The organism is Pseudomonas sp. GW822-FHT02E03, from assembly GCF_058802325.1.
The window spans coordinates 1-57671 of record NZ_JBXAOA010000019.1; the positions used below are offsets into that span (position 1 = coordinate 1).

53 protein-coding genes and 1 pseudogene (1 of these 54 running past the window's edge) are annotated in these 57671 nt (G+C 51.7%); 21 read left to right on the forward strand and 33 right to left on the reverse strand.

Features of this window, described 5'->3' with window-relative positions; all coding sequences use genetic code 11:
- Positions 1–91 precede the first annotated feature (91 nt).
- Positions 92–808, reverse strand: a complete 717-nt coding sequence (locus tag AC1RQB_RS15795) for a FadR/GntR family transcriptional regulator (protein ID WP_007903969.1) — start codon at positions 806–808, stop codon at positions 92–94.
- 248 nt (positions 809–1056) lie between these two features.
- Between AC1RQB_RS15795 and AC1RQB_RS15800 the strand changes: the two genes are divergently transcribed.
- Complete coding sequence (locus tag AC1RQB_RS15800; RefSeq protein ID WP_008067800.1) at positions 1057–1929, forward strand: esterase/lipase family protein; 873 nt, start codon at positions 1057–1059, stop codon at positions 1927–1929.
- Between the two features lie 57 nt (positions 1930–1986).
- Here AC1RQB_RS15800 and AC1RQB_RS15805 read toward each other — a convergent pair whose 3' ends face one another.
- The 8 genes from AC1RQB_RS15805 to AC1RQB_RS15840 all read right to left on the reverse strand — a co-directional run bounded on the left by AC1RQB_RS15805 (position 1987) and on the right by AC1RQB_RS15840 (position 8119).
- Entirely contained in the window at positions 1987–2547 is a 561-nt protein-coding gene (locus AC1RQB_RS15805) for a DUF1285 domain-containing protein (protein ID WP_063341173.1), read from the reverse strand.
- Between the two features lie 16 nt (positions 2548–2563).
- Positions 2564–3169 (reverse strand): DUF4823 domain-containing protein, encoded by a 606-nt coding sequence (locus AC1RQB_RS15810; RefSeq protein ID WP_007903975.1) that lies wholly within the window; start codon positions 3167–3169, stop codon positions 2564–2566.
- 216 nt (positions 3170–3385) lie between these two features.
- Complete coding sequence (locus AC1RQB_RS15815; RefSeq protein WP_008067796.1) at positions 3386–4354, reverse strand: GTP 3',8-cyclase MoaA; 969 nt, start codon at positions 4352–4354, stop codon at positions 3386–3388.
- Positions 4355–4493: 139 nt separating this feature from the next.
- Positions 4494–5132, reverse strand: a complete 639-nt coding sequence (locus AC1RQB_RS15820; protein ID WP_008067794.1) for a TetR/AcrR family transcriptional regulator — start codon at positions 5130–5132, stop codon at positions 4494–4496.
- Between the two features lie 394 nt (positions 5133–5526).
- Positions 5527–6318: a TatD family hydrolase gene (locus tag AC1RQB_RS15825; protein ID WP_063341174.1), complete on the reverse strand. Its 792-nt coding sequence runs from the start codon at positions 6316–6318 to the stop codon at positions 5527–5529.
- Positions 6319–6332: 14 nt separating this feature from the next.
- The gene (locus AC1RQB_RS15830; protein WP_008067789.1) at positions 6333–6689 is read right to left on the reverse strand and encodes a PilZ domain-containing protein; all 357 of its coding nucleotides are present in this window, start codon (positions 6687–6689) and stop codon (positions 6333–6335) included.
- A 43-nt stretch (positions 6690–6732) separates the two neighbouring features.
- Positions 6733–7719, reverse strand: coding sequence for a DNA polymerase III subunit delta' (locus AC1RQB_RS15835; RefSeq protein WP_063341175.1), 987 nt, complete (start codon positions 7717–7719; stop codon positions 6733–6735).
- A complete protein-coding gene (locus tag AC1RQB_RS15840; RefSeq protein WP_259333001.1) occupies positions 7712–8119 on the reverse strand; it encodes a dTMP kinase in 408 nt (135 codons plus the stop codon). Before AC1RQB_RS15840 ends, AC1RQB_RS15835 begins: the two co-directional genes overlap by 8 nt.
- A gap of 44 nt (positions 8120–8163) precedes the next feature.
- Between AC1RQB_RS15840 and AC1RQB_RS15845 the strand changes: the two genes are divergently transcribed.
- From AC1RQB_RS15845 to AC1RQB_RS15870, 6 genes are all read left to right on the forward strand, one after another.
- On the forward strand, positions 8164–8970 hold the full coding sequence (locus AC1RQB_RS15845; RefSeq protein WP_198537188.1) for a deoxynucleotide monophosphate kinase family protein: 807 nt from the start codon (positions 8164–8166) through the stop codon (positions 8968–8970).
- 226 nt (positions 8971–9196) lie between these two features.
- Positions 9197–11326, forward strand: coding sequence for a hypothetical protein (locus AC1RQB_RS15850; RefSeq protein WP_493094823.1), 2130 nt, complete (start codon positions 9197–9199; stop codon positions 11324–11326).
- Positions 11319–13367, forward strand: a complete 2049-nt coding sequence (locus AC1RQB_RS15855) for a tyrosine-type recombinase/integrase (protein ID WP_081235224.1) — start codon at positions 11319–11321, stop codon at positions 13365–13367. The genes AC1RQB_RS15850 and AC1RQB_RS15855 overlap by 8 nt, the downstream gene beginning before the upstream one ends.
- The gene (locus AC1RQB_RS15860; RefSeq protein WP_063341177.1) at positions 13364–14356 is read left to right on the forward strand and encodes a hypothetical protein; all 993 of its coding nucleotides are present in this window, start codon (positions 13364–13366) and stop codon (positions 14354–14356) included. The genes AC1RQB_RS15855 and AC1RQB_RS15860 overlap by 4 nt, the downstream gene beginning before the upstream one ends.
- Entirely contained in the window at positions 14356–15651 is a 1296-nt protein-coding gene (locus tag AC1RQB_RS15865) for a tyrosine-type recombinase/integrase (protein WP_063341178.1), read from the forward strand. The genes AC1RQB_RS15860 and AC1RQB_RS15865 overlap by 1 nt, the downstream gene beginning before the upstream one ends.
- Before the next feature lie 240 nt (positions 15652–15891).
- Positions 15892–16161, forward strand: a complete 270-nt coding sequence (locus tag AC1RQB_RS15870; RefSeq protein WP_063343873.1) for a hypothetical protein — start codon at positions 15892–15894, stop codon at positions 16159–16161.
- 666 nt (positions 16162–16827) lie between these two features.
- Here the strand turns inward: AC1RQB_RS15870 and AC1RQB_RS15875 are convergent.
- From AC1RQB_RS15875 to AC1RQB_RS15890, 4 genes are all read right to left on the reverse strand, one after another.
- Positions 16828–17325: a hypothetical protein gene (locus AC1RQB_RS15875; RefSeq protein ID WP_131815971.1), complete on the reverse strand. Its 498-nt coding sequence runs from the start codon at positions 17323–17325 to the stop codon at positions 16828–16830.
- A gap of 4 nt (positions 17326–17329) precedes the next feature.
- The gene (locus AC1RQB_RS15880) at positions 17330–17926 is read right to left on the reverse strand and encodes an MbcA/ParS/Xre antitoxin family protein (protein WP_063341179.1); all 597 of its coding nucleotides are present in this window, start codon (positions 17924–17926) and stop codon (positions 17330–17332) included.
- Positions 17919–18332 (reverse strand): hypothetical protein, encoded by a 414-nt coding sequence (locus AC1RQB_RS15885; protein ID WP_063341180.1) that lies wholly within the window; start codon positions 18330–18332, stop codon positions 17919–17921. Before AC1RQB_RS15885 ends, AC1RQB_RS15880 begins: the two co-directional genes overlap by 8 nt.
- A gap of 694 nt (positions 18333–19026) precedes the next feature.
- Complete coding sequence (locus tag AC1RQB_RS15890; protein WP_063341181.1) at positions 19027–19344, reverse strand: hypothetical protein; 318 nt, start codon at positions 19342–19344, stop codon at positions 19027–19029.
- A gap of 256 nt (positions 19345–19600) precedes the next feature.
- Between AC1RQB_RS15890 and AC1RQB_RS15895 the strand changes: the two genes are divergently transcribed.
- Positions 19601–20398 (forward strand): TIGR02391 family protein, encoded by a 798-nt coding sequence (locus tag AC1RQB_RS15895; RefSeq protein WP_063341182.1) that lies wholly within the window; start codon positions 19601–19603, stop codon positions 20396–20398.
- 185 nt (positions 20399–20583) lie between these two features.
- On the opposite strand, the gene AC1RQB_RS15900 is transcribed toward AC1RQB_RS15895, so the two are convergent.
- Positions 20584–21597 (reverse strand): hypothetical protein, encoded by a 1014-nt coding sequence (locus AC1RQB_RS15900; protein ID WP_063341183.1) that lies wholly within the window; start codon positions 21595–21597, stop codon positions 20584–20586.
- Between the two features lie 176 nt (positions 21598–21773).
- On the opposite strand from AC1RQB_RS15900, the gene AC1RQB_RS15905 reads away from it, so the two are divergent.
- Entirely contained in the window at positions 21774–22691 is a 918-nt protein-coding gene (locus tag AC1RQB_RS15905; protein ID WP_063341184.1) for a hypothetical protein, read from the forward strand.
- A gap of 194 nt (positions 22692–22885) precedes the next feature.
- On the opposite strand, the gene AC1RQB_RS15910 is transcribed toward AC1RQB_RS15905, so the two are convergent.
- Entirely contained in the window at positions 22886–23746 is an 861-nt protein-coding gene (locus AC1RQB_RS15910) for a hypothetical protein (protein ID WP_063341185.1), read from the reverse strand.
- A gap of 922 nt (positions 23747–24668) precedes the next feature.
- Between AC1RQB_RS15910 and AC1RQB_RS15915 the strand changes: the two genes are divergently transcribed.
- The 4 genes from AC1RQB_RS15915 (at position 24669) to AC1RQB_RS15930 (ending at position 28735) form a co-directional block, all read left to right on the forward strand.
- Positions 24669–26591 (forward strand): DEAD/DEAH box helicase, encoded by a 1923-nt coding sequence (locus tag AC1RQB_RS15915; RefSeq protein ID WP_063341187.1) that lies wholly within the window; start codon positions 24669–24671, stop codon positions 26589–26591.
- Positions 26592–26797: 206 nt separating this feature from the next.
- On the forward strand, positions 26798–27817 hold the full coding sequence (locus AC1RQB_RS15920; protein WP_241824454.1) for a hypothetical protein: 1020 nt from the start codon (positions 26798–26800) through the stop codon (positions 27815–27817).
- Between the two features lie 8 nt (positions 27818–27825).
- The gene (locus AC1RQB_RS15925; protein WP_063341188.1) at positions 27826–28176 is read left to right on the forward strand and encodes an STAS-like domain-containing protein; all 351 of its coding nucleotides are present in this window, start codon (positions 27826–27828) and stop codon (positions 28174–28176) included.
- Entirely contained in the window at positions 28169–28735 is a 567-nt protein-coding gene (locus AC1RQB_RS15930; RefSeq protein ID WP_157893821.1) for a type II toxin-antitoxin system VapC family toxin, read from the forward strand. The genes AC1RQB_RS15925 and AC1RQB_RS15930 overlap by 8 nt, the downstream gene beginning before the upstream one ends.
- A gap of 105 nt (positions 28736–28840) precedes the next feature.
- Here the strand turns inward: AC1RQB_RS15930 and AC1RQB_RS15935 are convergent, their stop codons facing one another.
- Positions 28841–29704, reverse strand: a complete 864-nt coding sequence (locus AC1RQB_RS15935; protein ID WP_063341189.1) for an ImmA/IrrE family metallo-endopeptidase — start codon at positions 29702–29704, stop codon at positions 28841–28843.
- The gene (locus tag AC1RQB_RS15940; protein WP_063341190.1) at positions 29704–30027 is read right to left on the reverse strand and encodes a helix-turn-helix domain-containing protein; all 324 of its coding nucleotides are present in this window, start codon (positions 30025–30027) and stop codon (positions 29704–29706) included. The genes AC1RQB_RS15935 and AC1RQB_RS15940 overlap by 1 nt, the downstream gene beginning before the upstream one ends.
- Positions 30028–30222: 195 nt before the next feature.
- On the opposite strand from AC1RQB_RS15940, the gene AC1RQB_RS15945 reads away from it, so the two are divergent.
- The 5 genes from AC1RQB_RS15945 to AC1RQB_RS15965 all read left to right on the forward strand — a co-directional run bounded on the left by AC1RQB_RS15945 (position 30223) and on the right by AC1RQB_RS15965 (position 34520).
- Entirely contained in the window at positions 30223–31188 is a 966-nt protein-coding gene (locus AC1RQB_RS15945) for a CBASS oligonucleotide cyclase (protein WP_063341191.1), read from the forward strand.
- Between the two features lie 9 nt (positions 31189–31197).
- The gene (locus AC1RQB_RS15950) at positions 31198–31713 is read left to right on the forward strand and encodes an HORMA-1 domain-containing protein (RefSeq protein WP_063341192.1); all 516 of its coding nucleotides are present in this window, start codon (positions 31198–31200) and stop codon (positions 31711–31713) included.
- Positions 31713–32651: an AAA family ATPase gene (locus AC1RQB_RS15955; RefSeq protein ID WP_063341193.1), complete on the forward strand. Its 939-nt coding sequence runs from the start codon at positions 31713–31715 to the stop codon at positions 32649–32651. Before AC1RQB_RS15950 ends, AC1RQB_RS15955 begins: the two co-directional genes overlap by 1 nt.
- A 48-nt stretch (positions 32652–32699) precedes the next feature.
- The gene (locus AC1RQB_RS15960) at positions 32700–33440 is read left to right on the forward strand and encodes a DUF6602 domain-containing protein (protein ID WP_081235227.1); all 741 of its coding nucleotides are present in this window, start codon (positions 32700–32702) and stop codon (positions 33438–33440) included.
- 120 nt (positions 33441–33560) lie between these two features.
- Positions 33561–34520 carry a hypothetical protein gene (locus AC1RQB_RS15965; protein WP_131815973.1) on the forward strand — a complete coding sequence of 320 codons (960 nt, stop codon included), beginning with the start codon at positions 33561–33563 and terminating at the stop codon, positions 34518–34520.
- 234 nt (positions 34521–34754) lie between these two features.
- Here AC1RQB_RS15965 and AC1RQB_RS15970 read toward each other — a convergent pair whose 3' ends face one another.
- From AC1RQB_RS15970 to AC1RQB_RS15980, 3 genes are all read right to left on the reverse strand, one after another.
- Positions 34755–35786 (reverse strand): FHA domain-containing protein, encoded by a 1032-nt coding sequence (locus AC1RQB_RS15970; protein ID WP_063341195.1) that lies wholly within the window; start codon positions 35784–35786, stop codon positions 34755–34757.
- 303 nt (positions 35787–36089) lie between these two features.
- Positions 36090–36536: a hypothetical protein gene (locus AC1RQB_RS15975; protein ID WP_063341196.1), complete on the reverse strand. Its 447-nt coding sequence runs from the start codon at positions 36534–36536 to the stop codon at positions 36090–36092.
- A gap of 40 nt (positions 36537–36576) precedes the next feature.
- Entirely contained in the window at positions 36577–37467 is an 891-nt protein-coding gene (locus AC1RQB_RS15980) for a hypothetical protein (RefSeq protein ID WP_063341197.1), read from the reverse strand.
- 149 nt (positions 37468–37616) lie between these two features.
- On the opposite strand from AC1RQB_RS15980, the gene AC1RQB_RS15985 reads away from it, so the two are divergent.
- The 3 genes from AC1RQB_RS15985 (at position 37617) to AC1RQB_RS15995 (ending at position 39846) form a co-directional block, all read left to right on the forward strand.
- Entirely contained in the window at positions 37617–37922 is a 306-nt protein-coding gene (locus AC1RQB_RS15985; protein WP_063341198.1) for a helix-turn-helix domain-containing protein, read from the forward strand.
- Positions 37923–38598: 676 nt separating this feature from the next.
- On the forward strand, positions 38599–38841 hold the full coding sequence (locus tag AC1RQB_RS15990; RefSeq protein WP_063341200.1) for a hypothetical protein: 243 nt from the start codon (positions 38599–38601) through the stop codon (positions 38839–38841).
- 36 nt (positions 38842–38877) lie between these two features.
- The gene (locus tag AC1RQB_RS15995; RefSeq protein WP_063341201.1) at positions 38878–39846 is read left to right on the forward strand and encodes an HNH endonuclease signature motif containing protein; all 969 of its coding nucleotides are present in this window, start codon (positions 38878–38880) and stop codon (positions 39844–39846) included.
- Positions 39847–39870: 24 nt separating this feature from the next.
- Here the strand turns inward: AC1RQB_RS15995 and AC1RQB_RS16000 are convergent, their stop codons facing one another.
- The 13 genes and pseudogenes from AC1RQB_RS16000 to fabF form a co-directional block, all read right to left on the reverse strand.
- Complete coding sequence (locus tag AC1RQB_RS16000; protein WP_198537189.1) at positions 39871–40512, reverse strand: DUF6988 family protein; 642 nt, start codon at positions 40510–40512, stop codon at positions 39871–39873.
- Between the two features lie 106 nt (positions 40513–40618).
- Positions 40619–41590 carry a hypothetical protein gene (locus AC1RQB_RS16005; protein WP_063341203.1) on the reverse strand — a complete coding sequence of 324 codons (972 nt, stop codon included), beginning with the start codon at positions 41588–41590 and terminating at the stop codon, positions 40619–40621.
- Between the two features lie 355 nt (positions 41591–41945).
- Positions 41946–42650 carry a hypothetical protein gene (locus AC1RQB_RS16010; RefSeq protein WP_063341204.1) on the reverse strand — a complete coding sequence of 235 codons (705 nt, stop codon included), beginning with the start codon at positions 42648–42650 and terminating at the stop codon, positions 41946–41948.
- Between the two features lie 508 nt (positions 42651–43158).
- Positions 43159–45315 (reverse strand): AAA family ATPase, encoded by a 2157-nt coding sequence (locus AC1RQB_RS16015; protein WP_063341205.1) that lies wholly within the window; start codon positions 45313–45315, stop codon positions 43159–43161.
- A 332-nt stretch (positions 45316–45647) separates the two neighbouring features.
- Complete coding sequence (locus tag AC1RQB_RS16020) at positions 45648–45854, reverse strand: hypothetical protein (RefSeq protein ID WP_063341206.1); 207 nt, start codon at positions 45852–45854, stop codon at positions 45648–45650.
- A gap of 503 nt (positions 45855–46357) precedes the next feature.
- On the reverse strand, positions 46358–50500 hold the full coding sequence (locus AC1RQB_RS16025; RefSeq protein ID WP_063341207.1) for an NACHT domain-containing protein: 4143 nt from the start codon (positions 50498–50500) through the stop codon (positions 46358–46360).
- Between the two features lie 535 nt (positions 50501–51035).
- Entirely contained in the window at positions 51036–51815 is a 780-nt protein-coding gene (locus AC1RQB_RS16030) for a YecA family protein (RefSeq protein WP_081235230.1), read from the reverse strand.
- A gap of 87 nt (positions 51816–51902) precedes the next feature.
- On the reverse strand, positions 51903–52232 hold the full coding sequence (locus tag AC1RQB_RS16035) for a hypothetical protein (protein ID WP_131815975.1): 330 nt from the start codon (positions 52230–52232) through the stop codon (positions 51903–51905).
- Positions 52233–53161: 929 nt separating this feature from the next.
- The gene (locus AC1RQB_RS16040; RefSeq protein ID WP_063341209.1) at positions 53162–54505 is read right to left on the reverse strand and encodes a hypothetical protein; all 1344 of its coding nucleotides are present in this window, start codon (positions 54503–54505) and stop codon (positions 53162–53164) included.
- Positions 54506–55140: 635 nt separating this feature from the next.
- A pseudogene (gene tmk / locus AC1RQB_RS16045) lies at positions 55141–55434 on the reverse strand (dTMP kinase); the annotation flags it as partial.
- Between the two features lie 19 nt (positions 55435–55453).
- Entirely contained in the window at positions 55454–56668 is a 1215-nt protein-coding gene (mltG, locus tag AC1RQB_RS16050; RefSeq protein ID WP_063341210.1) for an endolytic transglycosylase MltG, read from the reverse strand.
- Between the two features lie 3 nt (positions 56669–56671).
- Positions 56672–57487, reverse strand: a complete 816-nt coding sequence (gene pabC / locus AC1RQB_RS16055) for an aminodeoxychorismate lyase (RefSeq protein WP_007903998.1) — start codon at positions 57485–57487, stop codon at positions 56672–56674.
- Positions 57487–57671, reverse strand: partial view of a beta-ketoacyl-ACP synthase II gene (gene fabF, locus AC1RQB_RS16060; protein ID WP_063341211.1) — the 3' end only. 1060 nt of this gene lie beyond the right edge of the window; 185 of the gene's 1245 nt are visible here — the last part of the coding sequence; its start codon lies off the right edge, out of view; it ends in the stop codon at positions 57487–57489. The genes pabC and fabF overlap by 1 nt, the downstream gene beginning before the upstream one ends.

The window sequence follows — 57671 nt, forward strand, 5'->3', positions numbered from 1 at the left end:
CCCCCCCCCCCCCCCCCCCCCCCCCCCCCCCCCCCCCCCCCCCCCCCCCCCCCCCCCCCCCCCCCCCCCCCCCCACAAGGGTTCTTTATTGTTAGCTGGCCTTCTTGTCGGCCATGACTTGCGGGTAGAAGCGTTTGATCGCCAGGTCCGCGTTATCGATCAGCGTCATGCAGGCCCACACACCCCGCGCGGCATCCCGGGCGGCGATGGCGTCGGCCATGTCTTTGTGGATTGGCAAGGTTCGGCGCAGTTCGTCCGGGTCGGCGGCAGACACTTCGAAAGACACGGCCAGCAACGCGCCGAGGGCCGGGACCATTTGTTCGATGAATTGATTGTGGCTGGCGGCGAGGATGCACTCGTGGAAGAACTGGTCGGCGCGGTTGTAATCGACGCCGCTGTCCACTGCCCGTTCCAGCGCGTTATAGGCCTGGAGTACGGCTTGCACTTGTTCCACCGTCGCCCGCTCGCAGGCCCAGCGCACCGCCATGGGTTCAATGGTGCGGCGCAGATCGAGCAGGTCGTCGACGAAGTTTTCCGGCAAGCCGCTGCGCGACAGCCAGCCGACGACTTGAGGATCGAAGAGATTCCAGCGACGCACCGGCAATACGCGCGTGCCGACCTTCGGCCCGACTTCGAGCATGCCCTTGGCGACCAGGGTTTTGATGGCTTCGCGGATGACCGTACGGCTGACACCGAGCTGCTCGCCCAAATCGGCTTCGACTTTGATGGTTTCGCCGGGTTTGACCTGGCCGGCAGCAATCCAGCACCCCAGCCAATCGACCGTCGACGCATGAAAACTGCTGGACATGGGCACCTCGTCGACCGGTAATAAAAAACAAACGACACAACGCCGTTCGCGATGGGTGTCCACGCTAATCATCATATGATTGGGTGTCAATTGGATTTTCAGATGCCTCGCCATACGGACACGGCTGTTCGTCCGAATCCTGCTCGAAGCGCTTTGATCCCATCCACTTTGTAAACTACGGTTAGCCGCAACAGATCAGGCAGTCAGCGGTCTGTTCCCCTTCAAATCCGCTATCGATAGGTATGAACATGGACATGGATGCGTCTACGAAATACCCCATTGTGTTGGTTCACGGTCTTTTCGGCTTCGATAAAATCGCCGGTTACCCCTACTTCTTCGAAATCGAGGAAGCCCTTGAACGCGCCGGCGCTCAGGTGTTTGCGGTCAATATTCCAGCCGTCAACGGCAATGAGGAACGCGGTGAAAAACTGCTCGAGCACGTCAACCGCATTTTGCTGGAAACGGGAGCTGCCAAGGTCAATCTGATCGGCCATAGCCAAGGCCCTCTGGCCGCACGCTACGTAGCAGCGCTGCACCCGGAAAAGGTCGCGTCGGTCACGTCCGTCAGTTGCCCCAATCACGGGTCCGAGATTGCCGACCAATTGCATAAGGCGCTGACGCCCGGAGAGTTGCCCGAAGCATTCGTACTGGCGCTGTTGGGCGCAGTCGGCACCTTCATTTCGTTGATCAGCGGCCACCCGGAAAATCCCGTGGACCCTCAAGCGGCATTCGAATCGCTGACCAGCGCGGGATTGGCTGCCTTCAATCGCAAGTACCCGCAAGGGGTGCCAAAGGTTTGGGGCGGCGAAGGCAACGAAATCGAAAACGGCGTGTATTACTACTCCTGGAGCGGGATCGTACAGAACTTCCAAAGCCTGCAACTCCTCGACCCGACCCATTTGAACTGTAAAGTGCTGTCGAAGTTGTTTTACAAGGAGGAGCACGCCAACGATGGATTGGTCGGCCGCTACAGCTCTCACTTGGGCAAAGTGATCCGATCGGATTACCCCATGGACCATTTCGACGCAGTCAATCAGATGGCAGGGATCAACAGTTGGAACGTGAGCCCGGTCATGCTCTACCTTGAACATGCCGCCAGGCTCAAGAGTAAAGGTTTGTAAGCCCAAAAAAACGGCCCGTTGCAATAACGGGCCGTTTCGTTGCCAACGCTCAATCGACTATGGCTCAAGCCCGATCGGGAAGAATTCGCCACCGCTCCACACGCCCAGCCAACGCTGCCCGTCGATTTCACGACTCACCGCCAGCTCCACCAGTTGGTAGAACACATTGCGGTGGATCAGCGCTTCAAGGTTGGTGCGCACATGCACGTACGGCGCGGGTTCCTGAGTTACCGGATCGATCACCACGCGCATAGGGTGCTCGACGCCGGCATCGGCCGTTTCATCGACGTTGGTGGTAAAGCGCAAGACCTGGGCCTCCCCCTCGCCTTCGACCTCCACGGCAATCGCCACGAACGGCGCGTCGTCGACCTTGATGCCAACCTTTTCGACCGGGGTAATCAGAAAGTAATCATCGCCGTCGCGGCGAATGATGGTGGAGAACAGCTTGACCATCGGCTTGCGCCCGATCGGCGTGCCCAGGTAATACCAAGTGCCGTCGCGGGCGATGCGCATGTCGATGTCGCCGCAGAAGTCGGGGTTCCACAAGTGGACCGGCGGCAAGCCTTTGGTTTTGGGGATTTGCCCCAACAGATCGTTGGCTTTTTGCGGGCCACTCATGGCGTTCTCCTTTGAATTACTGGTCGCTGAGCCCCAGCAGGCTACGAGCGTATTGCTCCAGCGGCGGGCCCAGCAAGTCTTCTGGCTTGTTGTCGTGGAACGTCAGTAAACCGCCACGACTCTTGATACGTGCAGTATCAATCAAATACTGGGTGCTGGTCTCGATCAACATGATTTGAATCACGCCGTTGTCGATTCCGAGGCGATCCACGTGTTCCTGGTCGAGCCATTCGTCCGAGTTGCCGATGCGGTCGTCAGCCTTGGCGAAACGCGTGTACAGCAGGTAATGGGCGCCGGCGGCACGGGCTTCGCCCATGGCAGCGTCAAGGCCTTCCGGCGCGCGGGCGCGGCGGACCATCGGGAAATATTCGATAAAGCCGTTGAAGGCCTCTTCGGCCACCACGTTAGGTCGCGGGTAGGCATTGCCCGGCGGCACGAAAGCACCTTGGGCGATGTAGATAAACGAGTCCGGCTGAATGCGGAAGTTATTCACGCGACGGCTGTCGCTGTGGTCCAGCAGGCCGGCGTCGCTCATGTGGTAGCGAGTCCCTTCGGCCATATCGCTGACATTCATGCAGCCACCAAGCGCCAAAACGGCCAGCAGCAAAACCAGGCTACGCATCCTACCCTCCAGAGCCGGTGACGGAAAACCGGCGAATGGCCATGGGATGCAGCTTCCGCGCCAGCTCAATGTACAGGGGATGTGTCGGGTGTTTTTGGGGTGACTGGAAGATGGCTATCGCGGGCAAGCCACGCTCCCACAGGTCATCTGTCGGTCACAGTTTCTGCATCCGACAGATGACCTGTGGGAGCGTGGCTTGCCCGCGATGAGGCCCGATCAGCCGCCAATAATCTTCATGATGGTCGCACCACCGGAGAACGCCACTTCCTGCTTGTCGCCCAAGGCTTTGACCAGCAGTCGCTGCAACGCCGGCAGCGCCTGGTGACGAGGTTTATCCAACAAATCGCCGACATAGTGACGATTGCTCGACGACAGGCAGCCATGCAGCCAACCTGTAGACGACAAGCGTAGACGCGAACAGGTGCGGCAAAACGGAACGCTTTCGTTGGCGATCACGCCAAAGTGGCCCAGCCCCGGAATCTGGTAACGCACCGCCGTGGCATCGACTGGCGCGTCGGCCTGAAGGTACTCGTAGCGTTCGCCGATCAGGCTCAGCAACTGCTGAAGGCTGACGAACTGTTGCAGGAAGGCATTGGAGTCGCTGGCCAAGTGGCCCATGCGCATCAACTCGATAAAGCGTAACTCGTAGCCGCGCTCCAGGCAGTAGTCGAGCAGCGGCATTACCTGATCAAGGTTCTGACCACGCAGCGGCACCATATTGACCTTGATCTTCATACCGGCCGCTGCGGCCTGGTCCATGCCGTTGAGGACGGTCGCCAGATCACCACCGCGCGCAATGCTGCGAAAGGCGCTGGCATCCAGAGTATCGAGGGAAACGTTGATGCGCCGAATACCGGCATCCACCAACAGCGGCAGCTTTTTCGCCAGCAACTGACCATTGGTGGTCAGGCTGATGTCCGCCAGGCCCATCTGCCCGACGGCAGTCATGAAGGCTTCGAGCTTGGGACTGACCAATGGCTCGCCACCGGTAATGCGCAAACGCTCGATGCCCGCGGCCTCTATCAGATAGGCCACGCCGCGTGCCATGGCCTCGGCCGACAACTCATCCTGCGCAGCCACCAGCCGCTTGCCGTTGGGCACGCAGTAAGTACAAGCGTAATTGCAGGCTGAGGTCAGACTGATCCGCAAATTGCGAAAACGCCTGCCTTGACGGTCAACGATCATGGATCACTCCGGCGAAAGAAGATTCGAACACGCAAAACTTGACTCACAAATCAAGTTTTAGCAAGCCCTATGCCTGAGTATATTCCTGCGGTACTGCGCCATGTAGCTAAATCATGGCGCAACAAGGCAACTGACGGGTTCAGTTGCTCGGCGTGTCGGTATCGCGTTTGCGCTTGTTGCCCATGCGCACGCCGATGTCCATCAGGAACTGGAAGAAACCTTCCTGATCTTCCAGCACATTGCTCCAGAACGGCGAGTGATACAGCGCCACCGCGCCATGCACCAGAGCCCAGGCCGCGCAGTAATGGAAGTAAGGCGGCACGTCTTCGAGCTTGCCTTCGCTGATCCGGCCCTTGATCAGCAGGGTCAGGCGCTCGAAGTTCGAGGCGCGGATCTTGTGCAGTTCCTCGACCATCTCCGGCACCTGGTTGCCCTTGACCACCTTTTCTTCCAGGCGATCGAACAACCGATAGCGTTGCGGGTCGCGCATGCGGAATTCGAAGTAGGCCCGGGACAGGGCTTCCTTGTCCTTATCGACATCGGCGGAATGCAACAGCTCGTTCAAATCGCGCTCGTAATCGAGCATCAGGCGCAGATAGATCTCCGCCTTGGATTTGAAGTGCTTGTAGATCGTGCCTTTGCCGATACCGACGGCATCAGCAATCATCTCGACGGTGACACTGTCTTCACCTTGGTCGAGGAACAGCTTGAGCGCGGTATCGAGAATTTCTTGCTCGCGGCGACGAAACTCACGGACCTTACGAGGTTCTTTATGCATAAGAAAAGGTCTGTAGGGGTCAAAATTCGAAGCCGCGTATTATGCCTAACTTACGCCAAAATGCACGGATCATCCGACCATATCTGTGTTTCTTGATGAATTCGCGCCACCTTGAGGGTTGATGAGAACTCAACCGAAGCGCGCGTATTCCAAATTTGTTTAAAAACCCGACCAGCTAAACTGGACTCGGCGCAATACTGATCAATACTTCAACTGTCGGCGAGGCATCTCCCCCAAGTGTCGCGCCGATGAAGGTACCAACGGATTGCGTGCCTTTGTTTTACTCCTAATGGTCTTAACCCGGATTCCCCCCCCAGAACCCGGGTTTTTTTTGCCTGTGATTCAGCGGCCAAAGCCCCACAGGTGCTGCCGAAGGCTGCGATCTTTTCTAACGTTACACCGGTGCCCTGACGTGCGCCAACGGGAACAAACGCTTGAAATTCTCGGTGGTTTGCTCGGCAAATCGTTCGTAGGACTCACCTCGCAACATTGCCAGAAATTCCGCTACCTCGCGTACGTATTGCGGCAGGTTCGGTTTGCCGCGATAAGGGATCGGCGCCAGGTACGGCGAGTCGGTCTCCACCAGCAACCGGTCAGCCGGTACCTTGCTGGCCACATCCCGCAGGGCATCGGCATTGCGAAAAGTGACAATACCGGACAAGGAAATGTAATACCCCATGTCCAGCGCAGCCTTGGCCATTTCCCAGTCTTCGGTGAAACAATGCAGCACACCCGCCTGAGGCAGTGCCGCTTCGCGCAGCAGTTCAAGGGTATCGGCCCGGGCGCCACGGGTATGAATGATCACCGGTTTGCCGGTCTGCCCCGCTGCTTGCAGGTGCAGACGGAACGATTCCTGCTGCAACGCTGCCGCTTGCGGCTCGTAGTGATAATCCAGGCCGGTTTCACCGATTGCTACCACCCGCGGATGATTGAGTTCGTGCAACAGCCAATCCAGCGCCGGTGCGGCACCCGGCTGCACATCGAGTGGATGCACGCCGACCGAACAGTCAACATCGTCGTAACGTTCGGCCAGCGCTTTGACGTCAGCGGCGTTATCGGCGCTGACGCCAATGCACAGGAAGTGCCCTACGCCACGCGCACGGGCCGCATCAAGCGCGGCATCCAGGGAACCGTCGTGGGCGGTGAGGTCGAGGCGATCTAGGTGACAATGGGAATCTACGAGCATAAAAGGGCTGCAACTTACATCGTATGAGTGGGACGGTCGGACTTCAGGGCTCCGGCCAGATGGGTTTCGATTCGACTGCGCGCGGTGTCGTCGCCTTCGTTGAACTGCACGCCAACCCCGGCGGCGCGATTGCCCTGGGCACCTTTGGGGGTGATCCAGGTAACCTTGCCAGCGACCGGAATCTTTTCCGGTTCGTCCATCAGGTGCAGCAACATGAAGACCTCATCGCCCAACTTGTAGCTTTTGTTGGTCGGGATAAACAGGCCACCGTTCTTGATGAACGGCATGTAGGCCGCGTAGAGCACGGCCCTGTCCTTGATGGTCAAGGACAAAATGCCATTGCGCGGCCCCGGACTGATGGGTTCGTTCATGTTGACCTCCACTGTCTGATGATCAGAGTCTAGTGTCAGACGGTCACTTCTGGGTAGGCAAGGATACCCATTGCACCAACAGCGCCTCTAGCAACAACGCAGGATTGAGGTTGGCTTTGCTCATCACTTTCTGCCGCTGGGCGAGAATCCAGTCCTGGATATTCAGGACTTTGTCCTGAGCGGATTTCTGCGCCAGGTATTGAATCACTTTGCGCATGTCCGCCAACCCCAGCCCGGCTTCATCCTGAGTCAATTGATAACGCAGGATCAGGCTCGACCAGTCGCAGAACCAGTCGAACAGCAGCAACATGGGAATGGTTTTCCACTCCTCGGCCAACTGGGTCGGCGATTGCTGGTGCTTGAGCAACTTCTTCACGCCCTCGACCACCAGAGCCCGCTGCTCGCGCACGCCTTGTGCCTGCAATTTGACCGCGGCCAATGGCGAACCGGCGGCGAGGGTAAGCAGCTCAATGCGCTCTTCTTGCGCACAATCCGGCAAAGCGCTGGCCAACCAGGCCAGACTCATGGCTTCGCTTGGCAACGGACAGGCTTGCTGCACGCAACGGCTCTTGATGGTTGGCAGCAGACGGCTGGTCTGGTGGCTGACCAACAGCAAAACAGTATCGCCGGACGGCTCTTCAAGGCTTTTCAGCAAGGCGTTGGCGGCGTTGATGTTCATCGACTCGACTGGCTCGATCAGCACCACTTTGCGCCCGCCCATCTGCGCGGTCTGAACCACGAAGCTGACCAGATCACGAACCTGATCGACCTTGATCGCCTTGTCTGCTTCTTCCGGCTCCAAAATGTAATTGTCGGGGTGACTGCCAGCCTTCAGCAGCAGACAGGGTTTGCACTCACCGCAGGCGTCTTGGGCGGTCGGGCGCTGACACAACAAATGGGCCATCAGACGCTCGGCCAGCGCACGCTTGCCAATCCCGGCCGGGCCATGCAGCAAATAGGCATGGGCGTGCTGGGCACGGCCGGCCAATTGCTGCCAAAGACTGTCCTGCCACGGATAGGCTTCAGCCACGGGTCAGCTCCAGCAGACGTGGCAACAAGGCATCCAGAGACTGCTGAACCTGTGCCAACGGCTGAGCGGCATCCACCAGGACATAACGCGCAGGATCCGCTTTGGCACGCTCGAGGAAGGCAGTGCGCACCGCATCGAAAAACGCTCGGCCTTCGAGCTCGAAGCGGTCCAGCCGACCGCGGGCGCTGGCGCGGGCCAGACCCACTTCTACCGGCAGATCGAAAATCAGCGTCAAGTCCGGGCGCAAATCGCCCTGGACGAATGTTTCGAGGGTCGCAATGCGCTCCAGCGACAAACCGCGCCCACCGCCCTGATAGGCATAAGTCGAATCTTGTTTCCGGTCGGAGATAAATGTAAACATAGACCTATTAGTTTCGTTTTGACTGGAATGTAAACACATGAAAAACCTATAATTTCCTTGTCATCAATCGTCCCGAGGCCTCAATGAGGATCATCATCGGCTTGGCAGCTTTAGCCCGTTCCGGGAAAGACACCGTTGCATCCATGCTACTCAAGCATGAGAACGTCTCAGCCTTCGCATTGGCTGATCCGCTCAAATTAGGATGCCAAGCTCTCTTCGGTTTGTCTGATGAGGAAGCTTGGGCCGATGCCTATAAAGAGAAAGAAATCCCTCTCTGGCAGATGTCGCCTCGCCAGATGTTCCAGCAGGTCGGGACTGATTGGCTGCGGAATCATAACGCGGATCACTGGCTGATGCGCGCTGATCGGCATATCAACCATCCTGCAATAGGTTCTCCCTCCCCTACCCCTGATCAGCTCAAAAGATCAGACGCTCCAATCCGTTTGGCAGCTCAGGCGTTCTTCGGTCTATCCGATGAACAGACTTGGGATGAAGCGATGGAGAGTGAGATCGACACCTTTTGGATGATGGCTCCTCAGCAAACCTTCCAATTGATCAAAAATCTCTGCGAAAAATATATCCCCGCATATAGAGAAACGAGATCAAAGTTGCCGGTCGCAACCCCGAGTATAAATCATACTAAGAGTAAACTCGCAGACATCATTATAATCAAGGACATACGCTTCGAGAACGAAGCGGAATATCTAAGGTCGCATAACGGTCGCATCTGGCACATCATCAGACCCGACGCTGAAAAAGTTCGATCGCACTCTTCGGAATTTGGCATAAAAATCAAAGACGGTGATCTCGTCATAAAAAACAGTGGTACACTTGAGGAATTGGAACAGCAAGTTCAAAGTGCGTGGAGCAACATCCACCCGACGCACTAAGATTGCCAAGACCAAAAACACGCGATCACCGCCCAATTCCAGCAGACTATAAATGCAGCCACAACCACGCCCGCAAGAACAAAGTCCGATAACAATCCAAACAACCTGCGGGCGCACCATAGCGTGCAACTACCTGGATCATCCAGCGTATTCCCCAAGCCTAAATATATGCCTTTCTTTGCACTACGTGTTCACATCATATGGCCCGACGGTGACCTACGCGAGCGTGTACCTTCTAAGATCGGCTATTAATACGTTCTTTGATTTCATGGAGGTTAACAACAGTAACAACCCTCCTCCGCTGCATATCACCAACTATATCCATATCACTCACGAAACGTTTTTCGCGTATCAGCGCTTTATCCGTAAGCTCGAAAGGCCCATCGACTACGCGGACAAGCTACGGTCTGCGATGAGCGTAGCCGCCCAGCTGTCAGAGGTTCTACCGCCAATCGCCCTGCCTGCAATTGAACGGGATGCCAGAGAGAAAACTGAGCCTCTCTTCCCGGATGCTTATGCTCAGCTGACACAGGCGCTGATCAGCCATATCGACACACTGCGTTCGAAAATTACTTTTCGAGAAAAGCTCGCCAATGTGGAGCCTTATGAATACGAAGGCGTTTTAAAAGAACTAACCCCAACATTTACACGGGCCGATATTTTTCGCTGGTATCAGTGTTATGCGCAGGATTCATCTCGCCAGCTGAAGAAAGATAAACTGTTCCAAAAGCTTCGTTATACCAACGATCCCGAGCTTATACACATAGGTATGTTGACACGTGCCGTTCCTGCATTCAAAGAGCTTTACGAAGATGAAGCATCTGCGTACTTGTTAGATATCCCTTTCGACCCAACAGACGCCCCCCAGGGAATGTACCAGTGGCGGCCAGACGACCTTCGCGTACTAAAAACGCTCATTTCTCATGATTACCCGTTTCATCTTCCGCTGCCTGAGATTGCCACTACTTATGCGCGCAAGGGAATTCAAACACTGAAGCAGTGCAACAACGTCGTCAAACTGATACTTCATCGATACACCATTTGCAATAGGACTGATTCGAACATAAGGTTGCCGATGCTGGACGATCTTCTGAGCGAATACTTTCCAACAGCGATTGATATCAGCGCGATAGTTCTATTCCTCATGCTTCAGTCGGGCTGGAACAAAGAATCAGTATTGTCTTTGGATCAGGAAAATTTTGAGCACGTCTTGACTGGTGCAATAGGAGAGAGCTTAGCGGTTATTTTTTCAGAAAAGAACAAATCCCAAAGTACCGGGAAGCCCTATTTCGACCCCAAACAGATTGTTGCGCAGAGCGATAAAAACGATCCCTATTCGATTTTCAATCTCATCGAGCTTGCGAAGACGCTGACCGAACCTTTGCGAGACAAATCATTCGACGTCATGCCAGTCAGTCACGATGACGAGTCGATGAATCGCCTCTTTTGTTTTCTGCGTCCCTGGGGCGAATGGGGCGGTCTAGGAGGACGTCATTCCTCCATCAGCAATCAAAAATCTTTTATGCAAGGAATACGTGCGTTTTTGAGTGCGTATCCCATTTTTGAGAACGGACGTCGCCTGGAAGGTGCGAAGGATCTAACTCGACGTTTGCGCCCTACTTGGGAGCATTACAAGCGCAAGGATCACCCACTGAGCTTCCTTAGCACTCAGATGGGCCATAGCAATGTCAATACCACCGACATTTATTACGACAGCTCGGGCATAGCGACTCAGGGGCGTAAAGGACGCCTGAGAAGCGAGCTGGAGGCCATCGTATCTCTCCTGCGCGCTCGTCAATTCACTGGGCTGCTCGGAAATCGTGCCCAAAAGGACGCCGCAGCTGAGCTTAAGATCTTCACCATCCCGGGTCAGGAAAATGCGCTATGGGGATGCGCGAATCAGCTCTCTCCGGATTGGATCGGCGCTGCCCGCTACATCACCCCGGGGAAGAAATGCTGCTACATCCAACATTGCCTCGGATGCAGCCAGATTCGCGTCTTTGAAGAGTCACTGCCTTTCCTAATAGAGCGTCTGGCGCATATCGAGGAGCAACTCGAAGGACCAGAGGCCACCAGATACATGTCTGGCCTTGAGATCGAGAAGCAAATCATCGAATACATCCTCGATCAGTGGGGCGACGACGATGCGGTTAGGCTCGCAGCTCGCTACCAGCGTAAACACAATCCATTGCTTCCGCGGGACCTGGCATCGCTCCGGATCTTGTTTGATGAGGGGCAGTTTGATGAGGGCCTGCTTGACCAAGCTCAACCTGATCGGGACGGGCTTGGGCAGCATGAGCTTGAGCACCGTGTAATTGAGCAGGGCCAATTAGACGAGGGTCAGTCCGATGACTGATTTCAATGCAACGGAAATCCCAGATGACGAAGATTCGCTTGATGCGAAGCTGATCGCTGAATTTGAGCTGGATCGGCAAGACGCTGCTCTCTCCGAGCTGGCTGACTTGATCCATGAGTCGAATGTGGCGCCAGGAAGCAATATTGGATTGGCCAAAAAACTGGAGCTTGATCCGACTGGATCATTTTCTGTGTCGGACTACGCGCGCTATAGCGATCCTGTGTGGCCATTTGAAAATGCGAACAACACGTTTCCTAACCGCGTTAAATTCGATCGCACGCAGGAAGGATCGAACACTTTAAAGCGCGCGATCATCTTCCATCTGATCCCCGACTTCTCACCGTTCAACGCGATCCGTAGTTACTCAACGACCAGAAGTAAGGGTTACGCGTATCGTGTGTTAGAGAAATACGTGTTCCAAGCGAACAAGCTCAATGCGACGCCGGCTCATATTCAGATCATTTCGACGCCAATGCTCCTAGCTGCACTCGATGAAGCCAAAAATAGCCAAGCGAGTTCTGACTACAGAGAGCTGTATTTCTTCATTCGTTTCTGGGGCGCCCTGTCGGCTCAGAAATTAATACCCCCAGAGCTTTGCTTACAGGCAGACCTTCGCAAGATCGATACCAAGGAGAGGCAGCGCGACATCGTTGCGCACTTCACAGGGTTGATGCAGACGTGGGTTCCCTACTCTGAGTCAGATCTTGAAAAACTCATGGACTATTCATTGTTCTGGCTGGAAGAGGCGATCCCGCACGTTTTGGCAGCCAAGCGACACATTGAGGAAAATAGCTACCAGAAGATCGCGGGCTACAGCATTGGTCGTGCTCAAGAATTGCCCACCTTTGAAAAGCTCTTCAACGTTGAGATTAAGGGTAAAAAAGTGCTTGGCTATGCCAAACGAATCGCTACGCACAAAAGGAGCCCTCAGTACAATTACACTTGGATTGCAGATTACGGCATCACGCTAGACCACATCAGGAATGCCATCTTCATCATGTTGGCCCTGGTTACGGGGATGCGGAAGTCAGAATTGTCCCGCGTGAAATTCGGTCACGTTTACACCGATGAAAACGGAGTGTTCTGGATCACCGTCACTCGAACAAAGACAAGCAAGGACCCAATCTATAAAGGAGAAACGCAAGCGCTCCCGCTGCCCGAGTTCGTCGGCTCGAAAATTCGCGAATTCGAGGAGTTGCGCAGCATCGAGCCTTTCAAGCGTGAAGGTTTTCTATTCCAAGCAAACCAAAGCGTGAAGCCGCTCAATAAAGCCACACCAGCGATCATCAACACCCTCATCATTCAGCTGAAAAGCCAGATCAATGTCGACAGGATTCACTGTCACCGCTTCCGAAAGACCATCGCAGAGATATTGATCAACCGAGACGAGCGGAACATCGACCTTATCCGCTTCCTTTTTGGTCACCACAGTTACACGATGAGCATGAAGTACATCGCGCGTAACCCGTATCTCGTGAGGTCGGTGGCTCAGGCTCTCGAAGAAAACTTTACTCACGAGTTTCATGAAATCGTAAGCGCGGTTAGGGACGGAGCGTACTCGGGAGAAACCGCCAATCGACTGGCCTCTCAGATCGCCGAGCGGCCGGCTGATTTCTCCGGGAAGCAGCTCAAGACGTCCATTCTTGTTTACGTGACTCACCTGATCACTTCAGGCGAGCCCATTTTTATCAACCGCACGGCAATGGGCACCTATTGCGTTAGCGCGGAGCATTTCACCATCGAGAATCTGCCTCCTTGCTTGAAGGGTAAGACGCTGATTGATGAAAACCTTATGCCTGACCCAAGCAATTGCCAAATCGAATGCCGCCATGCGGTGGTCGTCGAAAAAGCAAAACAGTCGATTCAAGACAACATCGTTTTCTATAAAGCGCTATTGAGCAACGCGACGGGGGGGATATCCAAGTCTGTGAAGACCTCGCTGCTCAAGCGAATTGAGGCTCACGAATCGCACCTGGAAAATCTGAACAACAGCAAGCAGTCCAAGCAAAGACTGATCAGTCTTATGGAGGCCTCTGCATGAGCACTGTGAACACCAGGAAGAAGCTGATCAAACTCATCGCGGAGCATCAGTTTGGGGGTAGCGGCAAGAAGCTGAAGATTGAGGATTTGGCTGATCGTGGCGGTATTTCCCGCCAGGCGTTCAATCGAAACTATGGCGATCTTAAGCCCTATGTCAAAGGCGAAAAGCCTATCACTGAACTGCTGGAGGACGGAGAAAACGACTCCAGCCATCGGTTTCTGGCGCAGAGCCAAGCTCAGTTGCAGGAGCTGCGCACGCAGCTTGCGCAGATCGAGCTGAAGCACGAGAAAGCGCTGGATCAGGCGATTAAGAGCCACATCACTACCCTTATGAACAACGACCTGACCTTGCTCGATTCCAGCGAGGTCCGGAGCACGCTAGAGAAGCAATCTCTGCATACGCAGTCGCTCATAGAACAGATAGATGGGCTGGAATTGCAGCTCACCAAAGAGAAAGCGAAAGCTCTGAGACAACCTGCTCAAGCTCAGAATGACCCCCCTCAGAATAAAATGATCATCAGGTACAACCTGGATACCATTTTTTCGAAAGTAAAAAACGGCGACCCGGATGCAGCCGACCAAGTCGAAGATGCCAAAGAGGTGGCGACCTCAGCGGTCTGCAAAAAACTGAATAGCCTCACCAAGGAGAAAAGCCCTCATCTGGTCATTTTTGCTGACCGGTACTGCTCTCAATTTGAGCTTTTTGCAGCCAATTTTCGCTGTGAGAATGCCCACTACCACGCAATTGTTCAGTTGCCCGTGTTTTCAAGTTCCAGCCTGAACATGTTCCTACGCCGCCTTGAGGTCGACTACGTTGTGAGCGTTTACGTCCCTTACTGCCCAGCTGTCGCAGTGCTCAAGGCGCAGCAGAATTTTTACTTCCGTGACATTCCTACCTATGAACTGAAGTGTGCGGAGAAGGCCACCCCCCTCTCTATGAGTGAAAAAATAGAGAAGCTCGTGTACTTCAAAGTGAAGCAGGGCGACTGATGATTTCGATCAAAAAAACACAAATCGCCTATCAGAGCGTTGAGAGCAATAGGTATGTGAAGCACTACATCTTGATAGCCGAAGAGGCGGGGCAAAAGGTACTGCTGAGCTATCCCAATATTTTTTTGTACTCCTCGACCCTCTCCTCTATCAAGACGTCGGACCGCTATGCCAGCATCATCGCGATGTTCTTTAGCTTCCTTTCGACAGAGGAAAAATTTGCCGGCAGAAGCGCAAGCACGTATCACATTCTGGCAGATAACAGAGATATCAAGCGTTGGCAGGAAAGTAGGCAAGCTGAGCGCGTGAAGAGACAAAGCGCTAGGCCATCGTCGGAAACTATTTTCGAAGATGCCAAGGTATTGCTTATATTTTTCCAATGGCTAAACGCCAGTGGTCACCTTACGAACGTCAAAATAGACCTAAAGACGTGGATTCCGGACTTCAAAAACGAGCAAATGCTGAGCTACATCAGAGCAAAAGCGAAAGTCAGTATCAGTGCTAAAAACATCACGGTGCTAGACAAGGAAAGTCGTCAAAAGAAATCCAATTCGCTCATCACCAATGATGAGATCAAGATATTGCTCAAAAGCTATACCGATCCGGTTTACAAGGCCATGTTCAGTCTCGGGTTGGGCAGCGCTATGCGGCCGATGGATCTTTGCAAATTTCCTTACATCGGAGCAGGTAAGAACGAGCACATTTTGAGCTATTCCGAGATGACCAAGGGCGAGAGTACCGTTGAGTACACCGTCCACGAGAGTAAGGGTAAAAAAACGAGGACCATTACCCTCAACATGAAGGATCTTGAGGTTCTGGAGAACGCATATATCAAGCCTTTCTATGCGGAGCGAGCACGCAAATACAAGGAGAAGTATGGGAAGCGCTGCCCCCCGTCGATCCTGTTTTTAAACGAGAAGGGCGACCCTGTTACGCCTGCAAAGATCTCGAACCGGACGACCGATGCCAAGAAAAAAGCGATACGAGAAAACCCGAGTTTTCGTGAAAAAATTGTGTTTTATGAGACCCGGCATTGGTGGCCGACACAGTATCTGATTCGTACATTTGGCAAGGACATCATGACTGAGGCGGCTGACGTGCTGAATTTGGCAGCGGGTGAAGTGCTGAAAAATCAGATGGGTCACGAAGATATAAGCACTACTTTTAAGTACTACGTTGATATGGCACGCATGCTGATTCATCGAAGCAGGGGTGGCGTGAATGAGCTGGTGACGGCTCCCGATGAAAGCGTCGCCGATTTTCTTGAAAAGACTAACGGGATAAAGATTTTGTAGTGCTTCAGACGTGTTAGCCAAGAGCGAGCGCCGAAGCCGCGGCATGCCGCGAAGCTGTCCATGAGTGAGGGTCGAGGGAAGTGGGTTGGGGTTGGGGTTGGGGTTGGGGTTGGGGTTGGGGTTGGGGTTGGGGTTGGGGTTGGGGTTGGGGTAAGGATGGGGTGTGCGACGCGCTGGGGCTGGAACAATCCCTGCGGGACGTACTCCAACATGCTCATTCCTGCGATAAAAATCCTCCCTATGAAAGTCGCCTCGCTTGCCTTTCTCTACCTCACTGCCCTTGCCACTCAAGCTCATGCTTCCAGCTCCGATGCTTGGGCAGCCTACGACAAAGTTGCCTTGGAAAGCTGCATCAAATCCAGCGGTTTGAATGATGCCAAACCTGTCGGTACTTCAGCTCAATTTGATGATCGCGTTGGCTACACCGCTATCCTAATGCAAGGCCAGTATCCGCAGAAACATATGGTCACAGAGTGGGACTCCATTCGCACTTCCGGAAAGACTCAGTAAAAACTGGTAGGCCCGTGCGGTGACGCCGTAGATATCATCACGGAGCTAATTTGGAAGATAAAGAACGGAGTCGTCCCTTACCTGTACGCTCCAATATCGCGCCATGAGGTGAGAGAAAGCGCTGTCAAAATTGAACTGGTGGAAGATTTCGTGCGCAACTAAACCAGCGTTCCAGGCTCGTTTCGTGGTTGCCCGGTCCTATAAGCACCGAGGGGCTTTATGCAGAGCCTCACACCGTCAGCGCACTCAACGATATTCTAGGAAGATTTAGCCTCCAACGCAGTGCGCCTTCCCTTGGGCTCTTTCCTTCAATGAAGGGTAAAAACCGCATTCTGCGAATTCATCCAGGGGTGTCCTGGACGGCTGATGGGCACCTCAGGCTGAGGTAAATACTTCACATAGGGAGGTAATGCGGTGAAACCGATACATGCCCGATGATCAGCACTACGGCTCCGCATCGAGCATTTCCACTGAGCCCGAAAAGACGTAACCCTCGTTCCGCACAGTGATGCAGGTTGATTTGCGCGAGTTATCAACTAGATCGTGCACTTGGAAAATTGAATTAGGAATATCGGCGCTCGGGTATCAGCGCGCCCCAAAAGAGTAACCCACTCATAGCGCGGTCTCCTCAGCATAAGATTCGCTGATGGAGATTGAAGGTAGTCCTCAAAACTCATCGGTATAGAAGCCCCACGCGCTCACCAACTCATCTATTGCGAGCGAAATCCTCGACTCAGCCATCAGCTCCGCAGGCGTGTAACTCAACGCCACCGCGACCGCCATAGCAAACTCATTCAGATCTCCTGGCTCATAGGGCCAGATTTGAAGCTTCATCACTGACGCATCATGGGGATGGTATTCATCGATAATCTCCACCGCGTCCACCAGATCGAGATAATTTGCGAGCGATATAGCCCTGGTCTTTTGAGGGTAATCCGCAAGCATCGTGCGCGAATCCAAAAACGTATCGCCAGCTTCGACAAGTGCAGGATGGCTGAATGCGCGGACGTTCATCGACATCAGTCTTGGCGACGATACGAGACTCCGCACATGTCTCAAATCGACTGGGCCTTGGTTGAACTCCCATTCCAATACTCGGCGCAAATGATCCTGGAGGTTTGGGTGATTAGCCATCACCACACTCGTAGCGTTTATCAATTTCATGAGGTCAGACACCAACGCCATGCTCAAGCCGTTTTAGGAGTAGGTAAATCGCCTGGCACCCCTCTTCCGTCGCCAGCATTTCGCAGGGTCGCCGACCTGCGAAGGCAATGCGTTCTTCTTGTACCCAAAGCACTGCGCCTGCTCCGAAAAACGACAAAATCAAGTCTACGGCTTCTACGTAGCTGGCGATGTAGTTTTCGTCATTCTTAAGGTTTTCAACCCGATCTATCTGCTCCGGCCCGGAATGTTGGCCACACCGAGCCTGGAGCCAACCCTCAACACTTATCAGCCCACCTGGCATCCCGCACATCTCACAAACACTACCTGATACCAACTCCGCGATATCGAAAGCGGCACCGATGCTCTCGTCACCTCCGCTATGGTAGATCCTGAGCTGACCGAACTTCTCTTTCGCCTGCGTGACCTTCACGTCGAGCGCGCTCACCTTGGCACGTTGCTGAACCAGCCACAGAGTCGCTTCGATGACATCAGCCCAACCGTCATTGCATTCAAAACCGAAGGTTGCCTCTCCGGAGAAGTCTTTCGGAAAGAGCAGAGTGCGGTACTGAGCTGCAAGAAGCCTTTCGATGAAATTATTCATCACCCATAGCCCTTTTTGACCACAAAGTCTCGCGGGTCTGACCGAGTAATGTTGATGGATAAACCTGTCCGTCCATCAGCTCATAGCAGACCCGCTCGTCCACTGTTTGAATCTCCCGAACTGGCTCCATCAACCAGTTACCTTTTTGGTTCAACCACGGTGGCGATACGAGCTGAACCTCGTGAATAAACTGCTCTGGTGTGTCTCTTGAGGCTAAATCAAGGAGGAACTGCACTTTCGAAATCATGAACTGTTGCTGGGAAGAGCCCGCCTGGCCCACCGTTGCGTATGTGACAAAAAACCACTCGTCGTTCGAAGTTTGCGAGATATACGCCCAGCGACGTGCCCCTTCCTCCAACACGAAAAAAGGATGTCGTACACGCGCTTGCTCATGGGTTTCGAACATATTAATTCTCCAGATAACTTTTTTGCTTAAGGCGACTCACCTTCACTGCCCCCCTCTAACAACTCACAGCACAACCGGCGCCTTAGCATCGTCTTTAGCCCAAGACCATGAGTTGCCTCCCTATGAGATTTTCAGATGACAGCTACGTGAGTGCTTCTGAACCGTTGGTTTCCTACAGGCGACAAAGCTACCAAAACGGTAGTATTTCAGCTAGCAGCAAATCGCACCTTGCCGCTATGGCTTCCACAGGCAGATGCATGAATCGATACGAGCTTGGTGGGCGATGTTTGGCCCTAGAGCTAATTGAACGAGCCGCAGCCGAGCTAGGTGCCCGCCGCTTTACGCCAACCGCCATGACGAAGCAGAGCTGCTTGAGCGCTGCGTTCGGATTAGCGATTTTGGAAAAGCGCGTTTGATGGCCATCTCAACAAACTGGAGTAGACCTGGCTCGATTGCGCCTCGAAGAGATCCAGCGGGGTCGTTCAAGGCCACGTAACCTAAGCGTTGATCCAGTTCAGGGACCGGTCGCAGGCTTGCTCAAAAGAAAAGGCTGCGGACGGCTGTAACGCGTTTCAGGCGGCACCACCGGTTCGAATGCGGCTTAGAGCGAGAGACAGCAATGCCATCCACTTACAAAGGTACTGTCGCGGCTGCTGATACAAACGCGAATTGAAAGCCATGCGAGAAAGAAATATTAAACAGATTCGATCGAAACCAGTTCGAAGTACTTAAACTTGCGTTTCTTCGCTTCTGTCTTCGCTTCCTGCTCCGCAATGAGCCTACTCAGCGTGTTTGCCTCATAAACAAGCGTCTCGGCTTTCCCCTCAAACTGCGACGTAACGCGGAGCGTCACCCTCAATTTGGGTGAACGCGAAGTCGGTGCACGTCGGGCTTTTGATACGTGCTGCTGATCTGACGTAACCCGCAGATCCTCAGCCGCTGGGGCTATCTCATTATTCTGCGTGCCGAAAAGTGCTTCGCGCATTTCGTCTTCGCTCAGATTCTCTTTCATGCACGTGTCTCGTATGATCTTGCTGGTTGATCAGTATTGAATGGCTAACGACTCCGCATCGAACGTAGCGCTTCAGGAGCCACAACCCGATCGATCGGTTTTATTCGGCGCATTCTAACTGAATCGCTGTGGTGGATTGATGGTGAGCTTTGAGCCACAAGGCAAATAGGCGCTAGAAGTAATTCTATTTCTATGGCTTTGTTCACCAGTACGGTGCCCGAGTGGACCGCTCATTTCAGCATCATGGATGAAAAAAATGGCCCTATTCTCTCAAGACCAACTCGAAGCGATCGCTAATGCCTTGGGCGATACAGAAACGGGCCTCACTGGGCCTGAAATAGAGCTTTTCATTGCTTCGGCCAAAATGAGCGACCCTGGCAAAATTACAAAACGCATCAGGATTTATAACGCGTTCGTGGAAAGCCAAAATGCAAAGCGTAACCGCACTCACGTGTTGGAGTTTATACGCCTCGCCATGAAACCAGCCCGATATAGTCGATCGCCTGAGCGCTTCGAGCCGATGCGCGCACTCGTAAATCAAGCGCTTGCATTTGCTTCACTTATGGTAGATCAAGCGGGAAATCTTATATCAGCAGAGGCGGTGCAGACACTGCCTGAGGCCCAGCGCAGGGCGCGCGATCTGCGTGCGGACCTTGAAAGCCGAGGGGTCCATCCCGACGTTCTCAGGTTTTGTCGCTCGGAACTGTTAGCGGACAACTACTTCCATGCCGTTCAGGAAGCAGTGAAGAGCGTCGCAGCAAAGATGAGAGAACGTACAGGGCTGACCGATGACGGAGCACCGCTGGTAGATCGGGTGCTAGCGGGGGATCCGCCACTTCTCGCAATCAATCCGCGCTCGACAATCAGTGAAAAAAGCGAGCAGAGCGGCTTTGCAAATTTGGTTCGCGGCACTTTTGGGATGTTTCGAAACCCCACTGCCCATGAGGCTCGAATACATTGGAATATGACGAAAAATGACGCAGAGGATTTGCTTACAATCGTTTCGCTAATCCATCGACGTCTGGATAAAGCCTATATGCCGCCGAGGCTCTGAAAGGGCCATGCACACGGATGAGTTCCAAATTCGCGCTCCACTGAGGAAAGACATAACCCTACCCTTCACTCAGCTTGGTCCCTGCTCCCTCTCGGCCTTGACTGGCTGCGTTCGGCCAGAAGCGGACACATGCTCGCGGCCCCCTAAGCCTTCACGCTCTCACTTCACGACATTCCTGACGGGATCTAGTGCTTCTCTTGGCCAATCTCAGTTTCGGGTTCATGGGGGTGAAAATAGTAGACTCCCTTAGCTTGAAGCTCGCTGCCGACATAACTTGGAATAGCTAAGCCCTTCAAAATGAAATCAGGAGCATCACCTTCTACAGTGTGGCTATGCAGCTCATTATTATGATGCCGTATCGTTTTCGCAAACTCTATGAAAGTCTCATCAGGCTTAAGCGATTTTGGATTTTCACACAAAATACAGAATGCTTCACTTAGTCGCCAATGCCCGCTCAACCTATCCTTTGATTTCGGGTTTTTATGGCGATGATACAGATTGGTCAATAGCACGAGATCTACTCTGTCGTAGGCAGATGTATCTGAGTAAGATTTGAGTGTGAACAACCCTTGGGCTCCATACAAATAAGAGTACCACTTCTGCATATCCATAGCATCATCGCACCCCACAATGAGAATATTCAGCTCACTTTTAGGAGTCATGGGAGCAAATTTTTCATGTGCAGAGATAAGAAAGCTTTTAAGGTTATTATCCATGTGCCTTTGGCGGGACAGAGTATGACCGCCGCTGGAGAACATGTCCTCTAGGTCTGCTACGATACTATCATAATCGCCCAGACGACCTAGCGAGCCAATTTTGAAACCATCACTATCATCAACCGCGTGTTTTTTAGAAAAGTCGGCGCACTTCACCTCTATATTGTATTTGAACTCCCCAACTCGGACCGAACAGTCTACATCCTTGGGCGGATTCACCTTTTCCTCATACACAAATCCATTCGGGAAAAACCTAGCAAAGTGCGCACACACAGTCACCTCTACTGCCGCCTGTATGTATGCCTGCTCACTAACATTATCGGACTTCAAACCAAGCTTGTTGAAACATAGACTTTCTCTCTCTGCAACACTTAGATAGGGAGCCAGATCATTGATAGCTTCCACCAGCCCGCGCGCATATTCTTTCGTAGATACAAATTTATTGCTCAGATCGAACTGCAAAATCGTTTCTTTAGAACTCATAACCGCCCTCGCCCTATGGCCATAAAGTTGATTTAATATAGCTTAACTTATTTTGCTCGTCGTGCCAGCCTGCGGGTAACGATAGTCAGAGTCGCTGCCGCAAAAGCAGGTAGCTTGTTTTAGCCGACTAGTTATGCCCATATAGACAGCACTCGAAAATTAATGCGAATCATCCGATGATCACAGACATTCCGACCAGTGACGAATTCTCCTCAGCAGCTTACGCCCAGTTCGACTTTGCCTGGGATATCGTCATTTCATTCTTGACCACGCTGGACGAGGCAGGCCAATACGCAGAGGTCGACAACGATGACAAGGCCCAATTCTGGGAAGCCGCCCGCCAAAGAATCCTGACCTCACTCATAATTGCGCAACAAGGCATTGAACTCGCCATCAAAGGCAAGCTCGTTAACGTCAGTCCTTTTCTGCTGATTGCAGGATCCCCGTCGGACTGGCCCAAGGACAAGACAGGTACAGGGATTGCGTACTCAGAATTTCGGACCATTGACGCGCAGGACCTCATTAAGGTCTACAACACCGTACATGACAAACCGTTCGACCAAAAATTTGCAGATCTATTCGAGCAGGTGCGCAGGCTTAGAAATCAAGCTATGCACTCCGTCAATGCTGGCCTCAAAATATCGGCCAAAGAAGTCATCATGATTATCCTCGAAGCGCATGAGCATCTTTTTCCCGATCAAAGCTGGGTCTTGGCCCGCAAAGAGTTCTTGTTCAACGCGCCTGCGGCGCAGGTGTACTTCGGCAACGACTTCATTGACGGCATGTTGGTTCGCGAGTTTTGCACCGTGTTCGACCTATTAACGAAAACCGAGGGGGAACGCTTCTTCAATGTCACTGCGGAAGTTCGAAAGTACATTTGCCCGGAGTGCAAACGCCACGCAGAAGAGATTAATGGCCCTATACCTCGCTACGCCGTGCTGGACCCGAACAAACCTACTTCTACCATCATCAGGTGCTTCGTCTGTAACGAAGGGCATCTAGTGAGTCGAACCCCATGCATTCACCCTGGATGCCGGGGCAACGTCATAAGCGAAGAATACGATAGGTGCTGCACCTGCGGTGAAGGTCAGTAGTATCCCGGGCTGATGTGATGATCGCAGCGGCTCGGCTGGATTGCCTGCGAGCCTAGCGCATACGGGCAACGAAGCTCTACATATCCTGTCCTGCCGTGATCAGCGCGTCGCCCAGCTAATGGAAGCCCCCAAATGGTCGGGTAATAGCGCCAGCGCGAATCGAGCAGTTCTGCCTCCGGAATACTTCCGGCTGCTCATGGGAGGGCGAACGCTCTGAGCGCCGCGATCCGATCTGCCAAATCGGCTTCAAGCTGCCGAACTCCTTGCTCATTTCCCAAATAACGTATGTGCCGCAGATGGGCGATATCGAAAGGAATGTCGATTGGGTTCTGAGTGATGATTATCACTTCTTTCCCCAACGCGTGAGCTATTCCCATTTCATAAAAAACGTTCGCGTTTTTACCGGTGCAGTCACACACGACAATTGCTGCTTGGTCTATTAGAGCGACGACGTCTTGGATTATCGCGGGGTGATCCCAGCGGTTATCTGCTCGACCGCTCTCCATCCCATTTGATGTAGCTGCGCGTTGAATCGCGCCCCATACCGCATCGAAGCCGGCGAAAGGCATCATTGCAGACAAAAGATTAGGGCGTACTCGTTGAGGCGAGTCCAACTGGAAGACAACAGGTAGACGGACTGGCTCGCGCCATTCAGCCAACAATACTTTGAACAAATTAGCGTCTTTTATTGCCCAGTGACTATGTGCGAATGGGCCGAACCCTCTTCGCGGAATGTGAATTCCTAACGCTGGAGCGAGTGCGATCAGATCCATTTGGGGGATTGGCGGAATGTCAGGGTCGTATCGGTATTCGACTACTACACTGCCCCCCTGGATGCGGGTGCTAATGATTTCTCCAACACGTGCAACCTGCCCCGTACCATCTCCGTAGGTTTCAGGGGCAAATATGGCTGGTAACGTTCGCATCAAATCAAAATTGGGAAGCCCCCCGACCTTCCACTGAAGCTCCTGCGTCTGATCGATATAAACACGCCCTAGCGCAACATCATCACGACGCCCGCTCCAACCTCCTGCCGCGACCAAAAAATTGAACATGAATCCATTCCTGTGTGGGGACACTCAAGGCATTTAAATGTGAAGGCGGCGTGCAATGCAAACGAAAGCTGAATGCCTACAGCACGACTCCAAAATGACCACACCGTTTTCCCAGAGCAGCGAGCCACGACTGGCTGGGAGATTCAGAGTATAGCGCTGCAAGCTACTCCGGCCCCGGTGGAGACAGATTGCGACGTGTTGCAGGCATGACGTTAGCCAGCCCGCGGTAACGGCCTGCGATGGAGGTCAAAATCATCATGAATGCCTGTTTGATCTGTGGCACATGCTGCGATGCAAAAAGCTCCTTGGGCTAAACTGAACCTGAATATTACGGATGTGCAATGGCGTCGCGAAAACAGCATCACTCTCAGACCAAAGGAATATCTGTCCACTTTGACCTTGAAATCTCTAAACCCAAAAATCCCCGAAATGCTTCGCACACAGTCAAGTTCGACCTCATGACGCTCTTAGGTGAAACGCCTGAGCAAAGCATCGACTTCAATTGGGAAAATATGCCGCCTGTTGGCAAAGAGTTTCGTTGACCTGCTACCGCCGCGGCCGTCCATCATCGGCGCCTGCATACATACGAGTATTTTCGTTGCCCCATCGAAATCGGTAAAAAGCTTCCCGCATTTGCTGGCACATCAGATAAACCGTCCGAACTCAGGCTCTACCTAACTATCCTCGGCAGTCAGGCCCTCCTGCAAAATTTGGAAAACGCCCCACCCACGAACCGCCCCTTGGCTGAATTCCAGTGCAGCTGGCTTTAGCAAGTTTCGAGAAAAGCCACTACGCTCGGTCACTGCCCCCCCTCTAAGCTTTCACCGCTAATCGCAAATCAATGCCAGAAAAGCAGGAAACTTTGTGGTGGCCAAAACATGGCATTATGGGAGGTATATTCTGCCTTTGACGAACGAATTCAATGACAAATCCACGCTGGTACTTGCCTCTGAGCGAAACCCTGAGCAGCGCATTTTCTCGCGGCGTCCGCCCGGATTTCTCGCTTCTATCGAAGTATGAAATCGCAGCAATACTTTTTTTGCAGCAGCTCACGAATGCTCCGATTCGTGCCCCACTTGAGATGGAACGGTCGTTCGTCAGCGCATTGGCTCGTGACGATGAAGTCCTAAAATCAGCGTTGGCCAGCCATTACGATCAAAGCGCTTTCGCTGCTGGCCTCTTCCTCGCTCCGACATTAGAAATCGGGCTGATGAGCCAGGAAGCGGTTTCAGATCGGAAGTATTTACGCCCTGACGGCTCATGGGATTTCGACTACGGAAAACGGCAAAACATTGTCGTGGGAGCGTTGAGCCATGAGCATGTGCGTCCTAACGGCAAAATCATAAAGGTGAGCGATCACCAGCTTCGGATGATCCATACTATCCGAGCTAACCAAGAAGACTCGATCGAAGCGCAGGCTCATGCTGGAACAGGAAAAACATTCGTCATCGGAGAGATATTGGAACTGATGCCGGAACGTCGATTTATGCTTCTCGCCGACACAAGACCAAAGCTTCAGCCCATTCAAAAGAGATTTGCCAAAGAACAAATAAAGACAAACACCTTTAAAGACCTGGCAGTCGAATTGTTGGCTCGGGGAAATGTAGACCTCCAGAACAGATTGGTAGCGGCGTCAAGAATCCAGACCCCTTACTCGATGCTTGCCGAACAGGTAGGACTTGGCTCGATCGGTAAGCGCAATGCTCCCCAAGTAGTAGCTCTGTGCTGGGCGATGCTCACAAAATTTTGCTCGTCCTCCGATCCTTACATTACAAAAAAACATATCCCCCATAACCAAATCCAGTGGCTGTCGCTGATTGAGCAGGAGGCCGTTGCAGCGGCGGCAGCCAAGCTTTGGATGAGAATGACCTGCCTTGAGATGGAATCTGACCTTCTTCCAGTTCGTGGTTATCACCGGGTCAAGCAGATAGCACTCGCAGGACTAACAATTCCTGAATACGCAGATACGATCCTTGTCGATGAGGCCCAAGATCTAACCGGTCCGGTGGTTCAGTTGCTTGATGAATCGGGACACACGGTCATTTCATTAGGCGACAGATTTCAAAACTTAGGCGGGTACCACGCTCCTCACAAAGCCACCATTCGTCACAACGATATGGCCATTTCGCTACGCGCCGGACCTGCGCTTGCAGATTTTGTAAATCCGCTAATAGCTGCGTTTCCTGAAGCGAGTGCGTTTCCATTCATTGCTGACAAGTCGAAAGAAACGGTAATCGTAGAGTATCCAGCGGACTCATTCCCTCCTGAACCCACAGTAATCTTGGTCGCTGACGAGTGGGGGCAATTTGACTGGTTGATTCGTAACCGCGAAATGCGAGAGGGGGCTGCGCTCGTCGACTGGACTAAAAACTTCGAATCGTTCTTAGATGGATGTCTTCGGCTGTTTCAAAATGATCAGCGTGCTGAGCATAAAGCGATTTCCCAATTCCGATCCTGGGAAGATCTGCGCAAAGTAATGAGCTGGAGCGATTCTTTCAACAGAGTTGAGCACTGGCTGGAAACGATTGGAGTCAAATATGGAGTGAAGGAGCTTTACCAACATGCTCCGCTTGGCGAGCTTAGCAACGATCTTCCTTCGCGTACGTTGTTGACTACAGTATTTACAGCGAAAAATTTTGAGTTCAAACGGATGGCAATCTCAGAAGACCTTTACTATTTTTCAGATTTACGTGGAAAAACGGCACTGTCGAAGCAGCTCGCACTCTTATACACAGCCATCACGCGGGCATCGGGGAAAATCTATTTTCCAGATACGCATAGAGATCGGCTTTCATTGATACTAAATTTTGATAAGAGTAGCTCGAAACGTATATGCAATGAGTAATCGGTGAACACGGCTATTGAAGCCAATGCCTTCCAGGTGTAATCGCCAAAACTAATACACCAATAGAAAATAGCAAAACAAAAACTTTACTTAATCATAAACCCCATATTGCTGATACCAGCTAAAAATATACAAGATAAGCAGAAAGGAAATATTGAATCATCAGCAAGCCTCTGATAAACTAACAAGTAGTTTCTTGAGTTTTATTGAGCCTGCAAAGCGAGAATATCCATTTGAAAAAGATTATTCACATACCTACCATTAAGGACGACGGTCCAGGATATGAGAAAATTCTAGGTATTGCTCGGGAAGTATTCGATGATCCATATCACCACTTTGACTTCGACTTCAGTCGATGCGCAATGATTGATCACAATGCTGTTGTCGTGCTCGGCGCCTTGGCTCGATATGTTGATTATCATAATACACAAATGAAACTCAGCAAATCGATGCTGCTCTTTTCAAGATCCCTAACTAATGTTAGATCGGCTCCTAACGTTGCGGGCGTAATGTTTCTTGTTGAAACTATGAACTCAGCTATTCGGGAGCGACTGATAGGCAACAACTTCCTTTCACACTTTAGCAGCGGTTCTCTTGAAGGTTATCCTACAGGTGGATATCTGGGCTATAGAGAGCACAATTATTTGCAAGACGCAGACAAGATCGCGGATCACCTCCAGAACGAATGGCTTTCTGCTTCAAAGTTAAGACTTAGCGACAAACTTAAGCCCGCCATTACCAGTCGAATTCTAGAAGTCTTTAGTAATGCGTATGGTCACGGCGTATCAATCCAAGACATTAAGACCATGGGCGTTTATAGCTGCGGCCAATTTAACAACAAAGATAAAACACTTAACATCAGCGTGCTCGATTTCGGCCCGGGAATAATTACCAATGTAAAAAGAGTTCGTGGCGACATGTCAAATATCGATGCGATGCATTGGGCGCTAGTTAAAGGAAACTCCACAAGAACGGATAGCCAGCTATCAAATATCCCGCGAGGACTTGGACTAGATTTACTTCACAATTTCGTTCACGTGAATGGCGGCGAACTGCGCATTCATAGCAACGACGTAAAAGTAATCTCAAATAAAACCTCGGGACTGATCGTTGAAAAATGTGCCGGAGATCTACGAGGCACAATGGTTAGCATCAAAATAAACTGCGATGATCGATACTACCGATTCACTTCGGAAGCCGAACCTACGCAGCAACAGTATTTTTAGGAGTTATCATGGAAAAAATCAAAGTTTTTGAACTTACTGGCAGAAATGCCATATCAATGCAAAATGGCGAAAAGCTTTATAACGCGCTGCACAGTAAATTGATGGCCGGGCAGAAAATAGAGATCAACTTTGAAAAAGTTAATCTTTTCGCATCGCCGTTTTTCAATGCTTCTATTGGACTACTGTTAAAAGATATTGAAGTCGAAAATCTGCAAAAACAGCTTTCAGTGACTGATTTGAGCGACGTAGGAAGAGACTTATTAAACCACGTCATTTCTAATGCGATTACATTCTATAAAAACAGCGAGAATGTTTCCAAGGCGATTGATCAAACAGAGGCGAATAACAACGATGAGTAAAATAATAAACATCCAAAGTTCTCGCCCTGTCCACACCGACAAATACTTCGTCGATACGAATGTATGGTTTTGGTTCACATACTGCGCCTCCAAAGAAATCAATACTTCGTCAAAGCCTAGACGCTATCAGATTGAAAAGTATCCTGCTTTTATTGAAAAAGCTTTGGACGCTGGTGCTAAATTGTTTCACTGCCCTTTGGTTTTCTCGGAACTTGCTAACGTTATAGAACGCACTGAATATGACATATTCACTAGCGACAAAAAAAACGCGGGCGTCACAAGAAAAGGCTTTCGCAAATTGGAAGATGAAAGAAAGAAAGTTATTCAGGAAATAAAAATTGCTTGGTCCTCCGTCAATTCAGTCTCCACATGCCTCAACATTAACCTAAATCAACAAACAGTTACCCCCGCAATTACACACCTTGAATCTGCGCCGCTTGATGCTTACGACGCATTTTATCTACAAGTTATGAGTTCTGAAGGCATCACCCAACTTATATCGGATGATAGAGACTTTACTGTAGCGGGGGTTGATGAGCTTTATACTGCAAGTCGCTAAGACCTTTCTTATTCTCATACGCCTTAAAAATTGTCGATCTCATGTAGTTTGGCTAACGGATCGACAAAGGATGCCCTGAGCATGGCCCTCACGAGCCGTAGTCTTTCAATCATAGTCAAGGAAAGGCCGCCACACAGACGCTGATCTTGGCAAGTGGAGAAGAGTGAGGACGTAGTCGTACTGATCGGAAGACACCTTCATTTCCCGGACAGACGTTCCAACTTCTGCGTGAGGAAACCAAATCTTCGCGGGTAACTCGATACCTCGGCGCTCGTGTTTCACTCCCGGGGCGACCGCAAGAGCACCCGCCGGCACCTCAACCAATTGTTTCCGCGTCTTAAAAAAAGCGCCTGCACGCGCTGCTTGGCGGCTCGAAAACGACCACTGCATGTAACCGTCACGGGATAACACAAGGACTGCATTCTCCTCGGTGTATTGAATCCATTTCAATACGGCAGCCGTCAACGACACGCCGTATCGATCCGCACAATGTCCAAGTAATTCGAGGTCGACCACCGTTGTGACCTGCGCGCGAAAATCGTCCAAGGGCATCAGCAGATAGGATGAGAACAGATCAGCCTGCGCCTCGATCGTTTTTTCCTCCCAATCGAGCATGTCATCACCACTGCACTGAAATGCTTCCCGCATCTGTCGATGCAGAATGTAGTGGCCTAACTCATGAGCTTGGGTAAAACGAATGCGACCAGGGGATGACATTGCGCTGTTGAATAGAAGCATCCATTTCTTCCGACCATCATCTGGAAACAAGGCGCCATCGAAGCTTTTGATATCAACTGGCGTGACCTCAGATATGGGGTCGGACCAGCCAAAAATGTTGGCAGCCTCCAATGCGAGCAAAGGCACATCGACGGGGAACCTGCCCCCGCCATGCGCTTTACCGAATGCCTCTGAGATTTTAGATAGCCGGTTAGCAGCTTTCTGAGGTGTCCATACCTGCTCGTCGCTCATCAAGATCCCTTTTTGAAGGTTTCCAAAATCTTTCGAAGCTGCTCTTTCGCATCCGGCTCAAGGTTTTTGTACCCGCGAAAGAATGCATCGTCTAAATGCCGTTCCTGTGGTGCACGGACATCCTCTTCAAAAAAATACGGTGTCGCTACGCCTAAAACGTCTGCTAGGGCCGTTAGCTTTTCCGCGGAGGGCCGCTGAGATTCACGGTTTTCCAATTCCCAGAGATAGCTTTTGCTCAGACCTGCCATGTCCGCCAGCTTCTCTAAGGTCAGCCCGCGTTGCTTGCGCAAATCGCGAAGCTTTTCGCCGAGACGGGTTGTCACGATCGCGCCTCCCTTTTGATGGTGATCGGTAAAAATAGTACCACTATTCCGAACAAAGCGTTTGACAAGAGCGATAGAAGGAGTAGGTTTACAAAAAGTTCACGGTACCGAACTTTTTGTCTGGCTAGCCGATAACCCGCAGTTTAGGTGTAGTCGTCCTGCCTTCAACTGATCTATTTCCCACTGGGGGCAGGTATGTCCAGAGAACACGTTGATCACCGAGACCTCGTTCGATTTGCCGAAGAAAAGGTGAACCTTCCCAAGGACAAGGCTAGCGCATATCGAGAGCAGGCTGGACGTTTGCAGGACAAACTGGAAGGCTACCTTTCCGATCACCCTGACTTTTCATTGAAACGGATGATGGTCTCGGGGAGCTTGGCGAAAGGCACCGCGCTGCGATCCCTGAATGACATCGATGTCGCTGTCTATGTGAGTGGCTCGGATGCCCCGCACGACACCAAGGCGCTGCTCGACTACCTCGCGGAAAAGCTGCGTAAGGCTTTTCCGAACTTCACCCCTGATCAAGTGGTACCACAAACCTATTCCGTAACTGTTTCCTTTCGCGGTTCGGGCCTGGACGTCGACATCGTTCCTGTCTTGTATTCGGGCCTGCCTGAATGGCGTGGCAACCTGATCAGCCAAGATGACGGCTCCTTTCTGGAAACCAGCATCCCTCTGCACCTGGCCTTCGCAAAAAAGCGTAAACAGGCACAGCCGACTCATTACGCGCAAATCGTAAGGCTTGTGAAATTCTGGGCCCGGCTGATGAAACAGGAGCGCGACGGATTTCGCTTCAAGTCGTTCATGATCGAAATGATCTTGGCAAAACTCAGCGACCAAGGCGTCGACTTTTCCGATTACCCCGAAGCCCTACAGGCTTTCTTTACGTACATCGCTCGCTCGGAGCTTCGGGAAAAGATCTTCTTCGAAGATAACTACTCGGCCTCAAAGGTCGGTGTATTCACAGATCCCGTGCAAATCATCGATCCAGTAAACCCCGACAACAACGTAGCCTGCCTCTACACAAAGCAAAATGTCGACGCGATCATCGACGCAGCTCTGGATGCAGGTGACGCGATCGATGCAGCTCTTTATGCGCCGACAAAGCAACTAACTGTCGGTTACTGGCAACAGGTCTTTGGGTCTTCCTTCCAAGTGTGAGGTAGCAATATGTCGTCTTACAGCTATACGGTCGCGGAGACCCAAACCTTTACTCTCACCCATGCCAAGCATATGGCCGCAAAGGTCGCTGCCGATCTGATGCGCCTCCAGCGTCTTTATGGGACACCGACCACTCAACGAATTCTTGATTTCGAACAGGAGGTAACCCAGCTGTTGAAAGCGGGTTTTCTCGGATCGGTGATCTACGGATTCAAGCGTGGTGAAAACTGGATCGAACCCACACTCAACTATTCAGCGTCCGAGCTTTCGGGCACAGGGACGGACGACTCCCCTGGTCGAATTCGCCCAGGGGCGGATATCTCTGGTGCCACTTTTTACAGTTACCTGACTTATAGCGCGGCTTGGGAACGCGCTACGCAAAGCGAAAAAGACGCCTTTGAAAGGGAGCGACCATTTTCTCGTGGTACTGCTTCAGCACCTGGTGTTAGCGGCTACCTCGTCGACGACCGCTCATATTCCTCCGGTGGCCGTGCCCTCAATCGCTCGACAGTAAGGAGTTTCTAATGAGTACTAAACCTACGCTTGATGAACTGTTCGAAAACCGAGTGAACTACCCCGATTTCGAGCCGCAAGCACGCTTGGCGAGGCTTGTAGGTCTGGATGAACAGAAGCTGCGCCTGACGAAAGTCCTTGGCTTACTGGTCAACTCCACGGGACTCACCGAGTGGGCGAACAACTTTCACCCTAATTCCGTAGCCGTGTTGGAAACCGTACTACGACGCCCGCCCCTCGTTGTCCTGGCCGGCGACGTGGGCTCAGGCAAGTCTGAGCTTGGGGAAACGATTGGTGATGCGGTCGCACGTCAAGAAAAAATCGGCATCACGCTTTTTCCACTGAGTCTCTCCACACGCGGACAAGGGCGAGTCGGCGAGATGACTCAGCTTATTTCAGCAGCTTTCGACTACACCATCGAAGAAGCGCAAAAGCTCAAATCCAAGGAAGGACGCTCCCGTGGAGCTGTCATCCTGCTTGTGGATGAAGCAGACGCGTTAGCTCAATCCCGCGAAAACGCTCAGATGCACCACGAAGATCGCGCAGGTGTGAATGCTTTCATCCGGGGCATCGACAGGATCGCAAACGCTCAGCTTCCAGCGGCGGTAATCATGTGCACCAACCGCCTAAACTCCCTTGATCCGGCTGTACGTCGCCGCGCAGCTGAGGTGCTTACTTTCGATCGTCCAAATGACGAGCAGCGTCGATACATTCTGACAAGGCAGCTTGGTACGCTTGGCATCCCGGCATCAATCATCGAAGCCATGGTGAAGTTCACGGGTCCTAAAGATGGCAACGCTCCCGGCTTCACATTCTCGGACCTGACCCAGCGTCTGATCCCATCGATAGTTTTGGATGCCTATCCGACGCAAGCTGTTGATCCAATACGTGCAGTGGAAATCGCACGAAAAATGGATCCGACACCTCCGTTTCAAGATCACCTCCGTTAGCTGCCAACAGCTTGCCGTTCCACTGAATGCATCGATAAGGAGTGAATTATGGCCACCAAAAAAGATCGCATTGCCGATACAGCCTGGATGAAAGAGTCCTTCGTAGACGTTCAGGCGGAATTAGCAATCAAACTGAAGCGGGCGGCACAATCCATTTCACACGCTGGGACCCATGGCGCAGTCAACGAAGATCATTGGATCGATATTTTCCGGTCTTACCTACCCAACCGTTATGCGGTGGCTACAGGCTTAGTGATCGACAGCCTAGGAAATCGCAGTGATCAGATCGACATTGTGATTTTTGACCGCCACTTCACTCCTACGCTGCTTGACCAACAGAACCATCGATACATCCCAGTCGAAGCGGTGTATGCCGTATTCGAATCGAAGCCACATTTCGATAAAAGCTATATCGAGTATGCCGGTGATAAAGCCGCCTCGGTGCGAAAGCTGCACCGAACATCTGTTCCCATCGCGCATGCTGGGGGGACCTTTGCGCCGAAGCCGCTATTTCCAATCATCGCAGGCATCGTTGCCGCGAAATCGAGTTGGGCGGATGGGCTAGGAGAGCATTTTCTAAAGAATCTTCCGATCGAAGATATGGAGAGGTTGGATTGTGGATGCGCCCTTGATGACGGTGCGTTCGACAGTTTCGATGACAGTTTAAAAGTCGTCGGCTCTGAAGGGGCACTCATCTATTTCTTATTCCGCCTCCTCGCTCGACTCCAATCCTTGGGAACAGTCCCAGCAATCGATTGGGCCGCCTATGCTTCAGTGATCAATAAATAACCATCGATCATAACGCGAAGCTTCGGCAGTAATTTTGGAGGAGAGCCCTGGCAGCTAAAAATCCTGGGCTAAGGCCGACCCCTTAATCAAGCGTTATATTGCAGAAAAAGGTAAGTGCACGTGACCAACTCAATGAATGCTGAGATTGCCGAGCTTCTTTGGAAGTGCGACATTGGAGAGGAAGAACATGCAACGTATATAAGGCTTGTAGGAGAGTGTTTAGGCCCAATAAATAGAATAAGTGCGTTGTTTACTCGTCAATTCGGTAGCGATGTAAATTATGAGCTGAAAATTAAAACCCAAGATACGATTTCGCCAGATGCAGGGGCGATGTGGGGGCTGCACCTAATTACCTTTCAGGTTAAATTTATTGTCGAGCTTGTTAAGCACTATGAAAAGCTATATGGATTTAATTTTGAAAAAGTCCAAAGTGAGCAGCGTCACAGAAGGTTGATTCTCGCGGTTTGCTTGGCTTTTTGCCATGAGCTTGCTCATATTGTTAGAGGGCATGATTCGAATATCGTAAATGCAGAGGCACTTAATAATAGTGGCTCAAAAGCTGCGGAGGCGGATGCTGATTTTTTGGCAGGAATGCAGTTGCATAAATGGTTCACCGGCAATGCTATCGGCTCTGAACTTCAAAAGGACATTGGGCTAAATAATGGCGCTATTGGTTTGGCGGCATTATTTAAAGACGCAGGCTTTTGCACAGTGCTTCTTGCTTTCTTTCTCCACAATAAGCTGAACCCAGATAATGATGAATATCACTTGCCGAATGTTCGTGCGGCGATACTTTTATCGGGGATCTTGAGTGGGATCGTAAGCTCCTCTAAAAAATATACCCCTTATATAAATTTTTTGTTCGCGGGATACAAAGAGCATATTGAGTATTTAGAGCGTGGTGTGAGCGAGGGTTTTGACGCAGGTGAAGTTGAAAAATTCCTGCAACTTTGCCCCCTAGAATGGAAAGAACTGCTTGAAGAAACCGCAAAAGAAATGGATGGTCAAAGAAGCATGTCCGATAAAACTAGTGAAATTTGGAAAGCACTTTACGAAAGGGCTGTTAAAAATAACAATTAAATGCAATGGACGCTAAAAGTACCGCTGATTTTAGCGTTGGAGGCCGTTTGACATTGAAAGCCGTCAGGAGTGAGCGACCGCTTCTGGCCGATCTCTGCCGCTGCTGACCGGCACCTTTGGGTTGAAAGCAGACGGTCGCCCCAAGCCAGGTGCAGCCATTTTGACGCATGATGCCTAGGACCAAACCTATAATTTTGCCTGCTACATGAAAATCCACGCGCTTGAGGCATCTCGTCAAATCTTCAGCTTAAAGTGCATCAGCGGCCCATCTTTCAATCGATTCAGCACATGGGCAGTGACCTCCTCCATTTGACGGCGATCTTCTTCAATGTCTATTTCTGTTCCTTGGAACGCCTTCAGAGTAGAGCGTCCCAAGGCATCTTTGATCGATGCGCAATATGAAATGATTTTTTGTTCCCAATAGTCATCCCCGGCTTTCACATCGTCAAATTTTATTGACCTGCCTAATTTATCGAAAGCAAACACACCCCCACCTAGGAAAGTGCGGATGCGATTCGTGGGGTGATGATACTCCGCAGAACGCGCTGACATAGCTTTCAATAATGTTCCTAATAAGTAGGAAGCTCTAATGAGGCGCCTATACATGTCTTCTTCTGATTTAGGCTTCCTGTAGGTCGCAGGCAGGTGCCAAACCCAGACCCCAAACATGGTACCTGCATTGAAATCAGCGTCTGACTCTAACGCCCTTGCTTCATCATTGTTTTTCGGTATGTAGTCACAATGGCCGTGGATCGCGTGAGCTAATTCGTGAAAATACAGCAGAAGACAGGCATCCAGTGCCAGCCCCAGCGCCTCGAATCCCGCCTCATCAGGCTCCTGCACACCCGGGAATAAACAGTGAATTGAGTTCTCTCCTGGACGATACTGATTTGCCAAGCCGGCGGTGGTGCTGCCCTCTTCAAGAGCACATAATTCAATAGCGGTCGATAGGACCACAAGTAATGTTCCAGCAGCAATATCAATTCGGTACTGACCCTCACTGCCTCCAACCATAGCTTGAAAGGTATCATTGCCTCGAAATTCCCTGTCTATTGTCCAGCCCTGCTTGGCTAGCCTGTTCTCCCGCAACCCATCCATCAAAAATTCGATCTCTGAATCGAACTCCCTAAACATCTTTTCTGACAAGACTAGTCTGCCGTCAACCAGATCGTGCGTTTGGAAAATGGCGTTGAGGGTGTCGCCTTGCGGGTACGCGCGTAGGGAAATACCAGCAGACTGAGAAGATTGCCCATCTATTAGGTACATGTAGTTTTCAGCCCTATCCTATTAATTTATTGACGCAGACCGTTCCACCGAGTACCCACCTAGGCGGTAGAATTATCGCCTACCCAGCGCTATGTGCAGGTTCGGGTGATCACCCTGAACTGGTTTAGACGGCAATACACCGCTGAAGCCCCAACAGAACCGTCTCATAAGTAATCGGCGAGCCAAAGCGAAAATTGAGGTGGGCTGGAGAAATGAGTACAATCGTTGAGTGCCACAGGTAGAGGATGGTTGCATGATGAAAATCCATACAACCGTTACAAGAGCGCAGAGCACTGAATATCGTTAACGAGTGATATTGAATACTTTGCGGGCTTTGAAGTGATCTTTCATAACGAAATACGCAATCCCCGTTCCAGTTCCTATCAATATTATTAATGAAACCATGATCGAGTGAGTAGCGCGCAAAATAGCTATGAATATTGGACTCATCAAAAGGGAAAAGGCAAATCCAAGCATTATTACCCAAGCGACAGCTAGCCCCTTACCTTTGGAAACTATTTCACCGTCTTCAAGCTGTGCGGAATACAAAACATGCACACCCTGAAGTCTACGAACGAGCGCAAGCTTAACCGTTCGCCCTACCACCAAAAATGAACGCATGTAGTCGTCACAAATGACATCTTTTACGCGAACACCGTTTATTTTTACGAACGAGATAATTCTTTGCCCATCAATGTAAGAGCCAAAGCCAATTTCTTGAATGACGCCGTCCAGTATTACAAGTGCCATATAATACGCCACCTTCGTGAAAGACATTAATTTTGTGATATTAAATATTCTTAGAGTAAATGACCTTCCCATTGGCATCTTTTAAATCAATGCGCTGTGGGCCGATCAATACAAATCGTTGAGGACCGAACTGTCCAGCGAAACGCTCTCGCTCCACAGACTTCACGTAGCCGTAGATGTCGATCTTCAAGCTTTCTCTTGAAGCTTCTAAGGTTCGAGCAAGTGCTTCATCTGGAACATTTAGCAGTAACTCAGAACCACCTTGAAAGCCGAGGTAGTAAGAAGTTGGGCCAGGATTTAAATAGCAGCGGAGCTTAGGGGCCCTTGCCATAGCAACTGAATTACGCTTTTCTTCATCGGAATATTCCAGCTTATCCGAAAACAAGCAGTTATCTAGTCGAAAACCTTTAGCTTGCTGGTCATAGTTGCTAAGCGAAATTGGCGTCCAGTCATCAGAACTCAATTTGATCAGATTGTGCTGATTTGACCTTTTGGCCTCCTCTCCCACCAGGACGCCTATCGCTGTCGTCAGATCTTTCTTTTTAAATGAATCCTTCTCGGACAGTCTTTCTGACGCCAACCGATAAAGCTCGGGATTTGCTTTCCGGAGATTGAACGCATCGGCAATGGACTCAGCAATATCCTCGGGTGATTCGTTCCAATCGCGTTTCGCGTTGTACAAATTGAAAGTCGTCATTGGTTGCTTGGCGTCAAGATAGGCAGTTGGCTCTCCTATCCCCGGGTCTTGGAATGCGACCAGGCGTGGAGCATTTTCTTGCGCCTCAGTTTTTTCTAACGCAGGCGCAGCCATAGAGACTTTAGTTTTAGGAGCCTCACCTCCCCCACCACACCCCGCTAACAAAACACAGCTGACAGGTACTGCGAGCGCAAGCAATCGGCGCCCTAGGAACTCGTTTTGGCCCAAGACCATGAATTGTATCCCTATGAGTTTTCATTGATGACGGCCATCTAGTGCTCCTGAGCCACTGATTTGCCATCGCCGGCTAAAGCTACCAAAACGGTAGTATTTCGACCAGCAGCAAATTGCACCATGACGTCACTGATTTACTAGAAGACGTCATGACCACCAGCACGCTATCCATACGGCTCAAACACGCACGATTAAGTGCTGGGCTGTCTCAAGAAGAGTTGGGGATACGAATCGGCCTTGAGCCTGCTTCGGCGAGCACGCGTATGAATCGCTACGAGCTTGGCAAACGCGTTCCAGCCCCTGAGCTGATTGAACGAGTCGCAGTTGAGCTGGATCTGCCCGCAGCTTACTTCTACGCCTACCGTCATGATGAAGCGGAGCTGCTTGAGCGTTACTATCGGCTTAGCGAGTCTGGAAAAGAACGGTTGATGGCCTATCTCAACAAATTGGAATAAACCTGCTGCAATCGCTCTCCAAAAGCTCCTGCTGGTTCACTCAAGACTGAACAGCATGCACGCTGGTTTAATTCGGGAACCGGTCGCAATGTGCTGCGGACGGCTGTAGCGCCTTCCAAGCCGTACCCTGCTGCGAATGTAGTTATAGCTAAAAACAGCTCGGTTAACTGTTAGGCAAGCCTGAACTGATTGACCTTCAGACCTACAGTGCTTCCGATCACTCAACATCTAGGGCATGAAATGACAACGACTTTTCTCGTTCGTACTCAGTATGACGGCAGGGACTACAGGTCTGTGGAGGAGATTTCCTACTACGACGAAAATGGAGATGAGCATGTAGATCCGAGGGTTACAGCTCTCTGTATAGATATCACCACGTGTGCCGACCAAGGCGACGACACATGGACATTCATCAAATATCAGATCGAAGCTCGGCTACAAAAAGCGGGCATTCCTTATGGGGATATTGAGTTCGAAGAATGGCCCTGATCGGGAGCAGAGCCTACAGAATTCGGAAAAAATCGTACGCTAAGGTGTCGGACTCTAGTGGCGGGCTAGATTCAGAGTTCATCCACCTCTATCCGCCTGGCTCTCGAAGGCCCACGGGCTGTGGCCTATACTGAATCGGTCAATGTGTCCGCAACCAGCATGTAGCACTGAAAGGAATCCCCGCGATATGGCCGATATCGAAAACCCCTCTGAACAGCTTGAAGCGCATATTACCGAGTTGAAAACACAGTATCAGCGGTTGCAGGACGATTATGACGATGAAGTTCTTTTGTGCACGGGCCTGCTGCACGCCCTGGCCAATGCAGACTATGGCCTCTGTGAGGCGCTGGTGAAGCGCGCCGACTGCTCGGCTGAGCGCAAAGCCGATGCACTGCAATACATCGCCGATGCGCGTGCTGGGTATGGCTGAGCGGCTTCGTCATAGATCAACAGCGGGGGTATCAAAATGTCGAAAGGAGATCGCCTTTTCCGGGGGCCTGAAAGTCATGCTGCGGAAAAACTATCCAGGGATGCACTGGCGCCATTCCTGAAAGATCGAGGCTATGTTGTCATTGACGACAAGCGAATTCAAACGGGCGTGGCCACTCAACAGTTCATCGTCACCCGCACTCCTGATGGCCAGGTACTGAGAATGCGCGTCCGACTGTGCTGGAGGCGCGATGGACGAAATCCCAACGAGAAGAAGTACTCCGCGGCTCAACTGGCAGCGCATCTGCGGTCGGGCGGATGGGATGCGACACTGGAGCACATCACCACCCGAGACACGAAACGCGGGCTCACTCACAATCTGCTTTTACAGCGTGACGGAGGCGCCATTATCTTCGCCGCGCTCATTCCTATCGAAAGTCTGCACGATATCTGGAACCGCCAGCGAGAGGTCAGCGATGACCTGCAACGCCGTGGATTGAAGGGGCGAGCGCAGAAGAATCACGCTCAGAACGGCACCAGCCCGACCCTGTGGTTGCAGGATGACCGGACACCTGACGGACACGAGGTGGCCGATGCACTGTGGCAGTGGCCGGGTGTGATCGATTTAGCCAAGCTCACTCCCCATGCAGTGAAGTCGCTACTGGTCGATGATACCTATGACGACTGTCCGACGCCGGACTACTCGACTCTGGGCCGGGATGAAGGCGAGCGTGTGCACGCGCTTCGCTCGGAGGTCCGTCGCGATCCGCATGTACGTCGAGCTGTACTCGAAAGGGCCGAGTTTGCGTGCGAGCGTGAGAATTGTGGCAAGCGCCGGGACTTCCCTGGCTTCCTGGATGTTCATCACATCTTAGGGGCCGAGAAGTCAGATCGTGTTTACAACTGTGTGGCCCTGTGCCCGTGCTGTCACCGCGAAGCGCACTATGCGCCATATGCGGATGACCTCAACAAGCAGCTACTTACATACGCCAAGAGGTTCGGCTGAACCACTCCGCAGTGTGAGGGGCCATTACACCTGTGGGGCCAAGGGGTTAAGCGGCGGCAGGCAGTCCTTAAACTGTGTCTGGATAACTCGCATCGGGTTGATGCAGCAATCATTGCCAGTGAGGATCGCCGCGAGCATGCCCGTCATGGTCATCAAGCCGTTGGAGTTCCGCAGGACTTGCAGTACGAGTTGGGTAGGATAGCCCTCCAGGTGCCGACGCAGCGGGTGAATGCCGCTGTGCACATAGGAATTCATCGCCGACCAGGAAATGTCTTTGAACTGGATCAGCATGGATGAGGCCCCAACCGGAGCCTTCTTCACGATAGCCTCTATCATCTCCCCAACTTGGGGGAGTTTATTGGCTACCCGCGCGCTTTCCTCTGTCAGCGGTGCCATGAGCTTTTGGATGGCCAGGTCACTCGCAGCGTACAACATCCACATCGCCCTGGTGAGAGCTTCAAACTGGAGGCGTAGCGCCGACATCGCGGTGGTTGGACTGCCATGCTCGAACAGGATGCGTAGTGCCTGAGCGTGTTCTAGGGCGACTCCACAGGCAATCATCGAAGCCTCAAACCGCTCGCCGGGATGTGTGGGGACGTCTTCGAGCAGTCGCAGGATCTCGGCCTGTAGATCAGCCGAGCGGGTGAGCATTTCCTCAAGCGTCATATCGGACTTCCCTGATGCGGTATTGAAGAAGTTCGGAGTTGAGGCAATCCAGCCCCATACCATTGAGGCACTGATCTGAACTGATGAGAGTCGGTCATCTCGCAGGTTAAGGAAGACGAGTAGCCAACTGCCAAGTGGCCTCCATCTCTTTCATCGCTTTGTTCTTTTGGAGTTGGAGGCGCTCATGCGCTGTGTGGACAAGCACTCTCACCTCCCCAAACCGTGCAGCAGCCGACGTAAGTGCTTTGCAGGGGCCCATGTTGGGTATGACATCTCCAGGTTTGACGGTGGAGATGCCAAGGCAGTTACCATTGAAGGCCATCATTCGGATGTTGAGAGATGCCTCTTCCCGGGTCATATTCTCAATTGTCGTATCGATCGAGTCTCCGGTATTCCGGATCGCGGGCTCGGAGGCGAAAACTTGCGCCAATGCAGCCTCGGTCTGAGCGCTCTGCACACTATTAAGACGCTGCGCAAAACGCAGCCTGTCACTGATATCGTTGCTTGCGCGAGTGAAGTAAGAAATAAAGCGGGGCGTATCGTCGATTTGCTTTCTGGCCCTCTTCACATACGCATTCAGCGCCTCTTCGAGAGCCAGCGCGGACCGGTCCAAGGTTTCGACCTGATCAGCCCGTAACTTCTCAGTTCTAATCGACTGGCCGGCCTGTGCCAACCTTTCTGCTTCAGTATTGAAGTCTGCGACACTGCCGCGCGCGAAATGAGCGCTGGCTACAGCGCCGGCGCTGCCGACTAGATTTAGCTCCAACGTTGATGCGGTGACCGTTCCACTGAGGTTCCGACTGATTGGGAGACCGGCCAGGGACACAGTGAGGGTCAGACTCTCACCATCAACGACTCCACTTACGTTTGCTTTCGACGTTTCTATCCCTCCACCGCTTTTGACAGCTAGTTGCTGCCATGTTCCGATGATCTTTCCGTCCTGGGCCTGAGTAAGTTGCAAGAACTCAGCGCTTGATGAGTCTTTGGCCACGTAACTACCTGAAATTGAGCGGTCAAAGCACGCCGAAAGCGATATCGCAATGGACATGATCACTAGAATGCGTACCGGGCTTCCCATTCCACTCCCTCCCCCTAGACAAAACCAGTATAGGGGCTGCTGGAACAGCCTCAAGGCGTACGATTTTTTCTTAGCGTACGATTTTTTCCGAACTCTGTAGGCACCCCTTCTCTGCCGATCATGGCCACGAAGCGTGCTGGTCAAGTCCGATGCAAGTGACTGGTCAGAACGAATGCAAACGGGTGGTCAAGTGGAGTGCAATTTCGCACCACTGGCACCTTTCAGCGTCTACGCTGCTCTCAAGACAATGCAGGGATGACGCAATCCGCAAATTTTTTCGATCAAGATGGTCAAAAAACGGGGCATATGAAAAGGCTCTCGGATTACCGAGAGCCCTTTGTTGAGCGCTAATCAATCACGCAGGTGGATGAGAAAAGGAAGCCGCATACTGCCGTGCCGCTGGGGCCATGATGCTCACCATTTCCTCATGGAGGTCCTTGGGCAGTACCCGAAAACCGCCGAGCATGTTGGACTGATACTCGATGACGGTTTTCTCGATATGTGCCGTGAGGGCACACTCGATCTCACACTCCATCTCCTTCTGAGAGAGCTTCGTGCCGTAGTCAAAAATGGTCGCGTGCCATTGGCTGTCCAGCAGGTGGAAGCTCAGGACGTTACGCCGGGTGTGCTGGCTGTCGCGGAGGTAGCCGCTATCCGTGACACGATGGAAATATGCCGAGTCGATTCGGAAATGCTCATACGGGTAACCAGAAGCACTCACTTCGGTCCAGAACTCGGGCATCTGAAACACAATGCGCTGAAGCGCCGTCTCGGGAAATCCAGCCAATGGAGTCACTCGGACTTGCAGATGGCCGGCGCGCTCCCAAAAATTGGGGTGACGCTTCTCATGCCACTTGAATACGCATTTCACGCTTACCAGAAGGCCTGAAGGCGCTTTGGGCGCAAGGACATTGCGGGCATGATTCCAACACTGGAATCCCGCAGCTTGTGCAGCTCGATTGAGGCGGTCCATATGCCTCTCTCCCTGTTGTTTAGGGATCGAGTTTGCGTCGTCCTTGATATCTTGCAGGTTTTTTGCGGGCTGATCGTCTTTTATCATGACTATCTCCATTGCCCGGCAGAGGGTGCTGTTCGCGATCACCCCCAATGCCAGGCAAAAGAGCTTGGCGATTTGGGTGCATCAACAATCATTAGCTAAGGCGAACACGAGGTTGTTGTCAGACCTGTCGTTAACCATACCTGACGCTCATAGGGCTAGGGAATAGGCGCGGTATGATTGCTTGCGTCAACAGCCTCGCCACACGTGCTAACCCCCATTGGCGCGGATCACACCACCAAGGTGTGCGGATCCTTCGCCGGGTGCTTACGATGCCTGGCCCTATCGCCTCGCTTTGGTCCGTTACTACATCGGAAAAGCATTGGCGGCTGTGCGAGCGCGTACGTCGATTCCAAACGGTCGCCCCCCCGCTCAACCTCACAACTCCACAGGTTTTACCTGACGGATTCAGAGCCACACCCCCCTGGTGACGCGAGGGGCGCGAATAGCCGATAAGACAGAGCACTCGCCACATTACGAATGTCCGTCCCAAGAAAGCGATTTATCGGATTTACTTACTCATGGCTTGGTAGTGCTCCGAATACCCACACTCTTCAAAAATCAACCTCAGACCGTCTTTGAACACATCATGATCAAATTCCTTTATGTCAAAAATATTTTGACCCAAGGAATGTGATTCTCGGTTCATGTACCTATAGAACGTCGCGAACTTATCAGTCGACAGGGCTGGCTTCTGGAAAACATTATTGAAATCTTTCTTTTGAACAAAATTAAAGAAATATTCGACTATGTTCCGCATGCAGTTAGCAATCAGCACAGGTGGCGAGGCCTGGTCCTTTATGATTGACCAGTAGGAGTGGTAATCATTCTGGATTTCTTCGTACTTCATCGGAACCACGGAGCTTCCATTTGTATTTTTGAACACCCTAAATAGGTGTTGAGTATCGGCGCGCGCTTTATGATTTGTATGAGTCAACTCATAGAAGAAGTATAGGCTATGAGTCAGCACAAAGACCTGCTTGTACAGATCATCATTGATAAAGTATTTCTTTATCAACTGTCCGATGTTAAACACATAGAGATGAGAAAGACTGGAAATCGGGTCATCAATCACAACCACTTTGGCTTGCGGCACCGCTGTGGCTGTTTTCTGCCCTTTGCAAAGCTCCATGAAGTATAGAAAACTAATAACAGTTTTCTCACCTTCGCTCAGTGAGTGAAATGCATTCACTTGATCAGTAGCCCTTGATACCCGGTAGAAATTTTCACCGTGTGGCACCACAGAAAAACCATCGATGCCAATCTCAACAAGCCCAGTATTGATATTCTCAATTGACTCTTCGATGTTGACTGTTTGCTTCCTGATAGTGGCAAGCTTGCCGTTAGAGGCAGTGACATCAGTGTTTATCTTGGTGGCTTCTTGGCTTATCTCACTGGCCTCGACTTTAAGGTCTGAAGCTGAATGCGTGTAGGCAGAAATCGTCTGGTCGTAATCCCAACGCATCAGCATCCAAAAGCGCGATCTAATGTCATCCCGAGTCTTTTTCTTGTTCGCCAGTTTGTCATTATGTGCCTCGATATGCTCGTTCAGGCCGCCGACCAACTCGTTGATCGTATCGACGGCGGACTGGGTATCGGTGAGGACAACCGGCGTGCTTGGGCTTTTGATCTTGTTGCCAATGTGCAGAATGTTTTCACGGATTGAAGCTTTCAAAGCCTCACAGACAATGCTCCACGCTTCCACAACCTCTTTGCTGGCAAGCGGAGAGTTTGAAATGTCTTGCAGATTCAGGCTGGACGTCAGTGCCTCATATCGGGTCTTGACTGACTCCAACTGCTTAACATCTTGCTCGTAGGCCTCGTCGAAGACTTGGCGGATGGAATCGATAATATTTTTGGTGATCGTTTCTTGCTGACAAAAAGGGCAGGTTTGAGGATCCTTATGATCTGAAATGTACTGGAGCCCTTGCTTCACCCAGTCAGAATTACCAGCTTTGGTGATGAACTCTGCAACTGAACCTTCTTGGCTGCCGACAATAATCTTCGACCAGAGGGAGTCCCCTTCAATACTCAGCCAGCCAGCGGAAAGGGTTGGGATTTTCGTGAATGGAGCTGCACCCTCGCCTTCGATTGACGAGGCCTCTGCCTTCAAATCATCTACCGTGTAGCCAGGTGCATTTTCCGGTAAAGGCAGCCCAATAATATGCTGGAAAAGGAGTTCTGTTCTTTTGAGGCTTTCTAGGCAAAATTCCAGAACGCGATCACCACCCGAGAAATTCGTCTTGATCTCCCAGACTTTTCCGCTCGCCTTTGTCTTCTCTTGGTCGAGTTTGGTGGCATTGTCTGCGGCTAGCTTTGAATTTTCTTGCTGAGCGGCCAGATGCTTCTCCAGCTCTTTCGTCTCGGCTTCGATTTGCTGGAGTGCAACCTTGTTCTCTTTGGAGAGGGTGAAAATCCCTTTTAAATTATCCTCTTCGTAAAAGTAGTCGTTCAGGAAGCTTTGGTTGTACACCAAAATTTCACACGGCTGACTGGTTTTCAGGCTGCATTTAGCAAAGCGTGGCGCGCTCTGATTGTATAAAAACTCGGAGATGGTGCTCTTCCCTGCCCCGTTGAGCCCATAGATTAGCGACGTCTTGTTGGTGGGCGAGAGAGTAGATTTTGATCTGTAGCTGGTGACGCCATCCACGTTCATTTCCGTGATCACAACCTGACTCCTGAATGCTAAATGGCTTTGCGCCATCTCTGTTGGCGAGAAGGAGCATAGGCGAGCCAGGAGCTGCCTGCCATACCGACCTTAGGTGGGTGGTATCAAAGCATTTCAGGTGAATTCTCGGAGCTGGCTTGGCCGACGCGAAGCCGTGATAGGGCATGTGCGGGAATCGCGAGGTGGGCCTTGGCTAACGGACTGATGTATGGCTCATAGAGGCGGACCTCGACTCAGGCACAGACCCAGCATATTGGTTTCCGTGCAGCGGCTTGTCAGCTGAGATCTGTCACTCATCCGAGGGCCATCAACGTTTCGTGCTGTTCAGTTGGTCAGCTCAGCGCCACCGCGCCCCTCCACTGCTGAACCAGCATCGCATTATTGGCCTGCGCGGTCAGAGAGCGGCTCAATACACTCTGCAAGGCTGTGGGTCCTATACGAGCAGCTCCCGCAGGCATGGTCTCAACCTGTTCAAATGTTGGAGGCTTGCTGTAACCGAGAGCCAAAAATGCCAAGACCAGCACCAGTGTCCAGCGCATACAATGTCCCTATTGTTTGTCGATTTTGTAGGTGAGTCTGGAGCAGTTCACCCACGCTCCTTTTGCATGTTCGATATGACACAAGAACATGCCCTCCTCCCACGCTGGCCCCCTTCTCGCCAGAGGTTAAACGTAGCCCATAGCGCCCCATTTCACCCGGTCCACTCATAGATTTCTGAGTGTCCAAAGAATGGTTTCAAGTCACCTTGGTTGCCACCTGTACCTTCTTTAATGGGGCAGAATTATCCGCTGATGTCCGTCCACGTTTGCGCGACCCCGATGGAGTTAATCCAAGATTCCCGGCTGAGCTAAATCACACCGGGACTCACGATCAATGCCTTCAGGCGCGCAATGTTTGAACGCGTCCGGCGAACTCACTTAGGCACAGGCAAACTGACTTTTCGACAAGGAGATGATTCTTTGGCTGTCGTCCGTTTCAAGCGAACAGCGAAGGCCCTTTAGATTCTGACCTTCGCCGTTGGGCAATACCAAAAGATGAGCCATTACTCGAACAAATCCGACTCATCATGCATGACCACGAAGCCATCCTGTGGAATGTATTTAAGGTAGGTACGAAGGTCGATTTGTGAGCCCGTGTCCCCTCGCTGGTTAATAAAACCACGATTCGCGAATCGCCTATAAAGCAGGCTCTTCCCTGTTTCTTCCAAAAATGAATCCAGTGCCGCTTTGCGTATAAACAACGCATTGTTGCGGTAGGGACCTGAGGTGAAAGCGATGAGAGAGCCTGCCTCATCCAGCCATCCACGTTGCTGGTCCCATATGAGACCCAATGTCTTAACAATATCTTGGCACGGCACATCTAGACTTGGTCGATCAGTCTCAGATGTAAACTCATACTCCCATTCGCCGCCCCTGCTCAATGTCACCATTGTGCGTGCCATCCCGTCACAATGGGTGTTGGTCGTTCCTTCCTCTACAAACTGATTGAAAGCGGCGCCGTCCGGGTACTCCCCTAAAAAGCTTCTGTAACAGCTCGCATGATCAGAGAAAGCACGGTCGATGCGATCGTAGGATCTCGTACCGAAAACCTCTTCATCAGCTAATACCGACGTGTAGAAAACATCAAATGAAAGATACGGCGTTGTCCACGCATCATCCTCACCCAAATCGTTGGCGGCTTCATTACGCTGTAGAGCAATCCACACTACACCGTTGGTGTCTGTGCAAGATAAGCGGGTCTCGTGTGTCGCGAAATCATCGGTCTTTACCCATTTTTTTACATCGCTTTCATGAGAAGGAAAAGCGTACTCGCGCCGGCGCAGGATGCTGTCGGGATAGGTCCGCTCGGAGATCACATCTCTCATGTCGGTTAAATCACGCTTTCGCACATCCACTGACCAGTAATGATCTGGTCCAGGCACAGTGCCCTGATATGACGCACACGGCTGAATGTGATCTGAAAGGACCCCGAGCAGTCGATGGAGTGAGATCCAGTAGTATTTTTTGCCCAGCCGTTCGGCATAGCCCGCTCGGGCACGGCCGGAGCCAAACTCACTATTCAAGGCTCGGTCGTAATTCAGTACTCCTTCCTTGTAGCCAGGAAACCCGAGCCTCAAGGTCTCGACCATAATCCAGCAGGCAATGTTTTCCTTCGTTACCGAAGCAGCCTTCAGATCAAACCCTGAGACCTTCCCCTCCACCTGATACCGCCAAAAATCGGGCCCAATGTTTGAGCCCCAAAGCTTCATATCTGAGGGAAGATGCTCCAGATCGAGAAGTGGCTTGGCATCCACGAGCGTCGGCCATGCTTGTATGACTGGACTTTTACTCGGAAAGCGCCCCAACCGCTCTCTTAGCGGCTCATCGATACCGTGATCTTTGAGTAACTCCGCGAGCATCCGAATCGAATCCCGAATGATCACATTGGCTCGGTCGTATCCGTGAGAGACCAGTACCCGAAGGGCTGGAATGAATGCGGGACGCTGCGCGCGTGCGATCAAACATGCGCTATATATGGCCTCAGTCACACTCTCAAGAATGTAATCATCATCGGACGCCAGGAAATTTCTTGCAAATCCAGCTGCGAGCGGAGGATCAGCCACTATCAAACGCACCAGTCCTTTCGATGCTTGATCGCGAACGCGACGGTCCGCGCAAGACGTCAGCCACCCAAGAACAATGGTAGCTAATCGTCGGCTTTCACTTGGCCATCGCATAATGTCAGCGGTCAGAGAGGCATTCAGCAGGGACTTGACCGCGCCATTATTGGCGTATGACTTGAACGCTGCACGTGATAGGTAAACATCCCTATTTACCAAAGGCTGGCGAGTCAAGAAGTTGTCCAGCCATAGCTCTGCGTTAAGACGGTGGTTAGGCACCAAACTGACTTTTACAAAGACTTCGTATAAGTCCTCCCAAAGTCCCGGCACCTTCAGTGCAGCAAAGATTTCATCTTCCAGGCCGTTATTTTCGAAGCTCTTGCTAGAGCGCCACGCTAATCCGTGAACGAACAGTCGGTTGGCAAGCTCCGTCTCCAATCCAATATCGGGATTTACGATTTCAATTCCCGTTTTCTCGGGAAGTACCGCCGCGAGTACTTCCAACAAGCCTCTGTCCTCAGGCGGAAGCGAGACCAAGCTGGCGCCTAATCTTTTCACATCGAGTTCACCAGACTCATGTGTGTGACCATCTACCAGTGCAATGGCTCGAAGGACGTCGCCATATCGCTCGTATCCAAGCCTAACCGTCCAAGTGTCATCGGTTCCTTCAGTGAGTATGACTAGGCCTTCACGCTGAAGCTCTCGAATGAATACTTCAGGCGTGAGTTCCGGCCCCACTACGTCACGAAGGCCGGCAGCGCAGGATTCCCAAAGCCGATCACTTGCTGATGCACTCGTGAGCCTTTGCGCCAGACTCAGCATCGATTGGCGGACCAAATTTTTCGGACTTGAATAGCCTAGTCGTTCTTTGACCGCGGCGTTGCTATGTTTGAGGTGCCGTTCGAGCAAGGCAGAAAAACCTGGCAAGGATACATCGAGGGTTTTGCTCCCCTCCTCCTGCAAAGTTTTGCATGCCAAATGGAGGAATAACGGATTGCTCAACTCCTCCGAAAAAAGAGGAGTGATTTCTGCATCAAGCCCATAAAAATCAGCGAACGCTTGGAGTGCTTCGACTCCTTGTCCGTTAAACCCTCGGTGTTCAAATGCATAGCCTGGAAATCTGGAATCAGTAACCAAGTCTTTATAAGTATCACGAGCAGATACGCAAATTTTTACTCCAGGGTATGGCTTACACTGCTGGATCAGTTCGGGAAGCTTTGCCTTCCAACGGGCAGCAGCCCGACTTTCATTCAGTGCATCAATGAATATCACGAACGGTAGGCCTGCGTGCTCGGCGGACGTGCTCAAACACTGGAACAGATCATCACGCCCAATTTGAGCACCAAAGCCAAGCTTGCTTCGAATGGTTTCCCAAGGCTCGCCACCATCAAAATCGTCTCCAAACACCACGAGAGACAGACCACCTTCTGCGAAACGCCGGTAGGCCGCGCTGACTATTGCGTGGGTTTTTCCGACACCCGCCGGTCCGACGAGAAGCAACGAGTTGCCCTCTGAAACGCTCAGTTGGGGACAGGTCAGAATCTTTTCCATAGATTGATTAAGCTGGAAAAGCTCTCTTGCCGCGTCCATAGCCCCGGCGGGAAAAGCGCACATGTACTCAGCATTAAATTGCCGAAAACTCGGGGTATCACTTTCGACACCATGCTGCTGAGCAAACGCCGCCTCTTGACTCTCCTTTGCTGTGAGCAAAATGGGTTGTAGCTGAATAACCGTTTTCAACGCTTGGGTGACTGACTGCTCCGGCTTCTCGACCTGCCGAACCTCAGTTAACTGTGACGACAATTGTTCAAGCAAGCTTTCTGCTTCTGCTTTTTTGTCCTTGTTGATCAGATCGAAAACGTCGTCCGTGCGACCGCGCAGTGATCTCAGCTCGCTTAGGATTGGGGAAAATATCTGGTGTCGCCAGTTTGAAAAATCAGCAGTGCCACCGAAGAAATCCAGGATGTCATGGGCATCGGTCACCACGTCTAATTGGCCCATATACCGCGGACCAGCAAACTCACGAGCCTGGTCAAGGCATTGCTGAACCTGAACCGGTGTAAGTACAGAATCGTCAAACCAGTAACGACGGATCCCTCCATGCGTATCCAAACGCTGGAGCTGTTCACGCATCACTGTAGCGCTACACAAGGTGATTTTGACGCGCTGACCTTCAGCTTCGGTACGCTGTTCTAGCTCCTCTTTCCAACTCTCAAATCGCTCGACCTCACCCTGCCCGCGCGCGCCTCCCGCGACTCGCCCGGTTAGATCGAACGGGATGTAGATCCAGTATTCTGAAAGGGCTGGATGGTTCAGGCGGGCCGCTGTGACCGATTTTGTTATTTGCCCTAGCTCTTTGGCGCCAAGCTGGAAAAAATACTTTGCCTGTACTCCCAACACTTCCCCATTTGGTGCGCGGAAATACGCCTCAACACCACCGTCTCCACCATCGCCCCGGAGGCTGTAGAAGCTTGAGCCCTCGGGAGCATCGCAACTAAAGCGGAAAAGCTGCACCGCTAAGGCTTCAAAGCTGTCATTTTTGCTTTTTGGAGCGCTGCGGATATTGGTGAAGTCGATCGTTGGCATACGTGCTGCTCCATCTGATAATTTCGGATCCTAAAATATTCTACTGGTAGTTAACCTTAGGTGACATGGACTTCCTGACTAACTCGCCACCACGACCTCGATGACGTCCTACGCAAGTTGAACGGCCGGTATTCAGTTGAAATGACCACGTCTGAAGCAGATGGTAAGCGTCCAAGCGGCATGGATCTTGGACAATTGAGTGGCCGTCATCTCGGACTCATCACAAACTCACGTAGAGCGCCCAAGCAACCGTTTCACCAGGCCGAAATCTACCTTTAGTTAGTTTTACGCCTGCGGCGGGATAGCCGCACAGCGGGATGCGTGCTCCACAGATACAGAAAAAATGGTAGCGCAGCCTTGTTTGTTGACATGGTCGTTCTCTTATCGAAACTGAACAAACACCAGACCTTTGTGGCCAGCTCTATTGACCGCTTTGGCGACATCTACCTTTCTCGAATATCAGTAATGGGCTAAAAATTGCCCTTCACGCCCCAACATTGCAGCCATCACAATTAGCGACTTGTTAAATGCCTCTTTAAATAACACTCTTTGTGTGTTTCTCAAACCACATAAAATTCCGTATTTCCAAGATAATTAAAATCAGAACGATTGACCATTCTTCAGAGTCGTAGTTAACACTCATACCATGCAAAATTGGATTCCTGTTAAAACTGGATTCGTTTTGTTGACCCTCAAACAATTTATTTATGAACGCATTAAAATATCGGGCATTATCCGTAATAGCGAACAAAAGCCTGCGATCCCAGATTTCCGTCGACACATTAGGTCTAAACTTATCTGCCTGCTTCATTCCACCGTACTCTCTGAGAACCCCCTCTACTTGAGCGAAAAGCACGGGTACAGATAATGTATATTTACCATTAAAGTGAGCCTCGACTGCATCTTTGAGTATTTGCCTTCTTGACTCAAATGCCGAGTGCATTGAAGCGGCGTCATCAATATAATCAAATACGCTCTCTTGCTTGACCTTTTGTATGTATTTCGCCACCAAATGATTTTTAGTTAGCGTACCACTTCTTAAAAGCTCATCAAACTCAAGTGAGTCCGCAACGGTGATGACAGTGCCAAAAAAATACAAATCATTGTCTTTAAAAAAATTTAATAGCGGAATTCTACTTTGCGAGTATATATTCAGAAAGTCGCTTGAAAGATCAAGCACTGTTTCCAAACCACAATCACCGCATGGCATTTTTGTTTTGATAATTCTCGACCGACTTTCTTTAGATATACAGCAGTATTTATATTTTAAGTTCGACCCACAAGGGCACGGAGTATTTCTTCCTGTTTTCTTCATGGCTTTTTCCATTTCTTCCGGCATATAGTTTTATATATAGCCCTAACTGGCGCACAAAGCCATCAAGATCAAATGCAGAGTTACCCATTATAGGTGAGCTAAACATTTTTGAATGATTTTAGCACGCTCAGAATCGTGGTTATAACTACTAATAATTGATTCAAGATGTTTTTTTGAGCTGATAGGCATATGGTAAGATTTAATGCATACTCCTTGAGAAAATTTCCCTATACGTATCATCATGCCCATCTGACCTTCCTTTACAAACTCACCACCAACTGGGATGCTTAATTTAAGACGCTCAAAATCTTCCCAGTTTTGACGAAAGGTAGAAATATAACTCTCAACTTGTGCGCCAGGCACCGAGACAAACAATCCACTATGCCTCAAATCAGCCCCCGGGAAATAATATTTCATTTCCCATGATTCTTATTGTACTTTCAACTTACCTCCGCACGGTAGAGGTTCTTCATAAAACCCACTGTTCATCCATACCGCCCTGCTTACCAAAATGTTGAAATTCCATATTTACCGTGTAACAGGCGCGTTTTTTCACTGACTTTGTTTTTTGCCACACAGGCCGGCGGTGTAATGTTGCTCACGAACCTAATGCTCCAGCAGTCGGAGCACACCATCTGATGAAATTTCGGAATCTTTCTCCACCCATCTTAGAGCACAAAGAGGCCCTTAAGGGCATGCCTAAGCTGACAGATAGGCCAGCCACGCACAGCACGCGTATGACTTGGTGCGCCACTGTGTCCGACACGGAGGGTGAGTGGTCATGGAGAGAGTCTAGTAGCTGGACAGAGGAAGAATGGGCCACAGAGCTTTCTCGCGAACTTGTTCCTCTAACTCAAATGACGTGGTCTGAGATTTCCTGACTTAAAACTGGAGAAAACAAGAGGCGGAACCGTAGGAAACCGCACCACCCTCAGGAGGTTGCAACCATTACTCCGGAAGCTCAAGCTCGATGGGCTGAATTGGAACTTGACCAGTTTGATACCGCGTATCGATTCCGTTTAGGTGGGACAAAGCGAGCATGGGGGTTTCAATATGGGAGCCATTTTTGCCTTGTCTGGTACGAACGCCACCATAAGATATATCCAACTTCTTGATGCGCACATTTACGCATCACAGAAGTCGAGGGCGGCCCCGCAGAAGAACCAAGACTTTTGACGCGGGTCGACCATCTATTCCCTCATCGCCACCCTCTTGGGGAGCATCATTGCGATGAAAGATGAAGCCGCTTCTTGATCATTGTCAACGCCGTAACGAGGCCCCCTCCCCTTGGGCGATTTCCGGCACAGCCGGGACCGCTACTAGCCAATGACGCTCAGCTCAGCCCCTCAGCACGTAGAGGGTTCATCCGCGCGATTTAATGCATATATCCCAGCAATTTGCTCCACCGCGTCAGCAATTTCCGCACCATTACGGATCAATTCTGCGAAATCATAAATTGCCGCCGCCCCGCTTCCACTGGCCAGTGCAGACGCCATCAACTCATTAACATGAACATCGATACTCGCTTCAATCTCCTCACGATCTAAAGGTTCTTTAACAGAAAGTGTTTTGATGATTACCAGGGCTTCGGTCGTTTCATCAATGCCATACAACTCGTAAAAAATTTGCCCCAACGTTCCTGTCGGTATCGATTTCAATCGATTCCATTCACCTAGGTCGGTTTTCTCCTTACGTGCTTTTTCAAATTGAAGCCGCAGCTTTGAGGCAATGGTGCCAGCCGAGCGTTCCTTGTTGGAGTACTTATGGTTCGAGTTAGACGAAACTGTTTGCACGACCCGCCACAGCAGGCTCCACACGTCTCTGGTGCTGTAATATTTCAACGCCGTGTAAATCGCGCTTTTGATTTCTTCCGTCTTGTGCTCAGGAAAAACTTGCCTGAATTCCTGCAACTGATTGGTCAGGTAGGCCATGCAATCGGCCACGGCGTAGTCGTACCAAAGCGCCAACATGCCTTCGTTCGTAAACGGTCGTACAACCAACTCATTGAAAGCTTCCTCGCCTCCTCCTAGGAGTTCATCAGGTACCAGCATGAACCGGACTTTGTCGTTGTAGTAATTCAGTCCATTGGCATTTACAAAATAAGCACTCGTACCAGCAGCGTGAGGATTGTCTGACAGTACGCCAGCCCTCCAGAGCCGCTTGATGAACATTTCCGAATCCATAGGCGCTAGAGCATGGCAATCGCGGAAAGAAAAACTGCCACCGAACATTCGAGGAGCGATGGCGCGTTCAAGTGCTACCAGGATGAATGCTAGGTCATTCGGGATACTTGAATAATCAGTCGTTTTCGCTGTGACTCGCTCTGCATGCTGCGCAACTTGCTCTTGCAAGTCAGCCGCCGCTTTCGCCTCAACTAATCGCTTTGCCTCGCCCATTTTGTCCTTGCATGCCGCGCAAGGCCACAGCGGGTGCTGCTTGAATCTCTTCACCTCGGATCTGCTTGTTATAACCAGCGCGCAGCCGCAGACCGAACAGTTTTGGTTCTCGTCGTACACGGTGCAATGCGTTCTGACATAGGCAGCGAGTGCATGCGGCTTGAGGACCTCGCGAAATGGCAGCATCGCGCTCACGTTCTCGACAGGCTTACATTCTTCGTTCAGTGCCCAGTAGCGCTGGACCAGTGCAATAACTTCAGGATCGGTAGCGTGGATCTCTAATTTGATGGCCATCGTGCAATCGGTCCGAGGAGGTGGTTTCGAAGTGGTTGGGGCTCGGTAGCCATCCTACTCAAATTCTGGCAATTGGCCATAGAGTTGCCCAAGGGGATAGCAAGGGGACTTAGATTCCGTGGATCGAGTTGCCGAAGGTAGCAACTGGCAGGGTCGAATCAGGACTGTTCAGTTTGCCCCACCGCACCAGGAAGAACTTCAGTACCTCCCACGTAGGAGTCATGCGGAGTCTTGAATGGAAATAGGCGGAAATCGGTGCAGGCCTGAGCGCCTTGAGCAGCCGCTAATTGCCTCCGGCGAACGATATGCCACTCAGGGGCTGGCAAATTTTTGTTGCAGCGCCTTTGGGCCCTGGCGGGGCTTGGAATGCGCGTAGGGGCGCGAAGTTTACATTTTGCTGAAAAAAACGGCTCCATTTCGAGCGAAAAATCATACTCAAGGTTTACATTTCGCATAGCAGGATGCGGAAAACAGGAAGGTTTACATTTTTTCAGTTTTTTTCGAGCTTTTTGATAGGAACGCCAATCTTCAGGCGCTTAGAAATGCCTAGAATATTGGATTTTGGCACTAAAACAGGACAGGTTATGGCTATTTCCGAAAGGTTTACATAGGCGATCTACCGGAACTAACGTCGCGGTAAAGCGATCGCACAGGACTACCGCGCCACGGGCCAGCGCCGGACGGATCACCTCGGCCAGATGCTGGGCTCGCGCGGCGAACACCAAGAGCAGCTCGGTATCGGGGTTCATGACCTCATTGACCGGGGCCAACAGCACGTCGCGAATCCGCTCAGCCAGGGGCGTGCCGCCGGGCTCCCGGGTCAACACCACCTCGATCCCGGCAGCGCGCAGACGCTCGGCCAGGTATTCGCGATTGGTGCTCTTGCCGGCGCCTTCCGGGCCTTCCAGGGTAATAAACAAGCCAGTCACAGGCAGTCCTTAGTCAGAGTCATTGCGGGCTTTGCGGCGCGGGCGCATCCGCTTCGGGTGCTGGCGCAGATTCTTGTGTGGGATCTTGTACGGGATCTTGCACAGAGTCTTGCGGCGCTACTGGCGGCATTTCTTCGGGCGCCGCATTGGGCGAAGCCGCCGAGATTGGCGCCTGGGCATCCTCCGTCGACGGCGTAACAGTCGGCGCAGGGCTGGACCGGTAATCGGCACGTCGATTGATCTGGAACTCGCGCACCGCATTGTTGTGGGCGTCCAGATCATCGGAGAACACGTGGCTGCCATCACCGCGCGCGACAAAATACAGGCTGTTGCCGTCCGCCGGATTCAACGCCGCATGGATCGCTTCGCGGCCCACCATCGCAATCGGCGTCGGCGGCAGGCCGGCAATAATGTAAGTGTTATACGGCGTCGGTTCCTTGAGATGGGCGCGGGTCAGCTTGCCGTTGTAACGATCACCCAAACCATAAATCACCGTTGGATCGGTCTGCAACAGCATGCCCATCTCCATGCGCCGCACGAACACGCCGGCGATCTGCCGACGCTCCTGCGGCACACCGGTTTCCTTTTCCACCAGCGAGGCCATGATCAGCGCCTGATAGGGCTCAGTGTAAGGGACGTCGGTAGCGCGCTGGTTCCATTCCTTGAGGAGGACCTCGTCGAGGCGGTCGTAAGCTTTCTTGAGCAGATCAGCGTCGGTCATACCTCGCACGAAACGATACGTGTCGGGGAAGAATCGCCCTTCGGGGAAAATCCCGCTGTGGCCGAGTTTGTCCATCACTTGGCTGTCGCTGAGACCGTTCAGGGTCTGTTCGAGTTTTTCATCCTTGGCCAGGGCCGCGCGAACCTGATGAAAATTCCAGCCTTCGACCAGCGTCAGACTGTATTGCACCATTTCTCCGCGCTTCCACAGGTCGATCAGCCCATTGACTGTCATACCAGGCACCATGCGGTATTCGCCGCTGTGCAATGGTTGCCCTGCCAGATTAAAGCGCCAATACACGCGCAGCCAGAAAGCGTCTTTGATGACGCCATCGGCTTCGAGTCGAAGGAAGGTACGGTTTGGCGTAGTGCCTTTGGGCACTTCCAGCAGCTCTTCCTGGGCGATGTTCAGCGGCTGTTCCAGCGCCGAATCGATTTTCCAGGCGCAAGCACCGGCCAACAGCCCCGCCAGAACCAATCCGGTTTCCAGCAGCAGCAAGAATTTACGTCTCACGAATCAAGCATCCAGTAGCGCACGGGCAATGGTTTGGAGTTTACGGGTGAGCGGCCCAACCGGCCAGCTCAGTGCGGCATAGGCGCGCACCGGCCAAACGCCATACACGCTGTTGCAGACAAAGACCTCGTCAGCCCATTGCAGCTGCTCGAGGGTGATATCGGTGATTTGCGTGGGAATCCCCAATGACTTGGCTTGAAACAATAATTCGGCGCGCATCACGCCCGCCACGCCACAGCGTTTGAGATTGGCGGTCACCAGCACGCCATCGCGTACCAGGAACAGATTACTGAACACGCCTTCGATCACCCGCCCGACCTGATCCAGCATCAAGCCTTCGGCATGCTCGGTGTCCTGCCATTCGGAACGGGCAATGACCTGCTCCAGACGATTCAAATGCTTGAGACCGGCGAGCAATGGCTGTTTGGAAAGCCGTGTTGCACAAGGAAACAGACGAACGCCCTGCTCCGCATGAACAGCCGGATAAGCCGCAGGAGGATTGCCTTGCAGAATGCGCCGAGCCTGAGCCGAGGGATCGACGGCGTAACCGCGCAGGCTGTCGCCGCGGGTGAGGATCAGTTTGAGCACGCCCTCGCCCAGCGCGGCGGCATAGGCCAGCAGCTCTGCACGGATCAGTTGATGATCAGCGGCAATCGCCAAGCGCGAACACCCCTCCGCCAGACGCGACAGATGTCGATCCAGCAGCAGCGGCTGCCCGCCCTTGACCGCAACGGTTTCGAACAGACCGTCACCGTAAGCCAGGCCGCGATCCTTCAGCGACAAAGCGTCAGCCGGTTGACCGTCGACCCAGCTGTCCATCAGCCAGCGAACCGGCGGAACACCAGCGAGCCATTGGTACCGCCAAATCCGAAGGAGTTGGACAGCACGACGTCGATATCCATCCCACGCGCGGTGTGGGGTACGAAGTCGAGGTCGCAGCCTTCGTCCGGCTCATCGAGGTTGATGGTCGGCGGCGCTACCTGGCTGTTGATTGCCAGCACGC

Excerpts from the sequence above, each read along its gene's own strand:
- AC1RQB_RS15795 (WP_007903969.1), bottom strand. The coding sequence starts at position 808 with ATGTCCAGCAGTTTTCATGCGTCGACGGTCGATTGGCTGGGGTGCTGG.
- AC1RQB_RS15800 (WP_008067800.1), top strand. The coding sequence starts at position 1,057 with ATGGACATGGATGCGTCTACGAAATACCCCATTGTGTTGGTTCACGGT.
- AC1RQB_RS15805 (WP_063341173.1), bottom strand. The coding sequence starts at position 2,547 with ATGAGTGGCCCGCAAAAAGCCAACGATCTGTTGGGGCAAATCCCCAAA.
- AC1RQB_RS15810 (WP_007903975.1), bottom strand. The coding sequence starts at position 3,169 with ATGCGTAGCCTGGTTTTGCTGCTGGCCGTTTTGGCGCTTGGTGGCTGC.
- AC1RQB_RS15815 (WP_008067796.1), bottom strand. The coding sequence starts at position 4,354 with ATGATCGTTGACCGTCAAGGCAGGCGTTTTCGCAATTTGCGGATCAGT.
- AC1RQB_RS15820 (WP_008067794.1), bottom strand. The coding sequence starts at position 5,132 with ATGCATAAAGAACCTCGTAAGGTCCGTGAGTTTCGTCGCCGCGAGCAA.
- AC1RQB_RS15825 (WP_063341174.1), bottom strand. The coding sequence starts at position 6,318 with ATGCTCGTAGATTCCCATTGTCACCTAGATCGCCTCGACCTCACCGCC.
- AC1RQB_RS15830 (WP_008067789.1), bottom strand. The coding sequence starts at position 6,689 with ATGAACGAACCCATCAGTCCGGGGCCGCGCAATGGCATTTTGTCCTTG.
- AC1RQB_RS15840 (WP_259333001.1), bottom strand. The coding sequence starts at position 8,119 with ATGTGTTTACATTCCAGTCAAAACGAAACTAATAGGTCTATGTTTACA.
- AC1RQB_RS15845 (WP_198537188.1), top strand. The coding sequence starts at position 8,164 with ATGAGGATCATCATCGGCTTGGCAGCTTTAGCCCGTTCCGGGAAAGAC.
- AC1RQB_RS15855 (WP_081235224.1), top strand. The coding sequence starts at position 11,319 with ATGACTGATTTCAATGCAACGGAAATCCCAGATGACGAAGATTCGCTT.
- AC1RQB_RS15860 (WP_063341177.1), top strand. The coding sequence starts at position 13,364 with ATGAGCACTGTGAACACCAGGAAGAAGCTGATCAAACTCATCGCGGAG.
- AC1RQB_RS15865 (WP_063341178.1), top strand. The coding sequence starts at position 14,356 with ATGATTTCGATCAAAAAAACACAAATCGCCTATCAGAGCGTTGAGAGC.
- AC1RQB_RS15870 (WP_063343873.1), top strand. The coding sequence starts at position 15,892 with ATGAAAGTCGCCTCGCTTGCCTTTCTCTACCTCACTGCCCTTGCCACT.
- AC1RQB_RS15875 (WP_131815971.1), bottom strand. The coding sequence starts at position 17,325 with ATGAAATTGATAAACGCTACGAGTGTGGTGATGGCTAATCACCCAAAC.
- AC1RQB_RS15880 (WP_063341179.1), bottom strand. The coding sequence starts at position 17,926 with ATGAATAATTTCATCGAAAGGCTTCTTGCAGCTCAGTACCGCACTCTG.
- AC1RQB_RS15885 (WP_063341180.1), bottom strand. The coding sequence starts at position 18,332 with ATGTTCGAAACCCATGAGCAAGCGCGTGTACGACATCCTTTTTTCGTG.
- AC1RQB_RS15890 (WP_063341181.1), bottom strand. The coding sequence starts at position 19,344 with ATGAAAGAGAATCTGAGCGAAGACGAAATGCGCGAAGCACTTTTCGGC.
- AC1RQB_RS15895 (WP_063341182.1), top strand. The coding sequence starts at position 19,601 with ATGGCCCTATTCTCTCAAGACCAACTCGAAGCGATCGCTAATGCCTTG.
- AC1RQB_RS15900 (WP_063341183.1), bottom strand. The coding sequence starts at position 21,597 with ATGAGTTCTAAAGAAACGATTTTGCAGTTCGATCTGAGCAATAAATTT.
- AC1RQB_RS15905 (WP_063341184.1), top strand. The coding sequence starts at position 21,774 with ATGATCACAGACATTCCGACCAGTGACGAATTCTCCTCAGCAGCTTAC.
- AC1RQB_RS15910 (WP_063341185.1), bottom strand. The coding sequence starts at position 23,746 with ATGTTCAATTTTTTGGTCGCGGCAGGAGGTTGGAGCGGGCGTCGTGAT.
- AC1RQB_RS15915 (WP_063341187.1), top strand. The coding sequence starts at position 24,669 with ATGACAAATCCACGCTGGTACTTGCCTCTGAGCGAAACCCTGAGCAGC.
- AC1RQB_RS15925 (WP_063341188.1), top strand. The coding sequence starts at position 27,826 with ATGGAAAAAATCAAAGTTTTTGAACTTACTGGCAGAAATGCCATATCA.
- AC1RQB_RS15930 (WP_157893821.1), top strand. The coding sequence starts at position 28,169 with ATGAGTAAAATAATAAACATCCAAAGTTCTCGCCCTGTCCACACCGAC.
- AC1RQB_RS15935 (WP_063341189.1), bottom strand. The coding sequence starts at position 29,704 with ATGAGCGACGAGCAGGTATGGACACCTCAGAAAGCTGCTAACCGGCTA.
- AC1RQB_RS15945 (WP_063341191.1), top strand. The coding sequence starts at position 30,223 with ATGTCCAGAGAACACGTTGATCACCGAGACCTCGTTCGATTTGCCGAA.
- AC1RQB_RS15950 (WP_063341192.1), top strand. The coding sequence starts at position 31,198 with ATGTCGTCTTACAGCTATACGGTCGCGGAGACCCAAACCTTTACTCTC.
- AC1RQB_RS15955 (WP_063341193.1), top strand. The coding sequence starts at position 31,713 with ATGAGTACTAAACCTACGCTTGATGAACTGTTCGAAAACCGAGTGAAC.
- AC1RQB_RS15960 (WP_081235227.1), top strand. The coding sequence starts at position 32,700 with ATGGCCACCAAAAAAGATCGCATTGCCGATACAGCCTGGATGAAAGAG.
- AC1RQB_RS15970 (WP_063341195.1), bottom strand. The coding sequence starts at position 35,786 with ATGTACCTAATAGATGGGCAATCTTCTCAGTCTGCTGGTATTTCCCTA.
- AC1RQB_RS15975 (WP_063341196.1), bottom strand. The coding sequence starts at position 36,536 with ATGGCACTTGTAATACTGGACGGCGTCATTCAAGAAATTGGCTTTGGC.
- AC1RQB_RS15980 (WP_063341197.1), bottom strand. The coding sequence starts at position 37,467 with ATGGTCTTGGGCCAAAACGAGTTCCTAGGGCGCCGATTGCTTGCGCTC.
- AC1RQB_RS15985 (WP_063341198.1), top strand. The coding sequence starts at position 37,617 with ATGACCACCAGCACGCTATCCATACGGCTCAAACACGCACGATTAAGT.
- AC1RQB_RS15990 (WP_063341200.1), top strand. The coding sequence starts at position 38,599 with ATGGCCGATATCGAAAACCCCTCTGAACAGCTTGAAGCGCATATTACC.
- AC1RQB_RS15995 (WP_063341201.1), top strand. The coding sequence starts at position 38,878 with ATGTCGAAAGGAGATCGCCTTTTCCGGGGGCCTGAAAGTCATGCTGCG.
- AC1RQB_RS16000 (WP_198537189.1), bottom strand. The coding sequence starts at position 40,512 with ATGACGCTTGAGGAAATGCTCACCCGCTCGGCTGATCTACAGGCCGAG.
- AC1RQB_RS16005 (WP_063341203.1), bottom strand. The coding sequence starts at position 41,590 with ATGGGAAGCCCGGTACGCATTCTAGTGATCATGTCCATTGCGATATCG.
- AC1RQB_RS16010 (WP_063341204.1), bottom strand. The coding sequence starts at position 42,650 with ATGATAAAAGACGATCAGCCCGCAAAAAACCTGCAAGATATCAAGGAC.
- AC1RQB_RS16020 (WP_063341206.1), bottom strand. The coding sequence starts at position 45,854 with ATGCGCTGGACACTGGTGCTGGTCTTGGCATTTTTGGCTCTCGGTTAC.
- AC1RQB_RS16025 (WP_063341207.1), bottom strand. The coding sequence starts at position 50,500 with ATGCCAACGATCGACTTCACCAATATCCGCAGCGCTCCAAAAAGCAAA.
- AC1RQB_RS16030 (WP_081235230.1), bottom strand. The coding sequence starts at position 51,815 with ATGAAGAAAACAGGAAGAAATACTCCGTGCCCTTGTGGGTCGAACTTA.
- AC1RQB_RS16035 (WP_131815975.1), bottom strand. The coding sequence starts at position 52,232 with ATGAAATATTATTTCCCGGGGGCTGATTTGAGGCATAGTGGATTGTTT.
- AC1RQB_RS16040 (WP_063341209.1), bottom strand. The coding sequence starts at position 54,505 with ATGGCCATCAAATTAGAGATCCACGCTACCGATCCTGAAGTTATTGCA.
- pabC (WP_007903998.1), bottom strand. The coding sequence starts at position 57,487 with ATGGACAGCTGGGTCGACGGTCAACCGGCTGACGCTTTGTCGCTGAAG.